Source organism: Zobellella aerophila (genome assembly GCF_039539325.1).
In the GTDB taxonomy this organism is placed as follows: Bacteria; Pseudomonadota; Gammaproteobacteria; order Enterobacterales; family Aeromonadaceae; genus Oceanimonas; species Oceanimonas aerophila.
In genome coordinates this window covers 1-57,671 of record NZ_BAABCX010000007.1, presented here as the reverse complement: position 1 = coordinate 57,671, position 57,671 = coordinate 1, and the positions used below count along the sequence as shown (strand labels likewise).

The 57,671-nt window shown below is 61.8% G+C and carries 47 protein-coding genes (1 of these 47 running past the window's edge); 24 read left to right on the top strand and 23 right to left on the bottom strand.

What is annotated here, in order from left to right; translation table 11 throughout:
- Nucleotides 1–2,664, bottom strand: the 5' portion of a protein-coding gene (locus tag ABD806_RS16600; protein ID WP_344959916.1) for a hypothetical protein. 1,410 nt of this gene lie to the left of the window's left edge; the window shows 2,664 of its 4,074 coding nt (coding positions 1–2,664); its start codon is at nucleotides 2,662–2,664; its stop codon lies beyond the left edge, outside the window.
- Nucleotides 2,665–3,017: 353 nt separating this feature from the next.
- Here ABD806_RS16600 and sstT point away from each other — a divergent pair, with 353 nt between their 5' ends.
- Entirely contained in the window at nucleotides 3,018–4,238 is a 1,221-nt protein-coding gene (gene sstT, locus ABD806_RS16595) for a serine/threonine transporter SstT (RefSeq protein WP_344959915.1), read from the top strand.
- A 65-nt stretch (nucleotides 4,239–4,303) separates the two neighbouring features.
- Here sstT and ABD806_RS16590 read toward each other — a convergent pair whose 3' ends face one another.
- The gene (locus ABD806_RS16590; RefSeq protein WP_344959914.1) at nucleotides 4,304–4,684 is read right to left on the bottom strand and encodes a DnaJ family domain-containing protein; all 381 of its coding nucleotides are present in this window, start codon (nucleotides 4,682–4,684) and stop codon (nucleotides 4,304–4,306) included.
- Nucleotides 4,685–4,786: 102 nt separating this feature from the next.
- Entirely contained in the window at nucleotides 4,787–5,251 is a 465-nt protein-coding gene (locus tag ABD806_RS16585) for an Lrp/AsnC family transcriptional regulator (protein ID WP_344959913.1), read from the bottom strand.
- A 140-nt stretch (nucleotides 5,252–5,391) separates the two neighbouring features.
- On the opposite strand from ABD806_RS16585, the gene ABD806_RS16580 reads away from it, so the two are divergent.
- Nucleotides 5,392–6,321, top strand: coding sequence for a DMT family transporter (locus ABD806_RS16580; RefSeq protein WP_344959912.1), 930 nt, complete (start codon nucleotides 5,392–5,394; stop codon nucleotides 6,319–6,321).
- 43 nt (nucleotides 6,322–6,364) lie between these two features.
- Here the strand turns inward: ABD806_RS16580 and ABD806_RS16575 are convergent, their stop codons facing one another.
- From ABD806_RS16575 to ABD806_RS16520, 12 genes are all read right to left on the bottom strand, one after another.
- Nucleotides 6,365–7,306 carry a PDC sensor domain-containing protein gene (locus tag ABD806_RS16575; protein ID WP_344959911.1) on the bottom strand — a complete coding sequence of 314 codons (942 nt, stop codon included), beginning with the start codon at nucleotides 7,304–7,306 and terminating at the stop codon, nucleotides 6,365–6,367.
- A 198-nt stretch (nucleotides 7,307–7,504) separates the two neighbouring features.
- Nucleotides 7,505–8,866: a tRNA uridine-5-carboxymethylaminomethyl(34) synthesis GTPase MnmE gene (gene mnmE, locus ABD806_RS16570; protein WP_344959910.1), complete on the bottom strand. Its 1,362-nt coding sequence runs from the start codon at nucleotides 8,864–8,866 to the stop codon at nucleotides 7,505–7,507.
- 205 nt (nucleotides 8,867–9,071) lie between these two features.
- Complete coding sequence (yidC, locus tag ABD806_RS16565; RefSeq protein WP_344959909.1) at nucleotides 9,072–10,730, bottom strand: membrane protein insertase YidC; 1,659 nt, start codon at nucleotides 10,728–10,730, stop codon at nucleotides 9,072–9,074.
- Between the two features lie 3 nt (nucleotides 10,731–10,733).
- The gene (gene yidD / locus ABD806_RS16560; protein ID WP_344959908.1) at nucleotides 10,734–10,982 is read right to left on the bottom strand and encodes a membrane protein insertion efficiency factor YidD; all 249 of its coding nucleotides are present in this window, start codon (nucleotides 10,980–10,982) and stop codon (nucleotides 10,734–10,736) included.
- Complete coding sequence (gene rnpA / locus ABD806_RS16555; protein ID WP_116475503.1) at nucleotides 10,943–11,305, bottom strand: ribonuclease P protein component; 363 nt, start codon at nucleotides 11,303–11,305, stop codon at nucleotides 10,943–10,945. Before rnpA ends, yidD begins: the two co-directional genes overlap by 40 nt.
- Nucleotides 11,305–11,439 carry a 50S ribosomal protein L34 gene (gene rpmH, locus ABD806_RS16550; protein WP_014290886.1) on the bottom strand — a complete coding sequence of 45 codons (135 nt, stop codon included), beginning with the start codon at nucleotides 11,437–11,439 and terminating at the stop codon, nucleotides 11,305–11,307. Before rpmH ends, rnpA begins: the two co-directional genes overlap by 1 nt.
- A gap of 280 nt (nucleotides 11,440–11,719) precedes the next feature.
- Complete coding sequence (locus ABD806_RS16545) at nucleotides 11,720–12,472, bottom strand: amino acid ABC transporter ATP-binding protein (protein ID WP_344959907.1); 753 nt, start codon at nucleotides 12,470–12,472, stop codon at nucleotides 11,720–11,722.
- Between the two features lie 7 nt (nucleotides 12,473–12,479).
- On the bottom strand, nucleotides 12,480–13,145 hold the full coding sequence (locus ABD806_RS16540; RefSeq protein WP_344959906.1) for an amino acid ABC transporter permease: 666 nt from the start codon (nucleotides 13,143–13,145) through the stop codon (nucleotides 12,480–12,482).
- Nucleotides 13,146–13,150: 5 nt separating this feature from the next.
- A complete protein-coding gene (locus tag ABD806_RS16535; protein WP_344959904.1) occupies nucleotides 13,151–13,912 on the bottom strand; it encodes an amino acid ABC transporter substrate-binding protein in 762 nt (253 codons plus the stop codon).
- Nucleotides 13,913–14,064: 152 nt separating this feature from the next.
- Complete coding sequence (locus tag ABD806_RS16530; protein ID WP_344959902.1) at nucleotides 14,065–15,054, bottom strand: LysR substrate-binding domain-containing protein; 990 nt, start codon at nucleotides 15,052–15,054, stop codon at nucleotides 14,065–14,067.
- Nucleotides 15,055–15,119: 65 nt separating this feature from the next.
- Nucleotides 15,120–17,129, bottom strand: coding sequence for a CocE/NonD family hydrolase (locus ABD806_RS16525; RefSeq protein ID WP_344959901.1), 2,010 nt, complete (start codon nucleotides 17,127–17,129; stop codon nucleotides 15,120–15,122).
- On the bottom strand, nucleotides 17,113–18,714 hold the full coding sequence (locus tag ABD806_RS16520) for a BCCT family transporter (protein WP_344959900.1): 1,602 nt from the start codon (nucleotides 18,712–18,714) through the stop codon (nucleotides 17,113–17,115). Before ABD806_RS16520 ends, ABD806_RS16525 begins: the two co-directional genes overlap by 17 nt.
- Before the next feature lie 374 nt (nucleotides 18,715–19,088).
- Here ABD806_RS16520 and dnaA point away from each other — a divergent pair, with 374 nt between their 5' ends.
- The 17 genes from dnaA to ABD806_RS16435 all read left to right on the top strand — a co-directional run bounded on the left by dnaA (nucleotide 19,089) and on the right by ABD806_RS16435 (nucleotide 43,246).
- The gene (gene dnaA / locus ABD806_RS16515; RefSeq protein ID WP_344959899.1) at nucleotides 19,089–20,453 is read left to right on the top strand and encodes a chromosomal replication initiator protein DnaA; all 1,365 of its coding nucleotides are present in this window, start codon (nucleotides 19,089–19,091) and stop codon (nucleotides 20,451–20,453) included.
- Between the two features lie 13 nt (nucleotides 20,454–20,466).
- On the top strand, nucleotides 20,467–21,570 hold the full coding sequence (gene dnaN / locus ABD806_RS16510; protein ID WP_344959898.1) for a DNA polymerase III subunit beta: 1,104 nt from the start codon (nucleotides 20,467–20,469) through the stop codon (nucleotides 21,568–21,570).
- 2 nt (nucleotides 21,571–21,572) lie between these two features.
- On the top strand, nucleotides 21,573–22,664 hold the full coding sequence (recF, locus tag ABD806_RS16505; protein ID WP_344959897.1) for a DNA replication/repair protein RecF: 1,092 nt from the start codon (nucleotides 21,573–21,575) through the stop codon (nucleotides 22,662–22,664).
- A 4-nt stretch (nucleotides 22,665–22,668) separates the two neighbouring features.
- Nucleotides 22,669–25,086, top strand: a complete 2,418-nt coding sequence (gene gyrB, locus ABD806_RS16500; protein ID WP_344959896.1) for a DNA topoisomerase (ATP-hydrolyzing) subunit B — start codon at nucleotides 22,669–22,671, stop codon at nucleotides 25,084–25,086.
- Between the two features lie 234 nt (nucleotides 25,087–25,320).
- The gene (gene zapE, locus ABD806_RS16495; RefSeq protein WP_344959895.1) at nucleotides 25,321–26,448 is read left to right on the top strand and encodes a cell division protein ZapE; all 1,128 of its coding nucleotides are present in this window, start codon (nucleotides 25,321–25,323) and stop codon (nucleotides 26,446–26,448) included.
- Between the two features lie 161 nt (nucleotides 26,449–26,609).
- Nucleotides 26,610–28,157: a cellulose biosynthesis protein BcsE gene (gene bcsE, locus ABD806_RS16490; protein WP_344959894.1), complete on the top strand. Its 1,548-nt coding sequence runs from the start codon at nucleotides 26,610–26,612 to the stop codon at nucleotides 28,155–28,157.
- A 2-nt stretch (nucleotides 28,158–28,159) separates the two neighbouring features.
- Complete coding sequence (gene bcsF / locus ABD806_RS16485; protein WP_344959893.1) at nucleotides 28,160–28,363, top strand: cellulose biosynthesis protein BcsF; 204 nt, start codon at nucleotides 28,160–28,162, stop codon at nucleotides 28,361–28,363.
- Nucleotides 28,347–30,008: a cellulose biosynthesis protein BcsG gene (gene bcsG / locus ABD806_RS16480; RefSeq protein WP_344959891.1), complete on the top strand. Its 1,662-nt coding sequence runs from the start codon at nucleotides 28,347–28,349 to the stop codon at nucleotides 30,006–30,008. Before bcsF ends, bcsG begins: the two co-directional genes overlap by 17 nt.
- A gap of 36 nt (nucleotides 30,009–30,044) precedes the next feature.
- Entirely contained in the window at nucleotides 30,045–30,251 is a 207-nt protein-coding gene (gene bcsR / locus ABD806_RS16475) for a cellulose biosynthesis protein BcsR (RefSeq protein WP_344959890.1), read from the top strand.
- Nucleotides 30,242–30,979, top strand: coding sequence for a cellulose biosynthesis protein BcsQ (gene bcsQ / locus ABD806_RS16470; RefSeq protein WP_344959889.1), 738 nt, complete (start codon nucleotides 30,242–30,244; stop codon nucleotides 30,977–30,979). The genes bcsR and bcsQ overlap by 10 nt, the downstream gene beginning before the upstream one ends.
- Entirely contained in the window at nucleotides 30,976–33,558 is a 2,583-nt protein-coding gene (bcsA, locus tag ABD806_RS16465; protein WP_344959888.1) for a UDP-forming cellulose synthase catalytic subunit, read from the top strand. Before bcsQ ends, bcsA begins: the two co-directional genes overlap by 4 nt.
- A gap of 10 nt (nucleotides 33,559–33,568) precedes the next feature.
- On the top strand, nucleotides 33,569–35,800 hold the full coding sequence (bcsB, locus tag ABD806_RS16460) for a cellulose biosynthesis cyclic di-GMP-binding regulatory protein BcsB (RefSeq protein WP_344959887.1): 2,232 nt from the start codon (nucleotides 33,569–33,571) through the stop codon (nucleotides 35,798–35,800).
- A 4-nt stretch (nucleotides 35,801–35,804) separates the two neighbouring features.
- Nucleotides 35,805–36,911: a cellulose synthase complex periplasmic endoglucanase BcsZ gene (gene bcsZ, locus ABD806_RS16455; protein WP_344959886.1), complete on the top strand. Its 1,107-nt coding sequence runs from the start codon at nucleotides 35,805–35,807 to the stop codon at nucleotides 36,909–36,911.
- Nucleotides 36,893–40,354, top strand: coding sequence for a cellulose synthase complex outer membrane protein BcsC (gene bcsC / locus ABD806_RS16450; protein WP_344959884.1), 3,462 nt, complete (start codon nucleotides 36,893–36,895; stop codon nucleotides 40,352–40,354). The genes bcsZ and bcsC overlap by 19 nt, the downstream gene beginning before the upstream one ends.
- Nucleotides 40,355–40,432: 78 nt before the next feature.
- Entirely contained in the window at nucleotides 40,433–42,121 is a 1,689-nt protein-coding gene (ilvD, locus tag ABD806_RS16445; RefSeq protein ID WP_344959883.1) for a dihydroxy-acid dehydratase, read from the top strand.
- Between the two features lie 150 nt (nucleotides 42,122–42,271).
- Complete coding sequence (locus ABD806_RS16440) at nucleotides 42,272–42,703, top strand: Hsp20 family protein (protein WP_116475546.1); 432 nt, start codon at nucleotides 42,272–42,274, stop codon at nucleotides 42,701–42,703.
- A 78-nt stretch (nucleotides 42,704–42,781) separates the two neighbouring features.
- Nucleotides 42,782–43,246: an Hsp20 family protein gene (locus tag ABD806_RS16435; RefSeq protein ID WP_344959880.1), complete on the top strand. Its 465-nt coding sequence runs from the start codon at nucleotides 42,782–42,784 to the stop codon at nucleotides 43,244–43,246.
- 54 nt (nucleotides 43,247–43,300) lie between these two features.
- Here ABD806_RS16435 and ABD806_RS16430 read toward each other — a convergent pair whose 3' ends face one another.
- The 4 genes from ABD806_RS16430 to glyQ form a co-directional block, all read right to left on the bottom strand.
- Complete coding sequence (locus tag ABD806_RS16430) at nucleotides 43,301–44,551, bottom strand: valine--pyruvate transaminase (protein ID WP_344959878.1); 1,251 nt, start codon at nucleotides 44,549–44,551, stop codon at nucleotides 43,301–43,303.
- 121 nt (nucleotides 44,552–44,672) lie between these two features.
- Nucleotides 44,673–45,014 (bottom strand): putative quinol monooxygenase, encoded by a 342-nt coding sequence (locus tag ABD806_RS16425; RefSeq protein WP_344959876.1) that lies wholly within the window; start codon nucleotides 45,012–45,014, stop codon nucleotides 44,673–44,675.
- Nucleotides 45,015–45,188: 174 nt separating this feature from the next.
- On the bottom strand, nucleotides 45,189–47,258 hold the full coding sequence (gene glyS / locus ABD806_RS16420) for a glycine--tRNA ligase subunit beta (RefSeq protein WP_344959875.1): 2,070 nt from the start codon (nucleotides 47,256–47,258) through the stop codon (nucleotides 45,189–45,191).
- Nucleotides 47,259–47,267: 9 nt separating this feature from the next.
- A complete protein-coding gene (glyQ, locus tag ABD806_RS16415) occupies nucleotides 47,268–48,179 on the bottom strand; it encodes a glycine--tRNA ligase subunit alpha (RefSeq protein ID WP_344959978.1) in 912 nt (303 codons plus the stop codon).
- 143 nt (nucleotides 48,180–48,322) lie between these two features.
- Here glyQ and ABD806_RS16410 point away from each other — a divergent pair, with 143 nt between their 5' ends.
- Nucleotides 48,323–48,892 (top strand): DNA-3-methyladenine glycosylase I, encoded by a 570-nt coding sequence (locus tag ABD806_RS16410; protein WP_344959874.1) that lies wholly within the window; start codon nucleotides 48,323–48,325, stop codon nucleotides 48,890–48,892.
- 84 nt (nucleotides 48,893–48,976) lie between these two features.
- Nucleotides 48,977–49,627 carry an OmpA family lipoprotein gene (locus ABD806_RS16405; RefSeq protein WP_344959873.1) on the top strand — a complete coding sequence of 217 codons (651 nt, stop codon included), beginning with the start codon at nucleotides 48,977–48,979 and terminating at the stop codon, nucleotides 49,625–49,627.
- A gap of 59 nt (nucleotides 49,628–49,686) precedes the next feature.
- Here the strand turns inward: ABD806_RS16405 and ABD806_RS16400 are convergent, their stop codons facing one another.
- The 4 genes from ABD806_RS16400 to fadB all read right to left on the bottom strand — a co-directional run bounded on the left by ABD806_RS16400 (nucleotide 49,687) and on the right by fadB (nucleotide 54,577).
- Nucleotides 49,687–50,610 (bottom strand): AEC family transporter, encoded by a 924-nt coding sequence (locus ABD806_RS16400; RefSeq protein ID WP_344959872.1) that lies wholly within the window; start codon nucleotides 50,608–50,610, stop codon nucleotides 49,687–49,689.
- 104 nt (nucleotides 50,611–50,714) lie between these two features.
- The gene (gene tusA, locus ABD806_RS16395; RefSeq protein ID WP_344959871.1) at nucleotides 50,715–50,960 is read right to left on the bottom strand and encodes a sulfurtransferase TusA; all 246 of its coding nucleotides are present in this window, start codon (nucleotides 50,958–50,960) and stop codon (nucleotides 50,715–50,717) included.
- Nucleotides 50,961–51,235: 275 nt separating this feature from the next.
- Complete coding sequence (gene fadA, locus ABD806_RS16390; RefSeq protein ID WP_425583164.1) at nucleotides 51,236–52,399, bottom strand: acetyl-CoA C-acyltransferase FadA; 1,164 nt, start codon at nucleotides 52,397–52,399, stop codon at nucleotides 51,236–51,238.
- Between the two features lie 33 nt (nucleotides 52,400–52,432).
- A complete protein-coding gene (fadB, locus tag ABD806_RS16385) occupies nucleotides 52,433–54,577 on the bottom strand; it encodes a fatty acid oxidation complex subunit alpha FadB (protein WP_344959869.1) in 2,145 nt (714 codons plus the stop codon).
- 240 nt (nucleotides 54,578–54,817) lie between these two features.
- Between fadB and ABD806_RS16380 the strand changes: the two genes are divergently transcribed.
- The 3 genes from ABD806_RS16380 to hemG are packed head-to-tail and all read left to right on the top strand — an operon-like array spanning nucleotide 54,818 to nucleotide 57,481.
- Nucleotides 54,818–55,444, top strand: coding sequence for a YigZ family protein (locus ABD806_RS16380; RefSeq protein WP_344959867.1), 627 nt, complete (start codon nucleotides 54,818–54,820; stop codon nucleotides 55,442–55,444).
- A gap of 30 nt (nucleotides 55,445–55,474) precedes the next feature.
- A complete protein-coding gene (locus ABD806_RS16375) occupies nucleotides 55,475–56,932 on the top strand; it encodes a TrkH family potassium uptake protein (protein WP_344959866.1) in 1,458 nt (485 codons plus the stop codon).
- A 9-nt stretch (nucleotides 56,933–56,941) separates the two neighbouring features.
- Nucleotides 56,942–57,481, top strand: a complete 540-nt coding sequence (gene hemG, locus ABD806_RS16370; RefSeq protein ID WP_344959865.1) for a menaquinone-dependent protoporphyrinogen IX dehydrogenase — start codon at nucleotides 56,942–56,944, stop codon at nucleotides 57,479–57,481.
- Nucleotides 57,482–57,671: the final 190 nt, after the last annotated feature.

Below are 57,671 nucleotides of genomic sequence, written 5' to 3'. Positions count from 1 at the left end.
CTCCAGTGTCCTGAGCTCGGATGGGGCATCCGTCGTCCTGATCCTGGTCAGCTGCAACTGGGCATCGGGCACGCCGCCGTCATGCACCCCTTCGACGGTCCAGCCTGTGGCCTGCACCGCCACCCTGTGGGGGCGCAGGGTCAGCGGCAGCTGGAACCTGTTCTGCTCGGGCGGGGGCCCGCTCAGGCTGACCTGATGGATGCCCGCCGGCAGCTGCAGGTGCAGATCACCGCCGGGGGCGCGCAGCAGGCCTTCGGCCGCCGTGCCGTCCACCAGCACCTGCTCCGGATACCAGTGCATGGCGTTGGCCGGCAGGGGCAGGGCGACCGCCGCCTGGGTATGGACCTCGAGGAGCGCCTCTAGCCGTTGCGGGGTGACCGTCAGCCCCATGTGGGCTACCTGGGCGCAGGCGGGCAGGCAGTCGGGCGGTGCCAGCAGGCGGCTCTTCAATTGCCCGAGCAGCCGGGCATCCGGTATCTCGGCCTGGGCCGGCGGCGGCAGGATCATCAACAGGGGCAGCAACAGGGCCGTCAGCAAACCGGTCTGGCGATAGAATCCGCGACCGGGCGCGTAGTTGAAGCCGGCCATCAGCAGCACCAGCAGGGCCAGCAGCGCCACCCGCAGCAGGCTCAGTACCAAGTTGACTCCCGGAGACAGCAATACCAGGCCGATGTGCTGATCGCGTTGTACCGGGCCGTTCCAGCTCAGTTCTATGCTGCTCCACTGCCAGTCCGGCAGACCGGGACCCGTCTGTATCAGAGCCTTGGGGTCGAGCCGGGGGAGCGGCCTGGAGTGGCTGAGGGAGGGCGACGGCACCGCGTCCTGGCTGTATTGCTCCCTGACCATTTTTCCGGGTGCCGCCGGCAACGGCTGTGCGGTGATGGTCATTTCGTCCATCCGGGCATCGAGTCTGGGCGGCGGACTGACGGACGCGCGCGCCAGCTGCGGGTAGATGGCGATACGGACCTCGGCCACCATAAAGGGGATGGCGATTAGCACCAGTGCCAGCAGGCTGAGGTTACGATAACCGCCGATCAAGGCGCGCAGGCGTCCCGCCGGCAGCACCCGCAGCAGGGCCGTCGCCGCCAGCAGGTGCAGCCATACGAATCGGGGGGCCCCCGGACCGGCGGATTCGTGCCAGATCAGCGTCAGGGTGATCAGGGCCAGCAAGCCCCACCGCCAGCCCCACAGGCGGTAGGTGGCAATGGCGGCGATCAGCACCAGGAACAGGTCCAGCAGGGTCCAGCGTTGCAGCCAGCTGTGGGGGGCGTTATCCATTCCCGAGGAGGAAAACAGCGTCCAGCCGGGGGGCAGATGCAGCCGGGTGCGCAGGCGCTGCAGATCCGCGTCCCAACCCACCGCCGGCAGCCTGTCTATGGCGCCGAGGTAGCGGCTGTCGGCACCGAGGTTGAGGGCACCGCGGCGCACCTCGACCCCGACCTGCTCCGCACCCGGCAAGCGGGTAATAAACTGGGGATTGTCGTCGATGGTTACCCGGCCGAGCGCCAGGGCCGGGGTGGCCTCCAGCCGCCAGCCCCGGGTCATGGTGCCGCTGATCCGGTCCTGCAGCGTATAGCCGCTCCCGTCGAAATCCAGCCACAGCTGCCGCTCCAGGCTGAGCCGGTCGGGCTCGGGATCCGCATCGCCGCGGCGGATGACCCTGAGTTGCATGCTGTCGCCCGGGGCGAGCCGGTAGGCCGGCAGCTCCTGCCAGGGCTGGGGCAGACTGGTCTGGCGCGGATCTATGGCCTCCAGGTTGGCGACCTCCACCAGGCGCAGCTGGTTGAAGGCCTGAAATACCCAGACCTCCTGCTCCGGCCAGGGGGCCGGTGCCGCCGCCAGCGGTATGTGGGTGACCAGGCCCGGATGGCGGCTGCTCAGTTCTATGTTCCAGCGCCCGGGGCGCACCTGCACCCGCAGCCTGCCGTCGGGTTCGAGCCGGGCGGGCAGCCGGCTGTCCAGCCGCAGGGGGATATGTCCGGCGAGCAGCACAGGGCCCAGCACCAACTCGCGCTGCTCCCCGGCCACCTCCAGGCTGAGCAGGGTGGTCACCCGCAGCGGAATGCGGTCTTCCACCTTGCGGTAGACCTGCAGGGTCAGGGCGTCGCCCTGCGGATCCCGGTCGCGTGGCCCGGCATCGCGCTCGCGCAGCCACAGCTGGCCGTTATCTCCCAGGTCCGGCGTTGCTACCGCCTTGCCGTTGATACTGAGCGACACCAGGCCGCTGTCCGAGGTGATGGTCAGGTTTTCCGGCAGGCGCGGCCATTGCCACTGTCCCTCGATCCGGTAGTTGCCGGCGGAGAGCCTGAGCCGTGGCCGGCCCTGGTCGACGGACACCGGCACCGGCTCGCCGTCGACGGTCACCTGCTGCGGCCAGTGCCGGTCGCTGCCGGGCAGGCTGATCCAGCCCGGCTGATAGAGTTGCCAGCGCTGGCTGAAGCGGCCCCCGTCGTCATCCAGCTCCAGGGTCAGCCGGGTCGGCCAGGCACAGCGAAAGGCCTCGCCCTGGTTATGGATAAAGGGGCAGTGCCGCTGTTCCTCGCCGTGCAGCACCCAGCCTATCCAGGGCTGCAGCGGAGTGGGTACTTGCTCCGGGGGCAGGGGCTGGGCACCGGCCGGGGCCAGGATAAGCATCAGCAGGATGAGTGTGGCAATACGGCGCATGGGATCCCCTTCTTGGCTCTGATCTGCGGTGGCGGAACTACCCCGGGAGATCATAAAGCGTAGCAGGGGCGGCAAAATAAGGAGCCAAACGAAAATAGATATCAGGTCCTGTGGTTAATCTACCCGGTGCTGTTATAGACAGGCCCATCATCGGTAAGCCGTGATCAACTTGGTTTTTATTACCGAAAATATGTTTTTAACTGTTCTTATATATCGAAAAGTTAAGTTAATTCAGCCATAAATGTGTCGCTCGTTACAAAATTCCACTTGTTTGGTTTTTTTGTAGCCAGTTCTGCTATAGAGTCGCAGTGTTTTTAGAGTATGAGATGGACTCTGACCCATAAAGGATGACTATGAACCAAACACAACCCCTCTTGCTGCGGGCGGCCAACAGCGGCAGCCTGGTATCCCAAATCCTGATCGGCATTATCGCCGGTGTCCTGCTGGCCAGCCTGTTCCCGGCGGTTGCCAGCTCCGTCGGCCTGTTGGGCAGCCTGTTCGTCAGTGCCCTCAAGGCGGTGGCGCCCGTGCTGGTGTTCGTGCTGGTGGCTTCGTCCATCGCCAGCCACAAGAAAGGCAATCAGACCAATATCCGCCCCATACTGACCCTATACCTGCTGGGGACTTTCACCGCCGCCCTGACCGCCGTGGTGATGAGCTTTGCCTTCCCGACCGAGCTGGTACTGGTCACCAACGGTGCCGAAGCTTCCCCGCCCGAGGGCATCGGCGAGGTGCTGCAAACCCTGTTGTTCAAGGTGGTAGACAACCCCATCAATGCCCTGCTGACCGGTAACTTCATCGGTGTGCTGGCCTGGGCCATCGGCCTGGGGCTGGCGCTGCATCATGCCTCCGAGTCCACCAAGACGGTGTTTAACGATATTTCCAGCGGTGTTTCCAGCATAGTGAAATGGGTGATCCGCCTGGCCCCCATCGGCATCTTCGGCCTGGTGGCCAGCACCATTGCCGAAACCGGCTTCGAGGCCCTGTGGGGTTACGGCCAGCTGCTGTCCGTGCTGATCGGCTCCATGCTGATTATCGCCTTGGTGATGAACCCCGTGATCGTCTACTTCAAGACCAAGCGCAACCCCTACCCGCTGGTGTTCAAGTGCCTGCGTGAGAGCGGCGTGACCGCTTTCTTTACCCGCAGCTCCGCCGCCAATATTCCGGTGAACATGGACCTGTGCAAGCGCCTGGAGCTCCACGAGGACACCTATTCGGTCTCCATCCCCCTGGGGGCCACCATCAACATGGCCGGCGCCGCCATCACCATTACCGTGCTGACCCTGGCCGCGGTCCATACCATGGGTATCCAGGTGGATATGGCTACCGCCCTGCTGCTGAGCGTGGTGGCCGCGGTTTCCGCCTGTGGCGCCTCCGGCGTGGCCGGCGGCTCGCTGCTGCTGATCCCCCTGGCCTGCAGCCTATTCGGTATCTCCAACGAGGTGGCCATGCAGGTGGTGGCCGTGGGCTTTATCATCGGCGTGCTGCAGGATTCTGCTGAAACCGCCCTGAACAGCTCCACCGACGTGCTGTTCACCGCCGCCGCCTGCCAGGCCGCCGAAGACAAGGCCTGAGCCGAGAGTAGAATTTCCCGGTAAGCAAAAGGCCGGTTGGCATTCGCCAACCGGCCTTTTTCATTTCATGATGTTCGCCGGCAATCAGGGTGCCGGCTTCCTGGCTTCCTGGCTGCCGCCTGCCGTTTTACCGCCGTCGGCAGCTGTCTGAAGCGGTCACCCAGGGTCAGCTCCAGCTGGCGGATTCGGCGCTGCAGTTCCGCCTTTTGTGGTGCCTCCACCGTCTCCAGCAGCGCGTGGAGCGCCAGATATTCCTTGCGTGCCTCCAGCTCCGGCGGCAGAAAGCCGCCGTTTTTCAATAACCGGTAACCGGCGCGCAGCCGCTCGGGGACCTGGCTGTCGTCCTCCAGCAGCAGCGGCTTGCCCTCACCGGGCAGGTTATCCAGCTGGCCCTCCCGGCGGGCCTTGTCGATGGCCTGTTCGGCCAGTTGATCGATAAGCCACATGGAACGCCTCCTTGGTCACTATCTGTTTAATCATGGTCGAAACCTGTACCGGTTGGCCAGCGGTGCTATGGTTCGGCGGATGTCGGGGTAGTGGCCCGGCATTTAGAGCGGCAGGGGGCCGTTTTCCTTGACCGCGCGTATGGCGAAGCTGCTGTCCACGGTATTGACCATGGGCAGCTTCTGCAGCCGCCGTACCCACTGTTCGTAGCCCTTGAGGTCGGCGCTGACCACCTGTAGCAGGTAATCGAAGGCGCCGGACACCGTATGGCAGTTGATCACCTCGGGCATGTCCTTAACCGCCAGCTCGAACTGCTCTACCAGGGCGTCCCTGTGCTGGCTGAGGCGGACCTGCACGAAGATGGTGATGCCCAGGTCCAGCCGGTCTTTGTTGAGATGGGCGCGATAACCTTCGATCAGTCCTTCCTGTTCGAAGCGGCGCACCCTTCGGGCGCAGGGAGAGGGCGACAGGCTGACCCGCTCCGACAGCTCGGCGGTGGTGAGGCGGGCATCCTGCTGCAGGGCATCCAGCAATTGGCGGTCGATACGGTCCAGTTTGACGGTAGGCATGGGGTTGGCTCTTTTTTCTTTTATGGTGCTTGTTATTGGCTGAACAAGCTAATTATGATGGATATTGTGACTGAACTTGCCTGCATCAGCCAGGCCAAGGGGCGCACAATCAGGACTTCCATTGCAGGGAGATCCGAGACATGTCCCATACCGCCGCCTTAACCCAGGTTACGCCCCTGTCGACCCATGCGGGTCAGCGCTGGATCGGCTATCTGGCCGCCTTGTTCACCGTATTTATCTGGTCGATATACTTCCTGTCGCTGCGGCTGGGTGCCCTGTCGCCGCTGGGCAGCCTGGATATTACCCTGTTCCGTTATGCCGTACCTGGTGTGTTGCTGCTGCCGCTGTTGGTGGCCCGTCGGGCGCGGCTCCTGATGGTGAATCCGTTGTGGCTACTGGGCATGATGGTGGGCGCCGGCGTGCCGTTCTTCCTGCTCAGCATGTTCGGTATGGGGTTGGCGCCTGTGGTGCAGGGCAGCACCCTGATCCCCGGCACGGCGCCGCTGTTTGTGACCGGGCTGGCGGTGCTGGTATTCCGCCAGCCTCTGTCCGTCTGGCGCCGACTCGGGCTGGGTGCCGTACTGGCCGGGGTGTGCTGCCTGCTGTGGCAGGGCCATCGCGCCGGCGGTGACCTGGGCCTGGGTCAGTTGCTGTTTTTATTGTGCAGCCTGCTGTGGGCCCTGTTTACTATCAGCGTGCGCCAGAGTGGGCTCAGGCCGCTGGAAGTGGCGGCGGTGGTGACGGTGCCCAATGGCCTGCTGGCGATAGGTTACCTGCTGATCGGCCAGACGCCGCTGACCCTGAGTCAGGTACCCATGCACGAGTGGCTGAGCCAGCTGCTGGTGCAGGGACTGATTGTCGGCTTGGGGGCGGGTTTCCTGTTCGGCTACGCCATTCAGCGACTGGGTGCCGAAATCAGTGCCGCCATCGGCTCCCTGACCCCGGTATGCGCTACCCTGCTGGCCTGGCTGTTGCTGCAGGAAAGTATCCAGCCGCTGACCGGGCTCGGCCTGATGCTGGTGACCCTGGGCGTTATCTGCGCCAGCGGGCTGCTGAGCAGGGAGGGATAAGGGCGAATAGCCCGCCAGGCAAGGCGGGCCATGGGAGTACAGGCTAGTCTGCGGCGGTCTGGCTGTCCCGGCTCAGCTTGAGGTAGACCCCCAGGCCGCCGAGCATGGCCACCGCGGCCATCAGCATCCACACCGCGTTGATCAGCTGATCGCCGCCATCGCCGTCGAGCAACGACTTGAACATCAACAGCAGGGCCTCGATAGACACCGCAATGATGATGGCGGCCATGAATCGGGAGATGGTGCGCCGGGTCGAGTCGTGGTGGTGGATGTCCTTGTTCACCAGCACCTCCTCTTCGAGGATGGTCTTGCCCAGGTCGAAGATCGACATCCCCAGGGTGATCAGGATGACGGTGCCGAAGGCCCCGGTCGCGACATTGCTGTCGACATCAAACACCGACAGCAGGGATTCGAATGCCGAGTACAGCAGCAGGGCCGCGACCAGGATCAGCAGGCCGCCGATCAGGCCGTAGATCCACTGGAAGTAGTGGTGGCAGCGAAAGCGCATCTCATCGCCGTTGAGGTAGGAAATCAGGCGTCGCAGGTTGAAGTTGATCACCAGATAGCCGAGATCGCGGCCCTGCTCGTCCACCAGGTGCCGCACCACCGAGATCGCCAGCTGATGGGTGGCGTTCGACAGGTAGGGGTTGGTGACCACGACGGCGTTGGCACTCTGTTTCGCGGCCAGCATGTAGGGGCGCTGGCTGCGGTCGCTGCCCTTGCCTGGCGAGCGGCGCTGCCGTTCGCTCATGGTGGGGCTGTAGGCCGAATCCATCAGCTGGATGCCGTCGCCGTCCAGGCCGTAGAGCAGTTCGACGAAGGGGTAGGCCTGGCTGAGGTAGTCGATGCTCCGCTGCTGGGCTTGGCTGTCCTGCAGCAGTTCCGGCCCGTTCAGGCTGGTCATGATCGACTCCATCAGGCTGTGGATGACGGACTGGTATTGCTGGTACTGCTCCAGCAGGCGGAAGTGGTTGTGTGTGCTCACGGCTGAGAGTTTCTCTGGGTTGTTGGGGTTGATGGCTGAGAGCTCGACTGTAGCGCAAGTGGATGACAGTATTCGATAGCGGAACCGGATTATTGACCGGGATGTGATCCCGCCAGGGGGCTGCGGTCCTGTGCCTGGCTGGCACAGGACCGGGGAGCAGTGCCCGTGCGTTAACATGGGCGGGACGGTAGTCAGGGATTACTTGCCGATACAGAAACTCGAGAAAATCCTGCCCAGCAGGTCATCGGAGCTGAATTCGCCGGTGATCTGCGACAGCTGTTCCTGGGCCAGGCGCAGCTCTTCGGCCACCAGTTCGCCGGCCATGTACACCTCCAGCTGCTCCTTGGCCATGATCAAGTGCTGGTCGGCGTGGTGCAGGGCGTCCAGGTGACGGCGGCGGGCGCTGAAGCCGCCCTCGGTGCCGCCCTGGTAGCCCATGCAGTCTTTCAGGTGGGCTTTCAGGGCTTCGACCCCCATCCCGGTCTTGGCGGAGATGGGGTAGACGGGATGTTCGCCGTCGCTGACCACTGTCATCGTTTCGCCGCTCAGATCCGCCTTGTTGCGTATCACGGTCAGGCCGATATGGGCCGGCAGCCGGTCGACGAAATCGGGCCAGATATCCTTGGGGTGCAGGGCCGCGGTGGTGGTGCCGTCGACCATGAACAGGATGCGGTCGGCCTGGGCGATTTCGCCCCAGGCCCGCTCTATGCCGATCCGCTCCACCGCGTCGGTGGCTTCGCGCAGGCCGGCGGTGTCGATAATATGCAGCGGCATGCCGTCCAGGTGGATATATTCCCGCAGCACGTCGCGGGTGGTGCCGGCGATATCGGTGACGATGGCCGATTCCTTGCCGGCCAGGGCGTTAAGCAGGCTGGACTTGCCGGCGTTGGGCCGGCCGGCGATCACCACCTTCATGCCTTCGCGCATGATGGCTCCCTGGCGCGCCTGAAGTTTGACCTCGGCCAGCCGATCCATGATGCCGTACAGCTCACCGGCGATCTTGCCGTCGGAGAGGAAGTCGACTTCCTCCTCGGGGAAGTCGATGGCGGCTTCCACATAGATCCGCAGGTGAGTGAGTGCTTCCACCAGGCCGTGGATGTGGTTGGAAAACTCTCCCTGCAGCGATTGCAGCGCCGAGCGGGCCGCCTGTTCGCTGGAGGCCTCGATCAGATCGGCGATGGCCTCGGCCTGGGTCAGATCCAGTTTGTCGTTGAGGAAGGCGCGCTCGCTGAACTCCCCGGCCCGGGCCGGGCGCAGGCCGGGCAGGGTGAGGATGCGCCGCACCAGCATGTCCAGCACCACCGGGCCGCCGTGGCCCTGCAGTTCGAGTACGTCTTCGCCGGTGAAGCTGTTGGGGCCCTTGAACAGCAGGGCGATGCCCTGATCCAGAACCCGCCCCTGTTCGTCGGTAAAGGGCAGGTAGTCGGCATAGCGCACCCTGGGCACCTTGCCAAGCACGGCCTGGGCCACGGCCTCGGCCTGGGGGCCGGAAACCCGGATAATGCCCACACCACCCCGGCCGGGGGCGGTGGCCTGGGCCACTATGGTATCGTTCGACATCTGTTCAGTTACTCCACAAATAACTCTGGCGAGGGTAAAGGGATGCGCTTGGCCGACCTTCCGTTTCAGGGGTGAAGCGGGGAGCGTACACGGAGGTATTCACAGCGTGTCGGCGAAGCGTATTCCTTTGCCCTCGGGGGCAGTAAAAAGGCGACCCTGGGGTCGCCTTCAGTGTATTGATTTATGGCGCTAGCGGCCAGTGGCCTCAGGAAGCGGCTTTGCTGTGCAGGCCTTTCTTCTCCAGCTGGCGGAAGATATACCACTGCTGGGCGATGGTGACCACGTTGCTCACCAGCCAGTACAGGGTCAGGCCGGCGGGGAACCACAGGAAGAAGAAGGTAAAGATGATGGGCATGAACTGCATCACCTTCTGCTGCATAGGGTCGGTGACCGTGGTCGGGCTCATCTTCTGGATCACGAACATGCTGGCGCCCATCAGGATAGGCAGCACGAAGTAGGGATCGCGGACCGAGAGATCATCAATCCACAGGAAGAAGGGCGCGTGGCGCAGCTCGACCGACTCCATCAGTACCCAGTACAGGGAGATGAAGATAGGCATCTGCACCAGGATCGGCAGACAGCCGCCCAACGGGTTGACCTTCTCTTTCTTGTACAGTTCCATCATGCCCTGGGACATCTTCTGGCGGTCATCGCCGTAACGCTCGCGCAGGGCGACCAGCTTGGGCTGCAGCATGCGCATCTTGGCCATGGAGGTGTATTGGGCCTTGGTCAGCGGGTACATGATACCGCGTACCGCGAAGGTGGTCAGCACGATGGCCAGACCCCAGTTGACCACGAAGCCCTGCAGGAATTGCAGCAGCTTGAACAGCGGCTGGGCGATAAACCACAGCCAGCCGTAGTCGACGGTCAGATCCAGGTTGGTGGCGGCGGCGGCCATTTCATCCTGCAGCTTGGGACCCAGCCACAGCTTGGCGGTCAGGGTCTGTTCGGCACCGGGGGCCACATCCACCAGCGGCGCCTTGAAGCCGATGATGCCTTCATTGCTCCTGGCCCGGCTGTAGAGCTGGTTGGTTTCCTGCTCGGGGGCAATCCAGGCCGCCACGAAGTAATGCTGCAGCATGCCGACCCAGCCACCCTCGGTGGTCTGGTTCAGGTTGGCTTCACGAACATCCTGAAAGTCGTATTTGGTGTAGCGGGTATCAGTGGTGGAGTAGGCCGGGCCACGGTAGGCCGATGCCATCAGGGCATTGCCGCCTTCGGCATCGGGGTCGACTTCGCTTTGTTTCAGCTGGGCGTAGAGCTGGGCCTGGACCGGCTCGGCACTGCGGTTGTTGATCCGGTAGCTGACCTCGACCAGGTGCTGGTCACGATGAAGGGTAAAGGTCTTGGTAAAGACCACGCCCTGGTCGTTGGTATAGGTCATGGGCACCGACAGGCTGTCCTGATCGGCGGCCAGCTCAAAGGCGGATTGTTCGGCCTGATAGACAGGGCGACCATCGGCACGGGCGTCGGGGCCGTCGCGGCCAATCAGGCCACTCTGGGCAACATGCACAAAATCCGTACCGTTGCGCAGCAGCACGAACTTGTCATCGGAGTTCAGTTCGTCGTCGTGTTCCAGCAGCTCGGCATGCACCACATCACCGCCCCGGGTGTCGATAGACAGCTTGAGGGTGTCGGTGGTGATGGTCACCAGGCGGCGGGCGGCGGACACAGGGGCGTCGGTGGCGGGAATGTCGCCATCGGCCAAGTCCGACTCGGGCACAAAAGCGTCGCTGCTGTCGGTGCCGCTTTGGCTGGCCAGCACCGGTTCAGGCTTGGGCGCTTTATCCGTTTGCCACTGTTGCCAGATGAGGAAGCTCACCAGCAGCAGTGCGATCAGAAGTATATTGCGTTGAGATTCCATAGTTTAGTTTCTTCGCTTGGGTTGCGGGACCGGATCGTGGCCGCTTGGACCTAAAGGGTGGCATTTTAATAGACGTTTGACGGTTAACCAACCGCCTTTTAAAAAACCTTGTAGCCGAATGGCTTCAATAGCGTATTGAGAACAGGTGGGAGTAAAGCGGCACCTGGGTCCAAGCAGGGGACTGATGACCAGCTGATAAAGGCGAATAAGGCCTATGCTGAGCCATTGCAACGGCGAGAGAGCGTGCGCCATAGTCTATCCACCAGCTCGAACAGTTCGTCATTGGGCACATCCCCTATGCCTTTCTTGGCGATCACGACAATGTCAACGGCGGGCAGCTGATGTTGCTTGAGGCGAAAGGCTTCGCGGGCAACACGCTTGATCCGGTTGCGCCAAACGGCACGTTTCAAGGCTTTTTTGGGTACGGCGAGTCCCAGCCTGGGGTGACCCAGTTCGTTTGGTTTGGCAAGCAGTGTGAGATGGGGAGATGCGGCTCTGACGGGGTTGTCGAAGACGTTCTTGAAATGTGCGGGAGTTAACAAACGTAACTCCCGTGGGAAGGTGTGCCTGGCCATTAGGCGCTCAGACGGGCACGACCTTTGGCGCGACGGGCGGCCAGTACTTTACGGCCGTTTTTGGTGGCCATACGAGCACGGAAACCGTGGCTGCGCTTGCGCTTCAAATTTGAAGGTTGAAAAGTGCGTTTCATAGTAGTTATTACCGCTGTGTCAGTTTGCTGTACAGTTTGACCATGAACCCGATAGACGCCTAAACATCACCGAGACGGCCCCACCAAAGAGGCCGAATTCTAAACAGTTCTGAATATAACGTCAATCGACATGGTGTTGATTGACGACCCCGGATGGAAAGTATTTTACCAGCCGGGATCGATCCCGGGATCCTCGGGGATCGCGGGGCAGAGATTATACAGCCCCGTGATACAGGTGCAACTAAAAGCGCAGGGATCCGGATCCCGGGTCGGCGCCCGCTCAGGCGTCGCCGGCCTGCCCCGGCAGCACCTTGCGCAGGAAGGATCGGGTGCGGGGATCGGTCGGGTTGGTCAGCAGCTTGGCCGGTGGCCCCTGCTCGACGATACGGCCGCCATCCATGAAGATCACCCGATCCGCCACGTCCCGGGCGAAGCCCAGCTCATGGGTGACCACCACCATGGTCTGATGCGCCAGCGCCAGCTTTTTCATCAGCCCCAGCACTTCTTCCACCCATTCCGGATCGAGCGCCGAGGTGGGCTCGTCAAACAGCATCACCTTGGCATGGCTGGCCATGGCCCGGCCGATGCCGACCCGCTGCTGCTGGCCGCCGGACAGGGATGAGGGATAGGCGTCGGCCTTATCCGCCAGGCCGATATCCGCGAGGATGCGCAGGGCCTCGGCCCTGGCTTCCTGTCTGGGCCGTTTCCAGACGGTGATCAGGCCCTCGGCGATATTGTCGCGGGCGGTCTTGTTGGCGAACAGGGCATAGTTCTGGAACACGAAGGAGGTGCGCTTGCGCAGCGCTATGGCTTCCTTGTCCGTGTGCCTGGCCAGATTGATCCAGAAATCGTCGATATCCAGGGTGCCTTCTTCCGGCGTTTCCAGCAGGTTCAGGCAGCGCAGCAGGGTGGACTTGCCGGTACCCGAAGGCCCCAGGATCACCACGATTTCGCCTTTTTTAATCTCCAGCTCTATGTTGTTGAGCACGGCCTGGCCGTTGTAGATCTTGGTCAGATTGTGAAGTTTGATCATGGCGGCCCTAATAAGCTGAATTCATACGACGCTCCAGACGGGTCTGGATATGGGTAAAGAAGATCACCACCAGCCAGTAGATAATGGCCACCGCGATAAAGGCTTCAAAAAACTTGAAGCTACTGGACGCCTCTTTCTGGGCCGAGGCCATGATCTCGGCCACGCCCAGGGTAAAGGCGAGGGAGGTACTCTTGATCATGTCGATAAAATAGTTCATCAGCGACGGGGTGGCGATGCGCGCCGCCTGGGGCAGGATGATGCGCTGCATCGCCTGCCAGCGGGTCATGCCAATGCTCAGCGACGCTTCCATCTGGCTCTTGTGGACCCCGAGGATGGCGGCGCGGATCGACTCGGCCATATAGGCGGAGAAATGCAGGGTCAGGCCGATCACCGCGGCGCTGAAGGCATCGAGGCCGATAAATATCGGCATGATCTGCGGCAGTCCGTAATACAGCAGGAACAACTGCACCAGCAGCGGCGTGCCCCGGAAGAAGGAAATAAACAGCTTGGCCAGGGCATTGAGCAGCGGCAGCTCGAAGGTTCTGATCACCGCCAGCACCACGGCGATGATCAGGGCGAACACAAACCCGAGCAGCGCCATTTCCATGGTGGTGCTCAGGTATTTGAGCAGGATGGGAAACAGCGCCAGGGTATAGCCGAGGTCGAATTGCATGGGCGTCACTTGCTGGTGACGTCGACGCCGAGCCATTTTTCAGAGATATTCGCCAGGGTGCCATCGGCACGCATCTCTGCCAGGGCGGCATTCACTTCGGCCAGCAGCGCCTGCTGCTCGGAGCCCTTCACGAAGGGGAAGGCGTTTTCCAGGGTATCGAAGGGCGAGCCGGCCAGCTGCAGGGGCAGGCCGGACTCCTTGATCAACTGGGCCGAGCCGACCCTGTCCATCACGAAGGCATCGATGCGGCCCAGCACCACGTCCTGTTCCAGGTTGGTTTCATAGGTGATGATGTTGATCTCGTTGTCCACATCATGGGCGCGCATCAGCTGTTCGAAGTTGGAGCCTAGGTTGACCGCCACCTTCTTGCCCTTGAGATCATCCAGGCCCTGGATGCTGTCGTTGCCCTGCCGCACCACTATCTGGGCGCCGTCATAGACATAGGGGTCGGCGAAGTCGTATTTGGCCAGGCGTTCCGGGGTGATGGTGATCTGATTGGAAATGGTGTCGATGCGGCCGGTTTCCAGCATACCGAACAAGCCGGAGAAGTTGGCGGTGACAAACTCCACATCATGCCCGGCGCGTTTGCCGATTTCATTCCAGACGTCGACCTCGAAGCCCTGCAGCTCATCCTGTTTTACGAAGGTGAAGGGGAAGTAACGACCGGACATGCCGACCTTGATGGTATCGGCCAGTGCGGCTGATGTGCTGGCCAGGGTGCTCAGCAGCACAAGGGCGGTAACCAGGCTCTTCAGTGGATGACGCATAATGTTCTCTCTATCGGTGGTGGCTGCCGGCTCCTAAAGAACCAGGTCGGCAAGTGAAAGACGTATTTTTAATAAAGCATAACCGGAATGGCCAGTGCTATCTTTGGTAAAATGCCAGATTGTTGAACCAATGTGGCATTTTTGTCCGATATTCAGAATAAATCGTTGGCCGGGTCCGGTGGCAACGAGTCCTGGGGGGCGTTGTCCCGGGCGGGGCCGGTTCGTTCGCTCCCGTCATCGAGCAGCCAGCGGATGAACTGGCGGGCCGCCGCCGAGGTATGGCGGTGACTGGGTTCCATCAGGGACAGAAACCCCTTGCTGGGCATGTATTCGGGCAGGGCCTGAACCAGGGAGCCTTCCTTCAGATAGGGCGCCAGCAGCTTGGACCAGCCGAGGGCGATGCCTTGTCCGGCCAGGGCGGCCTGCATCAGCAGCTGGTAGCTGTTGGCCCTCAGGGTGCGCCTGGGAGCCTGATAAGGCTCTCCGACCGCCTGAAACCAGTCTTCCCAGGTCAGCCAGTCGTGATAGAAGTCCTCCACCACCAGCATGCTGTGCTGTTGCAGCATCTGCTGGGGGCTGGTCACCGGACCGGCCTGCAGCAGATAACCGGCGCTGCACACGCAGATGACGTCCTCCTGCTCGAACAGCGGGGTGATGTGGACCCCCTCCGGGGCCATTTCACCGGGGATCTGATAATACAGCGCCAGATCGAACTCGCTCAGATCGAGTCGGCGGGGATCTTCCATGGTCAGGATGCGGATATCCAGCTGGGGACAGGCTTGCTGCAATTCCGGCAGCTTGCGGGTCAGCCACATGGAGGCCACGGTCGGGCTGGAGGCCAGGGTCAGTTGCAACGAGCCCTGGCGCCGGGTCAGGGCGGCGGTGCCGCTGGCCAGCTCCCGTAACAGGCGTTGCACCAGGCGGAAATAACGTTCCCCCGCCGGGGTGAGTTCCACCCCCAGGGCATCCCGGCGAAACAAGGGGCGGCCCAGGGACTCTTCCAGCCGCTTGATTTGCCGGCTGATGGCGCTCTGGGTCAGGCTGAGTTCATTGGCCGCGTGGGTGAAGCTCTGACTGCGGGCCGCCGCTTCGAAGGCCTGCAGGCAGTTAAGGGGAGGTAGGGGCTTGATCCGTTCGGACATATAAGCTTCCTGCGGCTGTCCTGTACTGATAAACCCTTACCTTACTCCGAGCGGGTGGTCCAAGGCTACTGCGCTACCCTGGGAATACGGCTATCCCAGCATTTTTCGTGACATTGCTCCCCGTTCAACCAGGCGACCTGTTTGCCGGTCAGATAGAAGTGATGCGCGTCGCAGGACAGCCGCAGCTCGCTTTCCACCCGGACCTCCCAGTCGTCCCGGCCTACCCGGTACAGCCAGCGGATATCGGCCTTGGAGGCATCGGGATCATAAGGCCGGGTGCGGTACTCTTCGGTGGCCTGCTGCTCCACCCAGAGGCCGTGGTCGAGGAAACGATAGGCGCCCATGTCGTCCTCGACCCGCACGCAGACCTCGCCGCTGGTGACATCTTCGCTGATGGTGCGTCTGGGGCAGGCCTCGCGCAGGAACTCCATGGCCACCGGGGTGGCCGCTTCCGGCGGCTGAAAGGGATTGTCGATGGTTTCGCCCTGGAATACCGGCAACTCCAGGCGTTGCAGGCCGGGTATCAGGCTCAGGGTGGTGAGCCTGGGGCTGGGCCAGAGCAGGGGGAAGTGGGCGGTGGCGATGGCGATGCGCAGCCGATGGCCGGCCGGCACCCGGTAGCCGATATTGTCCAGCTCCACCTCGAACGTCATCTCCTCGCCGGGCACCGGTGGTTCGAGCTTGCCCGGGTCGTTGCGCAATGCCAGGTTCAAGGTGCCGTAGCTGACCAGGGTGGTGCGCCCGTCCGGGGCTACATCGTTAAGGCGCACAGTGACCTGGCCGCAGTCCTGATCCACCTTGCCCCTGAGCGAGACCCTGGGGTTGCCCAGCAGCGCCAGGGGCGCGCTCAGCGGCGCGCTGTCGAAGCACAGGGACTGGGCATCGTCACGGCGCTGATCGGTGGGGAAGTCGGGACCGAACCAGATGGCACAGTATTCGCCACCATGAACCCCGGTGGTGAGCGGGGAGCAGACGGCTGCGGTCCGGGTCAGTGAGTGCTCGCCGGGCTGCAGGCCGCCGTCGGCCAGGCTGAAGACCTGTCGTTCAACCTGGCTGGCGGGCCAGCCGTCGGTCTGCACCCAGTCGCCGGGCCGGTGGGCGCTCATGGCGGAGGGGGGTTGGGCATCCTGCAGGTAGAAGGTGCATGCGGGCTCGTCCATGATGCCGGTATCTATGCCCTTCAGCCAGTGATCCCACCAGCGCAGGGCCTCCTGCAGGAAGCCGATGGCCGGATCCGGAATGGCGAAGTGGGGATACTTGTGGATCCAGGGACCGATCAGCGTCTTCTTCGGACACTTGAGTCGCTCCATCATCCGTACCGGGGTGTTGCGATAGGCATCACCCCAGCCACCGATGCAGTATACGGCGGCCTCGATATCCCCGTAGTTTTCACAGATGGAGCCATGGGCCCAGTAGTCGTCCCTGAGCGAGTGCTGTAACCAGTTTTCCGCCAGCAGCGGCATGTTTTCCAGCCGGTGTTTCCACATGGACTGCCAGGCATCACCCACCAGCCGGGGATCCGGCACGGCGGCGGAGAAGCTCAGCATGGTGGCGGCCCAGCCCAGGTTTTCCAGCAGCAGGTTGCCGCCCTTGTAATGGATATCGTCCGCATAGCGATCGTCGGTGGAGCAGAGGGTGATGATGGCTTTCAGCGCCTTGGGTTTGCGCGCCGCCACCTGCAGGCCGTTAAAGCCGCCCCAGGAGATGCCCATCATGCCGATGTTGCCGTCGCACCAGGGCTGCCGGCACAGCCAGTCGATCACCTCCAGGGCATCGTCCTGCTCCTGTCGCAGGTATTCATCCAGCATCAGGCCGTCGGACTCGCCGTTGCCGCGGATGTCCACCCGCACACAGGCATAACCATGACCCGCCAGATAGGGGTGGGTCAGGGCGTCGCGCACCGCCGTGCCGTCCAGCTTGCGGTAAGGCAGGTATTCCAGGATGGCGGGTACCGGCTGCTGCTCGGCGTCGGCGGGCAGCCAGATGCGGGCCGCCAGGCGGGTACCATCCTTGAGGGGGATCAGCAAATGTTCTATTTCTCGCACCTGGCGGGGAAACTCACGCTTGATCTGCATTGGCCGGTGCTCCTTCAAAAGAGTGTGAGGGTGAGTGCGGGTCGGCGGCCAGGGCAGCGGCGCTGTCCGGCTCCAGCAGGCTCGGGTTGGAGAGCCAGCGCCACAGGGAGGCGCTGGCCAGCAGGATGATGAACATGGCGGGCAGGCCACCCAGGTTGGATAGCATCTTGACGCCGTCCAAGCCGACAAAGGACACCATGATCCAGGACACCACCCCGATAATGGAGCCCCACAATACCTTCATCGGCAGGCCGGTATTAAGGTCGCTGTCGGCGGTCAGGCCCCGGGTGCAGAGGCTGCCGATGGCGTCGGTATTGGAGTCGGCGGCGGTTACATAAGAGATGTAGGCGATAAACAGCAGCAGGATAATCATCAGCTGGCTGCCCGGCAGCTGCTCGAACAACCGATACAGCACATGTTCCACCCCCTGGTTATTGAGCACATCGTTCAGCCCCGCTGCCTGGTGCATTTCCAGGTAGATGGCGGCACCGGAGAAGATGCAGATCCAGGCGATGGCGAACAGGGAAGGAAACAGCAGGTTGATGCGGATGAACTCGCGCACCGTATAGCCGCGGGCGATCTTGCCGAGGAACAGGGCGCTGATGGGCGCCCAGGCAAACCAGACCGCCCAGTAGAAGATGGTCCACCACTGGGGCCATTGATCGCCGGCGGCGGAACCGCTGAACAGGCTGCGGCTGAAGAAGTTGTCCAGATAGAGGCCGAGCGACTCGGCGCCCAGGGAGATCATGAAGACGCTGGGGCCGAAGGCAAAGACGAACAGGCCGAGGAACAGCAGCAGCCAGGCGTTGAGCGCCGACAGCCGGGCGATACCCTTCTTCAGGCCGCTGGCGGCGGACAGCACGAAGGTGAGCACGATGACGGTGATGATGATGCCGAGGCGCAGCGGGCTGGTATCGCCGCCCAGATACTGGCCCATGCCGCCGGCCAGGGTCAGGGCACCGGTGCCCAGGGAGGATGCCATGCCGGCCACCAGGGCGTAGAGGGCGATGGCGTCAATCAGGCCGCCGAAGCGGCGGGTATTGCGGGCGCCCAGCACCGGCTCCAGTATGCTGCCGATGGAAAAACGCTTGCGCTGGTTATAGAAAGCCAGGGCGAACACCAGCGAGGGGATGGTGTAGATGGCGTAGGGGGTGAAGGACCAGTGCAGGAACATGGTCGATACCGCGAACAGGGCGGCATCGGCGGAGCCGGGCTCCAGGCCGGCGCTTGCGGGCGGTCCGTACAGATGGTACAGGGGTTCGGCCGTGGTCCAGAACAACACCCCCACCGCCAGGGTGGTGCACAGGGTGATGGAAAACCAGCGCAGCTTGGACAGCAGGGGCTGGGCTTTATCCCCGCCGATGCGGATCTTGCCCAGGGGGGAAAAATAAACGACCACCGCCAGCACCAGCAGATAGAGGCTGCCGATATTAAACAGCCAGGAAAAGTTTTGCAGTATGGCACTGTTCAATGCTTTGGTGGTGGCCAGGAAGGTATCCAGGTCCAGGTAACTGGTCACCAGGGCGGCCAGCAGCAGCAGGAAGGTGGGCCAGAACACCAGGGGCCTCAGGTTGGTAGACAACATCAACATCACTCCGTGACAGTTTTCGATAGATCCTCGGTTGCCGCGGCCGTGGGAGACAGCTTGGTGGCAACCCAGCATGACATGCTGCGAGTCTGGCGAGTGGCGAGGAGCCGCTCAATCAATTTCTGGGTATGGGGTCATGCCGCAGGATCATGACTGGGTGCCGGATCCGTCACCGGGCCCGGGATCCTGGCACGTCTTGGGTGTGGGTAGCTTGTTTATAAAACAGCGGATCCTGTGCATTAGGTTGTGATGATCTTGGATAAGTCAAGGATCATATTTTCCAAGATCGGCATGATCCGGCTAGAGATCCCCCCCCCGGCTAAGTAGAATAACCCCCCCTTGAGCAGATCCCTTTAATCGCAGGAGTTTAGATGAGCGCTATGCTTTGGCAGCAGTGTCTTGCCCGGCTACAAGATGAATTGCCTTCGGCGGAATTCAGTATGTGGATCCGGCCACTGCAGGCTGAGTTGGGCGACAACACCCTGACCCTGCGTGCCCCCAACCGCTTCGTGCTGGATTGGGTGCGTGATAAGTACCTGATGCGGATCAACGGCTTGCTGGGCGAGTTTTGCGGCAGCAACTGTCCCGTGCTCAAGTTTGACGTGGGCAACAAGCCGGCGCAGGTGAACCTGATGGCCAACAGCAAGCCCCAGGCAAAGGTGCAGATGGCACCGTCCTGGACGGAGCAGGCCGAAGACAAGCCGCAGATCAACCACAAGAGCAACATGAATCCCAACTATACCTTCGACAACTTCGTCGAGGGTAAGTCTAACCAGCTGGCCCGGGCGGCGGCCCGCCAGGTGGCGGACAATCCGGGCGGCGCCTACAATCCGCTGTTTTTATACGGCGGTACCGGCCTGGGCAAGACCCATTTGCTGCATGCGGTGGGCAACGGCATCCGTGCCCGCAAGACCAACGCCAAGGTTATCTACATGCATTCCGAGCGTTTCGTGCAGGATATGGTGAAGGCGCTGCAGAATAATGCCATCGAAGAGTTCAAGCGCTACTACCGCAGCGTCGATGCCCTGTTGATCGACGATATCCAGTTCTTCGCCAACAAGGAGCGTTCCCAGGAGGAGTTCTTCCACACCTTCAATGCGCTGCTTGAAGGCAACCAGCAGATCATCCTGACCTCGGATCGTTACCCGAAAGAGATCAACGGGGTGGAGGACAGGCTCAAGTCCCGCTTCGGCTGGGGTCTGACGGTGGCGATAGAGCCGCCCGAGCTGGAAACCCGGGTCGCCATCCTGATGCGCAAGGCGGCGGAAAACAACATGCACCTGCCCGACGAGGTGGCGTTCTTTATCGCCAAGCGGCTGCGCTCCAATGTACGCGAACTGGAAGGCGCGCTGAACCGGGTGATAGCGAACGCCAACTTCACCGGCCGGGCCATCAACATCGACTTCGTGCGCGAGGCGCTGCGCGATCTGCTGGCGCTGCAGGAAAAGCTGGTGACCATCGACAACATCCAGAAGACGGTCGCCGAATATTACAAGATCAAGGTGGCGGACCTGTTGTCCAAGCGCCGTTCCCGTTCGGTGGCGCGTCCGCGCCAGCTGGCGATGGCCCTGGCCAAGGAGCTGACCAACCATTCGCTGCCCGAGATCGGCGACGCCTTCGGCGGCCGGGATCACACCACGGTGCTGCACGCCTGCCGAAAAATTGGGCAGTTGCGCGAAGAGAGTCATGATATAAAGGAAGATTATTCCAATCTCATCCGTACCCTTTCTTCCTGATTCGGAGAACACCATGCAGTTTACCCTCAGTCGTGAAGCGCTCCTGCGTCCCCTGCAGCTGGTATCCGGTGCCCTGGGTGGTCGCCCCAATCTGCCCATTCTCAACAATATTCTGCTGAACGTGAGTAACGACTCACTGTCATTGACCGGCACCGATACCGAGGTGGAGATGGTGGCCCTGGTCGGCCTGGAAGGGCCGGTGACCGAAGGCCGCACCACCGTGCCGGCACGCAAACTGCTGGATATCTGCCGGGGCCTGCCCGACGGCGCCGAGCTGAGCTTCACCCAGGATGCGGATCGCCTGTTGCTGCGCTCCGGTCGCAGCCGCTTCAACTTGTCCACCCTGCCGGCGGAAGACTTTCCCAATATCGAGGACTGGAACTCGGAGCTGGAGTTCGATATCAACCAGCAGGCGCTGAAGAAGCTGATCGAGTCGACCCAGTTTTCCATGGCGATCCAGGATGTACGTTACTACCTGAACGGCATGCTGTTCGAGACCGAAGGCCAGTGGTTGCGTACCGTGGCCACCGACGGCCACCGGCTGGCCACCTGCCAGCGCCAGCTGCTGGCGGACGAATTGCCCGCCCAGCAGGTGATAGTGCCGCGCAAGGGGGTGCTGGAGCTGGTCAAGCTGCTCGACCACGAGGAGCAGGACGTGCGTCTGCAGATCGGCAAGAGCAACCTGCGTGCCGTAACCTCCGGCTTTATCTTTACCTCCAAGCTGGTGGACGGCCGGTTCCCCGACTATCGCCGGGTGCTGCCCCGCAACAGCGACAAGACCCTGATCTGCAGCCGGGAAGAGCTGAAGCAGGCGTTTTCCCGGGCGGCGATCCTGTCCAATGAAAAATTCCGCGGCGTGCGCCTGTACCTGCAGGAGCAGACCCTGAAGATCACCGCCAACAACCCCGAGCAGGAAGAGGCGGAAGAGATGCTGGACGTGGATTACCAGGGCGGCGAGCTGGAAATCGGCTTCAACGTCTCCTACGTGCTGGATATACTGGGTACCCTGAAGTCGGAGCAGGTGAAGATCAGCCTGAAAGACGCCAGCAGCAGCGGCCTGATCGAGGCGGAAGACAATGGCGATGCGCTCTATGTGGTGATGCCGATGCGGCTGTAAGCATGAGCCTGGTCAACCTGCAGCTCAAGGATTTTCGCAATATCCGCCATGCCCGCCTGACCCCATCTCCCGGCCTCAACCTGTTGGTGGGGGCCAACGGCAGCGGCAAGACCAGCATCCTCGAAGCCATTCACTATCTGGGCTTCGGCCGCTCCTTCCGCACCCATCTGACCAGCCGGGTGATAGCTCAGGGCGAGCAGGCCTTCACGCTGTTCGCCCGCCTGCAGCGGGGGACGGACGGCCTGGCGGTCGGCCTGAGCAAGACCCGCGGCGGCGATACCCGGCTCAAGGTCGGCGGCAGGGCGGCCGAGCGGCTGGCGGAGCTGGCGGATATTCTGCCCATTCAGTTGATCCATCCGGAAGGGTATAATCTGCTCACCGGCGGTCCCAAGCTGCGGCGCGCCTATCTGGATTGGGGGCTGTTCTATTCGACGCCCGAGTTTTTTCCGGTGTGGGGCGCCTTTCGCCGCATCCTGAAACAGCGCAATGCCCTGTTGCGACAACAGCGGCCCTATCGGGAGCTGGCGTACTGGGATCAGCAGCTGGTGCAGCAGGGGGAATGGCTGAGCCGGTTACGGCAGCAGTACTGCGCCGTGATCAGCCCGCTGATTACGGAGATGGCGGCGGACTTTCTGCCCGAATACGCGTTCACCTTCGATTTTTTTCGCGGCTGGGATCGCCAGAGTGAGCTGGCCCAGTTGCTGGAGCAGGGAATAGAGCGGGATCTGGCGGCGGGATATACGCAGACGGGGCCGCACAAGGCGGAGCTGAGGATCAAGGCCCGGGGCATGCCGGTACAGGATTTGTTGTCCCGCGGTCAGTTGAAATTGCTGGTCTGTGCCATGCGCCTGGCCCAGGGCCTGTACTTGAAGAAGCAGTCGGGCAAGGACTGTATTTTTCTGATAGATGACTTTGCTTCTGAACTCGATGACGAGAAACGCAACCGGCTGGCCAACCGGCTCAACGAGCTCGGTGCCCAGGTGTTTATTTCCGCCATCGACGTTGCTCAGCTAAGCCAGATGATAACACGGGATAACAGTAAGCTGTTTCATGTGAAACAGGGTGAAATCACCGAAACCCAGGAGTGCGAGTAAGCCAATGAGTGAACACACCTATGACTCTTCGAGTATTAAAGTATTAAAGGGTCTGGACGCAGTCCGCAAACGTCCGGGCATGTACATAGGCGATACGGATGACGGCACTGGTCTGCACCATATGGTGTTTGAGGTGGTGGACAACTCGATCGACGAAGCCCTCGCCGGCCACTGTAAAGATATTATCGTCACCATCCATGCCGACGGTTCCGTCTCCGTTTCCGACGACGGCCGGGGCATTCCGGTCGATATACACGAAGAAGAAGGCCGCTCCGCCGCCGAGGTGATCCTCACCGTACTGCACGCCGGCGGCAAGTTCGACGACAACTCTTACAAGGTATCCGGCGGCCTGCACGGGGTGGGGGTGTCGGTGGTCAACGCCCTGTCGGAAACCCTGCAGCTGACCGTCTGGCGCAATGGCAAGGTCCATGAGCAGACCTATCGTCACGGCGAGCCCCAGGCCCCCCTGGCGGCGGTGGGTGAAACCGCCAAGTCCGGTACCCTGATCCGCTTCTGGCCCAGCCATGAAACCTTTACCGATACCGATTTTCATTACGACATCCTGGCCAAGCGGCTGCGCGAGCTGTCGTTCCTGAACTCGGGCGTGTCTATCCGGCTGATAGACGAGCGAGACAACAAGGAAACCCACTTCCAGTACGAAGGGGGCATCCAGGCGTTTGTCGAGTACCTCAACCGCAACAAGACCCCGATCCACCCCAAGGCGTTCCATTTCGCCGCCGAGCGGGAAGACGGCATAGCGGTGGAAGTGTCCATGCAGTGGAACGATTCTTACCAGGAAAACATCTTCTGCTTTACCAACAACATTCCCCAGCGGGACGGCGGGACCCACCTGGCCGGCTTCCGCGCCGCCCTGACCCGTACCCTGAACACCTTTATGGACAAGGAAGGCTTCAGCAAGAAGGCCAAGACCTCGGCCTCCGGTGACGATGCCCGGGAAGGCCTGACCGCGGTGATCTCGGTCAAGGTGCCCGATCCCAAGTTCTCGTCCCAGACCAAGGACAAGCTGGTCTCTTCCGAGGTGAAAACCGCCGTCGAGCAGGCCATGGCCGAGCGGTTGAACGAGTTCCTGCTGGAAAACCCGGGTGATGCCAAGATCGTGGTCAACAAGATCATCGATGCGGCCCGGGCCCGGGAAGCGGCGCGCAAGGCGCGGGAAATGACCCGTCGCAAGGGCGCCCTGGACCTGGCCGGCCTGCCCGGCAAGCTGGCGGATTGCCAGGAAAAAGATCCGGCCCTGTCCGAACTCTACATAGTGGAGGGTGACTCGGCGGGCGGCTCCGCCAAGCAGGGACGCAACCGCAAGAACCAGGCGATATTGCCGCTCAAGGGCAAGATCCTCAACGTGGAGAAGGCCCGCTTCGACAAGATGCTGTCCTCCCAGGAGGTGGCGACCCTGATCACCGCCCTGGGCTGCGGCATCGGCCGGGATGAATACAACCCGGACAAGATGCGTTACCACTACATCATCATCATGACCGATGCGGATGTGGATGGTGCCCATATCCGTACCTTGCTGCTGACCTTCTTCTACCGGCAGATGCCGGAAATCATCGAGCGGGGCTATGTCTATATCGCCCAGCCGCCCCTGTACAAGGTGAAAAAGGGCAAGCAGGAGCAGTACCTGAAGGACGAAGAGGCCATGCTGCAGTACCAGACCAGCCTGGCGCTGGATGGTGCCACCCTGCATGTCAACGAGTCGGCGCCGGCCATCGGTGGCGAGCACCTGGAAAAGCTGGTCAACGATTACCGCAAGGTGCAGATGCTGATCTCCCGGCTGTCCCGCCGGGCGCCCGAGCTGGTGCTCAATGAGCTGATCTACCAGCCGGAGCTGACCCTGGATGCGCTCAATGACGAGGCTCAGGTCAAGGCCTGGGTGGCGGAAATCAACCGGTCGCTGGAAGAAAACAACAGCAACGGCACCCAGTACAGCCTGGATTACAGCTTCTTCGAAGAGCGCAACTGGTACCTACCCAAGGTGAAGGTGCGCCAGCACGGCATAGAGCGGGAATTCCCGATCAGCTATGACTTCTTCGCCTCCGGTGAGTACCGCAGCATAGTGGCCCTGGGCAAGGGCATCGCCAACCTGATCGAGGACGGCGGCTATGTCAAACGGGGCGACAAGACCAAACCGATCGGCAGCTTTGTCGAAGGCCTGGAATGGCTGATGGTCGAGAGCAAGCGCGGCCTCTATGTACAGCGCTACAAGGGGCTGGGCGAAATGAACCCGGATCAGTTGTGGGAAACCACTATGGATCCCGGCACCCGTCGCATGCTGCAGGTGACTATAGAGGATGCAGTCGCCGCCGACGAGCTGTTCTCGACCCTGATGGGCGACCATGTGGAACCCCGTCGTGAGTTTATCGAGACCAATGCCCTGAAAGTGGCCAACCTGGATATCTGATCAGGGTTGAGCCCAAGCTGTCGTTATGCCGTCCTCAGGGGCGGCATTTTTTTATGGTGTGCAGGCGTGAGGATGACCCTGCCGCTTCATCCCTGAAACGGAAGGTCGGTTGAGGTAATCCCTTTTCCTGACATCGATGAATTGACCGGTGGCTTGCTCCCGGAGAGGCTTTTTTTTGTGCCGCTTTCAGGTACCCTGTGCGGCCATTGTTGGAGAGCGAAGGCCATCAGCCCTATGAATGCATTATCGCCGCGCGCCGTCTGGGAGCTGGCCATTAATGAGCAAGGATTCAGTCCAGACCCTGGCCAGCAGCAGGCGGTCGAGCTGCTGGAACGCTGCCATCAGGCGCTGCACCGGGCCGACGAACACGGGGGGCCGGTACCGGGGGTCTACCTCTGGGGTCCGGTGGGCCGGGGCAAGACCTGGCTGATGGACTGCTTCTACCAGGGCCTGGCCCTGCCGTGCCGCCGCCAGCATTTCCATCATTTCATGCGCTGGGTGCACCGGCGCCTGTTTCAGCTGACCGGCACCCCGGATCCGCTGCAGGCGCTGGCCCGGGGGCTGGCCCGGGACGTGCGGGTGCTGTGCCTGGATGAACTGTTCGTCAGCGATATCGGCGACGCCATGCTCCTCGGCCGGCTGCTGCGGCTGATCTTCGAGCAGGGCACGGTGCTGGTGGTGACTTCCAATCAGCCACCCGATCAGCTTTATGCCAACGGCTTCAACCGGGACAGGTTTGCCCCGGCGGTGGCCGCCATACTGTCTGCCATGCAGGTCGCCGCCGTGGACGGCGGACAGGATCACCGGCTGCACCCGGGGGCAGAGAGGCAGCGCTACTGGGTCAATGAATCCGCACAATCGAGTGCCTTGGCGGCGGAATTTGCCCGGCTCAGCGCCGGTGATGACGACACCACCCGGCCCTTTACCCTGGGGCACCGGGAAGTGCTCGTGGTGCGGCGCAGCGAACGGGTGCTCTGGTGCCGCTACCATCAGCTCTGCGAGCAGCCGTTGGCGGCCATGGACTTTATCGAACTCTGTGACCGCTACGCCCATATCCTGCTGAGCGGGCTGCCCTGCCTGAGCGAGGGGGCTAAGGGACGGGATATCGCCCGTGGCACCGAAGACGGCGTCGGGCTGATTGCCGCCGGCGAGCGCCGGCTGCCGGTGTTGTCCCGGCAGGATGACGGCGTGCGCCGGTTCATCGCCCTGGTCGATGAATGCTACGACAGGGGGATACCCCTGTATCTGGAAGCCCGGGTACCGCTTGCCCGACTCTATGGTGGGGGCTATCTCTCGTTTCCTTTCCGGCGTACCCTGAGCCGGTTGCGGGAAATGCAGCTGGCCCGTTTCGGCCCTCGATAATAGTCGGGGCCGGCTCGGGAACAGCCAGGCAGGCCGGTGTCCAGGACCTGCCACGAGGTGATACTGCGATAGTTTTATAACCAATATCGCGGTGTTACAATGCGCGCGTCGCCAAGCCGATAATCATTCGGTTCACTTCTTCCAACACGAATTTTCCCATCATGACTTCATCATTCCCCCTCGGCATCCGGCATTTATGGGATGAACTGCAGCTGCTGCAGAGCTCCGGGCTGTACTGGGTCCATGCGGATCTGCAGGTCGATGCGCTGTCACTGTGCCGGCAGGCGATCGGCAGCCAGCCGGCCAGCACCAAGGCGGCGCTGATCTGCGCCGGCGGTGCCCCGGCAGAGATAGTCGAGGGGCTGGGTGATCGCGGGCCGCAGACCTTGCCGCTGTTTTCATTGCCGGCAAGCTGGCGGGCCTTGCTGCAGTTGCGCGAAGATCTGATGCGCGGCCTCAAGCCCCGTGGTCGTTTGCTGTTGTTGTATGTTCCCGCCCGGCCCTGGCAAGAGGCCATTGAGCGGGCGGCGCTACATGACTGGCTGTCGGGGATGAGCCGCTGGTTGCGCGAACAGGACTGCACCCTGCTGATTGTCACTCATGGCTCGGGCGGAGGGTCACTGCATGTCGCATTGCTGGCCGAACATCGAACCCTCTGGGGCCTGGCTCGGCTGCGCTGGCTGCAGGACAAACATCCGTATCAGGTGGCGTTCTGGTTTAACCATGGCGGCGTCAGCGCCAGTCAGCAGCTCGAGCTGGTCCCGGGAGAAAACGGCTGGCAGGTCCGGGAAGACAGCCGGCAGCAACCCCAGCCCCGCAATGACGAACACCTGGTCCTGTGCCAGCAAGACATACTGGAGGGCGCCCCGGCGCTGTCGGTACACTGGCGCCTGTTTGACAGCAACCAGGCGCTGGCCGGGGCGGGGCAGCAGGCACAGGCGGCCACCCTGGTATTCGCGCTGCTGAACAGCCGGCACATAGAGACACTGGCCCGGGAAATACATCGATTGCGCTGCCTGCGGGGCAAGGGGATTAAGCTGGTAATACGGGAAATGTCGGCCAGCCTGCGTAACGCCGATGAACGCTTGCTGCTGGCCTGTGGCGCCAACCTTGTGGTACCGCACCAGGTTCCCCTGTCTCGTTTCCTGCTCCTGCTGGAAGGGGTCCAGGGGCAGGACTATGTGCGTCATGTGCCCTCGGATGTCGGTACCTTGCTGGATGCCAAGCGGCCGCTGCGACTGAAAGGGGTGATCGGTCAGGAGCGTTTCTGCTCCAGCCTGATCGAGCTGATGGATCATCCGCTGCTGCCGGAAGACGGCAAGGGCGTGCTGGTTGCCCTGCAGCCGGTGCCCGGACTGAGGGCGGCACAGTCCCTGACCCTGTGTCGTATACACAGGGAGGGCGATCTGGCCACGGTTGTCGACGACTGCCTGTTCCTATTTCTTTTTTCCTGTGTTATCAATGATCTGGATGTGGCCTTGGAGCATATTTTCCGACTACCAGTGGCCGGCCTGTTCCGTCGGCGGAGGGGATGGCATCAGGATCTCCAGATCCTGGACGAGTTACAGAAAATACGGCGGCGACAGCCGACGGAATGGTTGCCGATCCAGGCCGGCGCCGGAGGAGAGTTAGTGTCGTCGAGTTCCTCGACCGGCCCGTCCCGGCGCCGGCCCCAGGCCATCCGCTTGCCGGTCTTTCGGGAGGAATAGCCATGCGTATTAGTGATATCGTGGGAGTTTTCCTGTTGTGCGCGGCCGTCATGTTGCCATTGGGCTACTGCCTGTGTGGCTGGCTGCCCCGTTTCCGGCAGTGGCTGCGCGCCTTGCTGTTGTCACCGCGCTATCTGAAATCCGAAGGGATCCGCCAGCGCAAAACGTCCACCCCGACAGAGCCGGAACATGACCCAAAACATTAACCATGGCGCCCGCTCTCCGTCATCCCTGCCCCTCCTGGGGCAACACTGGCGTGGTCTGGGCGGCTGGAATTATTATTTCCTGCTGAAATTCGGCCTGCTGTGGTACGGCTATCTGAATTTTCATCCGCTGGCCAACCTGGTACTGGCGGCATTCCTGCTGTTGCCGATCCCGGGGAGTAGGCTGCATCGGCTGCGCCACTGGCTGGCGGTGCCGTTCGGCCTGGGGCTGTTTTATCATGATACCTGGCTGCCCGGTGTCGATAGCCTGCTCAGCCAGGGTGATCAGCTGGCGGGGTTGAGCGCAGCGTATCTGCTGGAGCTGGTGTTGCGCTTTATCAACTTGCAGATGCTGGGGACGGCCTTCGTGTTGTGGGTGGCCTACCTGTTCCTGGCCCAGTGGCTCCGTTTCACGGTATTGGTGGTGGCGGCCCTGGGTTGGCTCAATGTGCTTAATGTTTCCGGCCCGGCGGTGAATCTGTTACCCATGACGGCTCCGCCGCTGGCAGAACGTCAGCCCGATGGGCCGGCGGCCGTACCGGCCAGGGTGCCGTCGGTCGAGACTCCGGCCACCAATCAGAATCTGAATGCCGCTCTTGATGCCTTTTATCAGCAGGAGCGGCAACGGCGGACCGAGTTTCCAAGTTCGCTCCCCGCCGATGCGGTGCCCTTCGATCTGCTGGTGATCAATGTCTGCTCGCTGTCCTGGTCAGATCTCGAGGCCGTCGAGCTGGCCTCGCACCCGTTATGGCAGCGGTTTGACATCCGCTTCCAGGACTTTAACTCGGCGACTTCCTACAGTGGTCCGGCCGGGATCCGCCTGCTGCGCGCCAGCTGTGGCCAGAGTCCTCAACAAGAGCTGTATCAGCCGGCGGATCCCCGCTGTTATCTGTTCGACAACCTGGCGCAACTGGGTTTCAGCACCCGGCTGGGCATGGATCATAGCGGTGACTTCGGCGGCTACCTGGCCGAGCTGCGCCGCCACGGCAACCTGCAGGCGCCGCTGATGTCACAGCAGGGCATGTCCCGGTCGCTGGTCTCGTTTGACGGCGAGCCTGTGCTGAATGATGCACAGCTGTTCAGTCGCTGGCTCTCCCAGCAACAGGGCGCCGGCGATACCCGCAGCGCCACTTTCTTCAATCTGATCCCGCTGCATGATGGCAATCGCCTGCCCGGGCAAAACGAAACCGCCCCCTATCGGGCCCGTGCCCGTACCCTGTTCGATCAGCTGGACGCCTTCTTCGATCAACTGGCGCAATCCGGCCGCAGGCTGATGGTGGTGGTCGTGCCCGAGCATGGGGCCGGGCTGGTTGGCGACAAGGTACAACTGTCCGGCCTGCGTGATATTCCCAGCCCGTCCATGACCCGGGTCCCGGTCGGCATCAAGCTGTTCGGCACGCAGGCGCCGCACCAGGGGCAGGTGCTCGAGATCAAGGCCCCAAGCAGCTATCTGGCGCTCTCCGAGCTGATCGCCCGGCTGGTGGATGGCAAGGTATTCGGGGCGAGCGATATCGACTGGCAGGCCCTGGTCCAGGGGCTGCCGCAAACGACAGCGGTGTCGGAAAATGATAATGCGGTGGTGATGGAGTTTCAGGGCAACAGCCATATCCGCCTCAACGAGGGCGACTGGGTGCCCTATCCCCGATGATATCGGCTGATGTATCAAAGAGTTGCGAGTGGCAGCATGAAGCATAAAAACCATGATTACGATGGCCTGCACTGGGCAGAAAACACCCAGGATGATCTCGGCGCATTGAGCCGGCTCGTGTCGTTGCCGGCGCTGGGATATCAGGATATCGGCCGGCAGCAGCAGCTGGCCGCCATTGTCGAACGCTGGCCCTTGCTGGAGGAGTTGTCCCTGGCGCCGGATGCCGAGGACGCATGCCGGTAATCGCTTTGCAGGGGATCCGCGGCGGTGTGGGCACCACCTCCATCACGGCGGGCCTGGCCTGGGCCTTGCACCGACTGGGCGAGCGGGTGCTGGCCATCGACTTTTCGCCGGACAACCAGCTGTGCCTGCATTTCAACACCCCGCTTTCACTGACGGCGGGCTGGGCCCGGGCGGAGCTGGATGAGCGGCCCTGGCACCAGGACGCGCTGCGCTACGCGGACGGGCTGGATTTCTTGCCCTTCGGGAAGCTGTCGGTGGCCGAGTGTTCTCGCTGGCTGGCACGGCATCAGCAAGCGCCCGGACGCTGGCCGCAATACCTGACCCAGCTGCGCGACAGCGGCGATTATAACTGGCTGCTGCTGGATCTGCCCGCCGCCGGGCCGGCCTGTATCGAGCAGTGGCGGGCGGCGGCCGATGCGCAGCTCTGCGTGCTGACGGCGGATGCCAACAACCATATCCGCCTGCACCAGCAGTCGCTGCCGCCGGGGGCCCGGCTGCTGCTCAACCAGTTTTCCGCCGACAGTCGCCTGCAGCAGGATCTGCAGCAAAACTGGCGGCAACACCTGGATACCTTGCTGCCGCTGTCGATCCATCGGGATGAAGCTATGGCCGAGGCGCTGGCCGTCAAGCAGCCGGTGGGAGAATACAGTGCCGTCAGCCTGGCCGCGGACGAGCTCAATATCCTCGCCGGCTGGTGCCTGGCCCATGTGACCGGGTCGCGTCCATGAACTGGTTGATGGGGCCGCTACTCAGTCAGGGGCTGCGGGCACTGGGGCTGCGCTATCGGGGTTACCGCAGCCAGGGCAGCTCGGTGCCGGCCGCCGGCCTGTGCTGTGCCGGCCTGCTCCTGGCCTGGTCCCTGTTTCGGCTGGAATCGCCCGGCTGGCAGGCGCTGCGCACCCGGCACGGCTACTGGTTTCCCCATCTCGCTCCGGAGCGTCCCCGGTCGGGTGACGGCCTGCGTTACCTGCTGCAGGCAGGCTGGTTATTGCTGACCCGTCCCGCCGGACAAAGGCAGCCGATATGGCCGGCCCGTTGGCGCGATGCCGGTAGCCGGCGGCGACGTTCGGCGAGCGTGGCGGACAGGCAGGAGAGCGAGACCGCCTCCCCATCCTCTCCCCGAGGGCTCCGTCGCATCGGGCGGATGCTGATGGTGCTGGTTTCGGTGCTGCTGGCCCTGCTGTGTATATCACAACCCTTTGATCTGCAGACCCAACTGGTGTTTGTGATGGTGCTGTGGGCGATGGCCATGGCGGTGCGCCGGCTGCCCGGGCGGTTTGCGGCGCTGCTGATGATCATGCTGTCGCTGCTGGTGTCCTGTCGTTACCTGTGGTGGCGCTATACCTCGACCCTGAACTGGGACGATCCGCTCAGCCTGCTCTTCGGCCTGTTGTTGCTGGCGGCGGAGACCTACGCCTGGCTGGTGCTGGTGCTGGGCTATTTCCAGTCGCTCTGGCCCTTGCATCGCCAGCCGACGCCGCTGACGGCGGCGCCGGCCGACTGGCCGGTCATCGATATCATGGTACCCACCTACAATGAACCGTTAAGCGTGGTCAAGCCGACCATCTATGCGGCCCTGGGCATCGACTGGCCGAAGGACAAGCTCAATATCTATCTGCTCGATGACGGTGACCGGGCCACGTTCCGGGAGTTCGCCGCGGAGGCGGGGGTGCGCTATATCGCCCGGCCGACCCATGAACATGCCAAGGCCGGCAACCTGAATTATGCCCTGCGGCAGGCAGAGGGCGAATTTGTCGCCATCTTCGACTGTGATCATGTGCCGACCCGCACCTTCCTGCAGCTGACCATGGGCTGGTTTTTCAAGGATAAAAAGCTGGCCATGCTGCAGACGCCGCACCATTTTTTCTCGCCGGATCCGTTCGAACGCAATCTGGGGCGCTTCGGCCAGACCCCGAACGAAGGGTCACTCTTCTACGGCCTGCTGCAGGATGGCAATGACATGTGGGATGCCACCTTCTTCTGTGGTTCCTGTGCGGTGATCCGCCGCAGCGCCCTGGATGAGGTGGGCGGGATAGCGGTGGAAACCGTGACCGAAGATGCCCATACCTCGCTGCGCCTGCACCGTCTGGGCTACACCTCGGCCTATATCCGTATTCCCCAGGCCGCGGGCCTGGCAACCGAAAGCCTTTCCGCCCATATCGGCCAGCGGATCCGCTGGGCAAGGGGTATGGTGCAGATTTTCCGGTTGGACAATCCGCTGCTGGGCAAGGGACTGAAACTGACCCAGCGGCTCTGTTACGCCAATGCCATGCTGCATTTCCTGTCGGGCATTCCCCGGCTGATCTTCCTGACCGCACCGCTGGCCTTCCTGCTGTTGCACGCTTACATCATCTACGCCCCGGCGCTGGCCATTGCGCTCTACATGCTGCCCCATATGATCCATGCCAACCTGGCCAACTCCAGGATCCAGGGTAAATACCGTTATTCGTTCTGGAGTGAGGTCTACGAAAGCGTGCTGGCCTGGTATATCGCCCGGCCGACCACGGTGGCCCTGTTTAATCCCCATAAGGGCACATTCAATGTCACCGGCAAGGGCGGGCTGGTCGAACAGGCCCATGTGGATTGGGAGATCAGCCGCCCCTACCTGGTGCTGGTGCTGCTCAACCTGTGCGGGCTGATCGCCGGCGGCTGGCGGCTGGCATACGGCGATGCGGATGAGATACCGACGGTGATCCTGAGTCTGGGCTGGGTACTGTTCAATATGCTGATCCTGGGCGGGGCCATCGCGGTGGCGGTGGAAGCCAGGCAGGTACGTCAGGCGCACAGGGTGGATATCGCCCTGCCCGCCGCCGTCAAACGCGCGGACGGTCACCTGTTTCCCTGTACGGTGCGCGATTATTCGGACGGCGGCGTGGGTATCGAACTGCGCCAGGACGGCGTACTACAGGAAGGGGAGCCGATCACCCTGTTGCTCAAGCAGGGTCAGCGGGAGTGCACTTTCCCGGCGACGGTGAGGCGTCGGGTCGGGACCAGGATCGGACTGCAGTTGAGTACCATGACCCGGGAACAGCATATCGCCTTTATCCAGTGTACCTTTGCCCGTGCCGATACCTGGGCCCGCTGGCAGGATGAGTTTGCCCGCGACAAACCGATGGCCAGCCTGAGTGATGTGCTGGCGTTGGGCTGGAACGGATTTCAGAGCCTGCTCGACTATCTGCCGTCGCCGCTGACACGGCTGTCTGCCGGGGTGAGCCGGCTGCTGGCGTGGCTGGCGTCCTTTATTCCGCGCAATCCGGACCAGGACATGCCGTTATCCGGGCCGTCCCGGACCTTTGCTCAACCTTGATGAGGGAATAATGATAAAAATAATCACCTTGTTCATCCTGATGCTAGGAGGCATCGGTGCCCGGGTCCATGGGTCCGAGACGGCGCTTGCCGGGCTGGAACAGGCCCCGACCCGCGATGTCGAGCTCGCCTTCGGGCGGCTGACCCAGTCGAAGGGTAGCCTGCCCCTGCGTGGCAGCAGTCCCGAGGGCCAGGTTGAATTCGGAGTACGCAGCGATGAGGTGGTGTCCAGCGCCACGCTGAACCTGGAGTTTATCCCGTCACCCGCATTGCTGCCGGTCGAGTCCCAGGTAAAGGTGTACCTCAACGATGAAATGATGGGAGTGGTGCCGATTGCACCTGAGCAGCTGGGTAACAAGAGCCGGGTGCAGGTGCCGTTGGATCCCCGCTATATCGGCGACTTCAACCGGGTAAAACTGGGGTTTATCGGTCATTATCAACGCATTTGTGAAAATCCGGTCCACAGCAGCCTGTGGCTGGATGTGGCCAGCAGCAGTTCCTTGTCGCTGCGATATCAGGCGCTGCCGCTGAAGAACGATCTGTCCTATTTTCCCGAGCCGTTTTTCGATGACCGGGATACCCGGCCGCTGACCCTGCCGATGGTGTTTGCCGGCTCTCCGGCGCTGGCCCAGCAAAAAGCGGCGGCGGTGCTGGCGTCCTGGTTCGGCGCCCAGGCCCAGTGGCGCGGCCAGCGGTTTCCGGTGCTGTTCAACCAATTGCCCGAGCGCCATGGCATCGTATTCGCCACCAATGACCAGCGACCGGACTTCCTGCAGGATTATCCCGCCGTTGATGGCCCGACCGTGGAGATGATCAGCCATCCTCAGGATCCCTACGTCAAGCTGTTGCTGGTGCTCGGTCGCGACGACCAGGATCTGGTTACGGCGGTGCAGGGCATAGCCCAGGGCAGCATCCTGTTTCGCGGCCAGAGTGTCACCGTCGCCGATGTCAGGCCACTGGCACCGCGCCAGCCCTATGACGCGCCCAACTGGGTGCGTACCGACCGGCCGGTTGCTTTTGCCGAGCTGCAAAACTATCCCGGGCAATTGCAGTCCAGTGGCATGGAGCCCTCGCCGATGGCGCTGACCCTGAATTTACCGCCGGATCTGTTTATGACCCGCGATCCGGGCATCGCCATGCAGTTGAAATACCGTTATACCTCGCCGAAAACGGACGATGGCTCCCGGCTGGTGGTCAGCCTCAACGATCAATTGTTGCGTACCTACTCGCTTAAGCCAGAGCGGCAGAGCGGCGAGAAGCTGTTGCAGCTGCTGCTGTTGCAGGATGCGTCCGGCGATAACCAGCTCACCATACCGGCCCTCCAGCTCGGTACCAGCAATCAGCTGCGCTTCAACTTTGACTACGCCAACGCCATTCTCGGGGGCACGCCCGAGCGTTGCGAAACCTACCAGCCGATCCCCAATGAGGTGGTGATCGACGGTGATTCCACCATCGATTTTTCCGGTTACCGCCATTTCATTGCCATGCCGGATTTACGTTCCTTTGCCAATGCCGGCTTCCCGTTCAGCCGGCTGGCGGATCTGTCCCAGAGCCTGGCGGTGGTCGGCAAGCATCCGGGGCCGGCACAGCTCAGTGCCCTGCTCAATGCCCTGGGCGCCATCGGGGCGCACACCGGCTATCCGGCGCTGGGGGTGCGCCTCAGCGATGACTGGCAGCAGGAGCAGGACAGGGATCTGGATGTGCTGTTGATCGGTGCCATACCGGCGGAACTGCGCGATGATCGCAACATCCACCTACTGTTCGAGGCCACCCGGAGCTGGGTACAGATGCCGGCCCGCCAGGCATCGCGACCCGAGCTGATGCCGGATAGCGAGGATGACAGGCCGGAGAGCGAAGCGAAAATCGACTCGGATGGACCCATGGCGGCGGTGATCGGCTTCCAGTCCCCCTTTCATGAACAGCGCAGCGTGGTGGCCTTGCTGGCAGATAGCCCCCGGGGTTATCAGCTGCTCAATGAGGCGATCAACGACGGCGGCCAACGTGCCGCCCTGTCTGGCTCGGTGGCGGTGATCCGGGAGTCGGGGATCAACAGCCTGAGGGTCGGCCAGGCCTACTATGTGGGCTATCTGCCCTGGTGGGAGCGGATCTGGTTTTCGCTGGCCCCGCATCCGCTGGTCCTGGCCACGCTGACGGCCCTTAGCGTGCTGCTGATGGTGCTGGTGCTGTGGCGGGTTCTGCGCACCCTGAGTCGCCGCCGGCTGTCGCCGGATGAGCGGGACTAAGCTCATGGGCAGCTTGTATGTGGGGATGCTGAGCCTGTTGTTGCTGTGGTCGGGCAGCCTGTGGGCCGATTGTGACTGGCCTGCTTGGCAGCGGTTCAGGCAGGCCTATATCAGCGAGCAGGGGCGGGTGATCGATCCCGCCGGGGACCGTCAGGTCACCACCTCGGAAGGGCAGAGCTACGGCATGTTTTTCGCCCTGGTGGCCGACGATCGGGACACCTTCGAGCGGTTGCTGCTGTGGACCCAGGACAACCTGGCGGCCGGGGATCTGACGGCACGGCTGCCGGCCTGGCTATGGGGCCGCAATGAACAGCAGCAATGGACGGTGCTCGACCCTAACTCCGCCTCTGATGCGGATCTGTGGCTGGCCTATGACCTGCTGGAAGCCGGCCGCCTGTGGCAGAATCGCCGTTATAGGGTCCTGGGTACCCTGCTGTTGCAGCGCATCGCCCGGGAAGAGGTCGCGGACATTCCCGGCCTGGGCCCGATGTTGCTGCCCGGCAAGGTTGGTTTCGTCGGACAACAGGACTGGACCCTCAATCCCAGCTATCTGCCGCCCCAGCTGCTGGCGCGCTTCGCCGGTTTCGAGGGGCCCTGGCAGGCAATGCGGCGCAGCAATCACCAACTGTTGCTGGAAGCGGCCCCCGCCGGGCTGGTGCCCGACTGGGTGGTCTGGCAGCAACCCCAAGGCGGGTTGCCGGATCCTGAGACGGGCAGTACCGGCAGCTATGATGCGATACGCAGCTATCTGTGGGCCGGCATGCTGGCCGACGAGGATCCTCACAGAGAAGCACTGATAATGCACTTCCAGCCGATGGTCGAACTGACGGCGACGCTGGGCGCGCCGCCGGAACGGGTGGACGCGCTGACAGGTGCGGCCTCGGGTACCGGACCGGTCGGCTTTTCCGCCGCCCTGCTGCCCCTGCTGCGGGGCACGGCCGCGGCCGATGCCCAACGCCGGCGACTGGCCGTGCAGCCCCCCGGAGATCGGGCCTATTACGATGCGGTGCTGACCCTGTTCGGCGAGGGTTGGGATCGGCGGCGATATGCTTTCAATCAGGCGGGTGAACTGCTAACGAGTTGGGGTGATGCATGCACAAGTTCTCGTTAAGCCTGTTGGGATTGCCGCTCGCCCTGGCCTTGTCGCCGGCGGCCCAGGCGGCGGTGGCACCCGAGTCCTGGCTGCTGGAGCAGATCAGGCTGGGCGAGGCCGGCTACCGGGATAACCTGGTCGAGGAGTCACTGCATCGCCTGGAACTGATCGCCCCCGGCCATCCGCAGGTGATGGCGGCCCGGCTGCGGCTGGCACTGCGTCAGGGCGATCAGCAGCTGGCCCGCCGTCAGCTGGAGCGGCTGGCCAGGCTGGCACCGGATTCTGCCGAATATCGCCAGGCGCAAGGCGCCATGCTGCTGGCCACGGCGGCGGGCCGTCAGCAGCTGCAACAGGCCCGGCTGCTGGCGGCGGCGGGGCGGCTGGCGGCGGCCCGGCAGGCCTATCAGGCCCTGTTCGGCGAGGACTTGCCCAGCCTGGATCTGGCGGTGGAATACTGGCGGCTGGTGGCCCGGTTGCCCGACCAGCGCTCACTGGCGATCACCCGCCTGCAGGCACTGGACAGCCGTTATCCCGGTAACGGTACCCTGCGCGGCGTGCTGGTCGGCCTGCTGTTCGATGCGGATCGGCCTGGGCAGGGGTTCGCCCTGTTGCAGCAGATGGCCGCCGATCCGGCTACCCGAGGTCAGGCCGCCGAACGCTGGCTGGAGCAGATAAAGCGGATGCCGGTGGGTGAGCCGAGCCTGGCCCAGTTACGGCGGCTGGTGGCGGTATCCGGGGGTAGCGCACCGGCGCAGGCCAATGAACTGCTGCGGCAGCAGCAGGCCTTGCTGGCCGATCCGGCCTTCCAGGCGCGCACCCGCGGGCTGGCGCTGGTGGAGCAGGGTCAGGGGGCTGCCGCCATCCCCTTGCTGCGGCGGGCGCTGGCCGCCTATCCGGATGATGCCGGCCTGCTGGGCGCCCTGGCCCAGGCCTATGGGCGTGAGGGCAACCGCAGCCAGGCCATTTCACTGCTGGAGCGGGCATTGCAGGCGGATCCGGACGGTGGTGAGCGCAGCAAATGGCAGAGCCTGCTCAGGAGCAACCGTTACTGGTTGCTGATCCAGCAGGGGGATCAGGCGTTGCAGGCCCGGCAGCTGGAGCAGGCCCGGCAGCACTACCGGCGGGCGAAGGAGCTGGACGACGGCGACGGCTATGCCTGGCTGGGGCTGGGAGAGGTGGCGCTGGCCCGGGGCCAGGCGAAACAGGCGGAGCGCTATTTTCATCAGGCGCTGAGCCGGGATCCGGTTAACGGCGGGGCCCTGCGGGGCATGCTCGCCTTCTATCGCCAGCAATCACCGGCCCAGGCCCTGAGCTATCTGGAACAGCTGCCGCGCCGCCAGCGGCAGGCCCTGGGGGACGGCGAACCCCGGCTGCGCAGCGAGCTGTTGCAGCAGCAGGCGGAAGTCCTGGAGCAGGGGCGGCGATGGCAGGCGGCGGCCGAAGTCTTGTCCCGGGCTCGGCAGCTCACGCCGGATGATGTCTGGCTGACTTACCGGCTGGCGGCGGACTGGCGGCAGGCGGGCGAGCCGGAGCTGGCCGATCGGGTCTTTGCCGAGCTGGCGTCGCGCCTGCCCGATGATCCGGAGCAACTGTATGCCTATGCCCTCTATCTTTCGTCCAGCGAGCGGGAGGCGGCGGCGCTGGCACATCTGGACACCCTGCCCCGAGCCCGCTGGAGCACGGAGATGGGCGAGCTGGCGCGGCGGCTCGAACAGGATCGCATACTGGCCGAGGCGCGCCGCCTGCGTGAGCAGGGAGATCACGCCGATGCGCTGGCCACCCTGCAGGCACAGCCGGCCGGCATCCGTACCGAGCTGACCCTGGCCGACTGGGCCCTGGAGGACGGTGACCCTGAACGGGCCCTGGCCGGCTATCGCCAAGTACTGGAACGGGAGCCGGAAAACGGCGAGGCGCGCCTGGGTGAGGTTGAGGCGCTGATCGCCGGCGGCAGGCTGGCCCAGGCACGGCAGCAGTTGCACAAGCTGGGCACAGAGACTGAGCAACAGACGCTGTCGGCGAGCGGCGTACGGCGGACCGCCAACGCCTGGGCGGCGGCCGGCGAATTGCAGCGGGCCGATCGGCTGTTCCAACACGCCAGACCATTGGCGCAGCAACAGGTGCCATCGAGGGACAGCGCGCTGTTGCTGCGTGATGCGGCCAGGCTGGCCCGGCAACTCGGGCAACCGCAACAGGCGCTGGGTGATTACGGGCAGGCGATGGCTGCCAGCGGGCTGACGGACCAGCCGCCGACGGAGAATGACGACTTCACCCGGCTGACCCGGGTCAAGCTTGATGATGACTGGCTGACCCGCAGCCTCCGCGCCGATGCGGCGGATCTGTATCGTCAGATGGATACCACCGTCACCTTCGATCATGACTATCTGCGTTCCAGCGGCACCGGCGGCTATTCGGATCTGAGCGCCCATACCGGCATGCTGGAGCTGGAGACCCCCCTGTTTGACGGGCGGGCATTCCTGCGCTCCGACATGGTGCAGATGGATGCGGGCAGTTTTGACGGCGGTGTCTATGAGGAGACATTCGGTACCTGTCGGGCAGTGGGCTGCAGTGACGATCATCATCAGTCCGCCACCGGCGCCAGTCTCGGCGTCGGCTGGCGGGATGAGCGCTGGCGGGGGGATCTCGGTACCACACCGCTCGGTTTCGAGGTGGTGGACTGGGTCGGCGGCCTCGGCTACAGCGGCGACTGGCAGGATATCGGTTGGACCCTGACCGCCTCCCGGCGGCCGCTGGCCGGCTCGCTGTTGTCCTTCGGCGGCACCCGGGATCCCAATACCGGTATCCGCTGGGGCGGGGTGCGCACCACCGGCGTCAGCCTCAGCGGCAGTTACGATCAGGGCGGTGCCCATGGCCTGTGGGGCGATATCGGCGCCGGCCTGCTGACCGGTGAAAATGTGGCGGATAACAAGCGTACCCGGCTGATGGGTGGTTACTACTACAAGCTGGTCAACCAGCCCCAGCGGCGGGTCAGCGTCGGCCTGAACAGCATGTGGTGGCAATACCAGAAGGATCTCAGCGGCTACTCCCTGGGGCAGGGCGGCTACTACAGCCCGCAGCAATACCTGTCGCTGGCGGTGCCGCTGAACTACCGGGAGCGCACCGACGACTGGTCATGGGAACTGGGCGGCTCCGTTTCCTGGTCCCGCGCGGTCACCGAGGATCAGCCGCGTTATCCGCGCCCGGGCCTGCTCCCGGAGGGGCTGCCCGATGCGGATACCATGGAGCGGGGCGACAGCAGCAGCGGTTTCGGCTATACCCTGCGCGCCCTGGTGGAGCGCCGGCTGAACGCGCACTGGACCCTGGGGGCGGGCATCGATATCCAGCAGGCCAGGGACTATACCCCCAGCCATGGCCTGCTCTATCTGCGCTATTCGCTGGGCGGCTGGCAGGGCGATCTGGATCTGCCGCCGCAACCGCTGACGCCCTACGCCGAGTTTAAGTGAATGATGGCCTGAGCCATGTCGCCTGCCTGACCAGCTACACTAGCTATACCGGTTCACTGTGACAGCCAGGACAATCCCATGGCCAACGATAAATCCCGTCGCTATTCCAGCCAGGTGGTGGACGGGCCCACTAAGGCGCCGGCCCGCGCCATGCTGCGCGCGGTTGGCTTCGAAGATGACGACTTTAACAAGCCCCAGGTGGGCATCGCCTCTACCTGGAGCAACCTCACCCCCTGCAACATGCATATCAACGGCCTGGCCGAAGAGGCGGCCCGTGGCGCCGATGCTGCCGGCGGCAAGAGCATCATCTTCAACACCATCACCATTTCCGACGGCATCGCCAACGGCACCATAGGTATGAAGTACTCGCTGGTGTCCCGGGAGGTGATCGCCGATTCCATCGAAACCGTAGCCGGCTGCGAGGGGTTCGACGGCCTGGTGGCCATCGGCGGCTGCGACAAGAACATGCCCGGTTGCCTGATCGGCCTGGCGCGGCTCAACCGCCCGGCGGTGTTTGTCTACGGTGGTACCATAGCCCCGGGTGCCAACCATACCGATATCATCTCGGTGTTCGAGGCGGTCGGGGCCCATGCCAAGGGTGACAAGTCGCTGATTGAGGTGAAGCAGATAGAAGAGACCGCGATCCCCGGGCCGGGTGCCTGCGGCGGCATGTATACCGCCAACACCATGGCCTCGGCCATCGAGGCCATGGGCATGAGCCTGCCGGGCAGCTCGGCGCAGAATGCGGTCTCGGCTCACAAGATGCAGGATTGCCACAATGCCGGCGCCGCCGTGCTGCAGCTGTTGGCCCGGGACATCAAACCCTCGGATATCATGACCAAAGCGGCATTCGAGAATGCCATTACGGTGGTGATTGCCCTGGGTGGCTCGACCAACGCGGTACTGCACCTGCTGGCGATGGCCCACGCCATCGGCGTCGAGCTGAGCCTGGACGACTTCGTGCGCATCGGCAAGCGGGTGCCGGTGCTGGCCGATCTGCGGCCCAGCGGGCATTACATGATGTCTGAACTGGTGGCCATCGGTGGCATACTGCCGCTGATGAAGACCCTGCTCGACGCCGGCCTGCTGCACGGCGACTGCCTGACGGTGACCGGCCGGACCCTGGCCGAAAACCTGGACTCGGTGACGCCCTATCCGGACGGTCAGCAGATCATCCGGCCGCTGGACAACCCCATCAAGGCCGACAGCCATCTGCGCATCCTCTACGGCAATCTGGCGCCCCAGGGCTCCGTGGCCAAGATCACCGGCAAGGAAGGGCTGACCTTCAGCGGCCCGGCCCGGGTATTCGGCTCCGAGGAAGAAACCCTGGAACGGATCCTCGACGGCACGGTGCAGGCGGGCGAGGTGCTGGTGATCCGCTACGAAGGCCCGAAAGGCGGGCCCGGCATGCGGGAGATGCTCAGCCCGACCTCCGCCATCATGGGCAAGGGGCTGGGCAAGGAGGTTGCCCTGATCACCGACGGCCGCTTCTCCGGCGGCAGCCACGGCTTCGTGGTCGGCCATATCACCCCCGAGGCCCAGCAGGGGGGACCGATCGCCATCATAGAGAACGGCGATATCATCACCATAGACGCCGAGCACAACCGGCTCGAGCTGCAGCTGTCCGACGCCGAGATAGCCGCCCGGCTGGCGCGCTGGCAGACGCCGTCGCCGCGCTACCGGCGGGGGGTGCTGGCCAAATATGCCCATACCGTCAATTCGGCTTCCGAGGGGGCCGTAACCGATGCCCTGGATGACGGAAATTGAGCCTGGATAAAAAATATGCATTCCTGCTCTTGAAAGCCGGATCTGGTACCCCTATATCTTGAATTGAACAGGCGGGTCGCTCGGTTGAGGGCCCGCACCGCCCGTCCGTATGGAGGGCACCTTAATCATCGCTCCCTGGAGGATAGTTATATGTCACGTTTCGATTTTTCCCCCCTGTACCGCTCCGCCATCGGTTTCGATCGCCTGGCGTCCCTGATGGAAAATGCCGCCAACAGCGGCAGCACCAGCAATGGTTACCCCCCTTATAACATAGAGCTGCTGAGCGAGAACCAGTACCGCATTTCCATGGCGGTGGCCGGTTTTGCCCGGGAAGAGCTGGATATTACCAGCCATGAAAACACCTTGATTGTAAAGGGCAGCAAAGAACAGGCCGAGCAGCCCCAGAAGAATTTTCTCTATCAGGGCATAGCCGAGCGCGGCTTCGAGCGCCGTTTTCAGCTGGCCGACCATATCAAGGTAACGGGCGCCGATCTGGTCAATGGCCTGCTGCATATCGATCTGGTACGCGAAGTGCCGGAAGCTGCCAAGCCGAGGACCATTGCTATAGGTAACAGTCAATAATCAGAGTCCGTTAAGGCGCAGGCGCAATCCGGGTGGCTGGCCTGCGGTTTACCCTATTGCTGAATGGAGGATAGGAAGATGCGTACCTTTGATTTTACTCCCCTGTATCGCAGTGCCATCGGTTTTGACCGTATGTTCAACGATGTGGAAAGCCTGTTCGAGCACAAGGCCGACGGCTATCCCCCCTATAACATCGAAAAGAAAGGGCAGGACAGCTATCGGATCACCCTGGCCGTGGCCGGATTCAAGGAGGCGGAGCTGAGCCTGTCGGTCGAGCAGAACCTGTTGTTGGTCAGGGGCAAGAAGGCCAAGGCCGGTGCCGACAGCCGCTACCTTTATCAGGGGATCAGCGAGCAGGACTTCGAGCTGAAATTCCGCTTGGCCGATCATGTGCAGGTGGAGGGCGCCGGGTTGGTGAACGGCCTGTTGACTATAGACCTGCAGCGGGAAATACCCGAGGAACTCAAACCAAGACGCATTGAAATCGGCCAGGCTCCGGTGCTGGAACATCGGCCGGAGACGGAAAAGCCGGGTAATCACTGATAAAAGGCGCCGATAAGGCGCCTTCTTTTTTATCCCGCCTAGGTCTTGAGCGGATTACTGCTGATAAATGCTCAGTATCTCCTCGGCCAGGATGGCGATACCTGCCTGTACATCGGCCTCTGACTGGGCGTAGTTGAGGCGGATGCATTCCTTGCTGTGGGGCCAGTCTTCATCTTCTATGCCCGGGAAGAAGTAATGGCCGGGCACGACCAGCAGGCCTTTCTGCTTCAGCCGCTCATACAGCTCCTGGCTGTGGATCGGCAGGTCCTCAAACCATAGCCAGAGGAAGAGGGCGCCTTCGGGCTTGTGAATATGGAACTGGGGCAGGGGGATGGCCTGTTGCAGCCAGCCGACCGCCTGTTGTGCCTTGTTTTCATAGAAGGGGCGGATCACCTGGTTGCTCAGGCGGATGATATCACCGCTTTCAATCATCGGTAGGGTCAGGGCCGGCCCCAGGCTGCCGGGCGCCAGGTTGATGATGCCGCTCAGGTTGGTAATGGCCTTGATGATCCCGGGCTCGGCGATGACGATGCCGCAGCGGGTACCGGGCAGACCCAGCTTGGACAGGCTCATGCAGAGGATAGTGTTGTCATTCCAGAACGGCTTGGCATCGGTAAAGATAATATTGGGAAAGGGGGTTCCGTAGGCATTGTCGATCAGCAGCGGAATGCCCTTTTCCCGGGCTATCTGGTCCAGATGCTCGATTTCTTCATCGGTCAGCACATTACCGGTGGGGTTGGTGGGGCGTGACACGCAGATCAGGCCGATATCATCGCCGACCTCCAGCCGCTCAAAATCCACATGGTATTTAAACAGGCCATTGTCCAGCCGGCTGATGGCCGGTTTGCAGGCGATAAAGTGCCCTTCGTCCAGGGCCGCGTCACCATAGCCGATATATTCCGGCGCCAGCGGAAACAGTACTTTCTTCTTGCGGCCGCCGGTGAATTCCCCGGCCAGCAGGTTAAATAAATAGAAGAAGGCATTCTGGCTGCCGTTGGTCAGGGCGATGTTCTCGGGACCGATCGGCCAGTCCAGCTCCCTGGACAACAGGGCAGCCAGGGCACGGTTAAAGCTGTCCTTACCCTGAGGGCCATCATAGTTGGCCATGGCCTTGATCAGCGCCCCGGTTTTCAGCAGCTCTCCGGCCTGTCGATCCATATAGGCCAGTACTTCGGGAATGGCCGCCGGGTTGCCGCCCCCCAGCATGATGGTATTGGGGGTGGAAAGACCCTTGTTAAGATCATCCATCAACTGGGTAATGCCGGAATGACGGGTAAATTTCTGACCGAATACTGAAAATTCCATAGGAGGACTACCGAAACAGGGATTGTTGCTGAAAGCTTCACGGTATCTGATATTTCCCGGCCTGTCGACCGGGAGTGGCGGCATGTTTCACATGAAACAATGAGGGAAAAACCGGCTTAAGTCAGTAGGAGTAGGTCTGGGTCGGCCTGGCGTATTTGGTGGGGTCGGCTTCGTAACTGACCTTCAGGGCCAGGACAGTGTATTTTTCGTCACTTTCCAGGAAAGGCGCCAATTCGCTGAGCATATGCTGGCGCTCCGGAGAGTTGCACCATTTGTCCCAGCAGCCGATATTTTCCCAGTTGGAAATCACATAGAAATGGTTGGGATGATGGATGTCCCGATAGGCGTCCCCCTTCAGGAAGCCGGGCCTGTCGGTGATCGTCATCATCAGGTTGCGAATGGTTTCCTGGTAGGCATCTTCGAGCCCTTCGGCGATATGGCGCTCAATTATTACTTTTATCATTATTATCCCCTTACTTCACGATTGCTGTTGCTCGGGTCTGAACCTGTGTCGAGATGAATATGGAGCTGCAGACCCATAGCTAATTTGTAACATACTGGTTACCGTCTGGCTAAGCCCAAATGCATAAAAAAGCCCCGCTAAAAAGCGGGGCTTGATGACGGAGTATAGATTGGGTTACTGCAGCAGGGAGATATCGGCTACCCGCAGGAACAGGTTGCGTAGCTGGTTGAGCAGTGCCAGACGGTTCAGCTTGAGGGCGTCATCATCGGCCATCACCATCACCTGATCGAAGAAGGTATCCACCACTTCACGCAGGCCTGCCAGCTCGGTCAGGGCGCTGCTGTAGTCACCCTGCTCGAACAGCGGGGCCAGCTTGGCGGTCAGGTGAGTCAGCTGCTCGGCCAGGTTTTTTTCCGCCTCATCCTGCAGCAGGGCCGGATCGATCCCGGCGGGGATGGCACCTTCAAACTTGGCCAGTATGTTGCCGACCCGCTTGTTGGCGGCGGCCAGGGCCGAGGAGGCCTCCAAGGCACGGAACTCGCTGACGGCCTTGACGCGGGCATCGAAGTCCGCCGGGCGGGTCGGCCTGCGGGCCAGCACCGCCTGGATCACATCTACACCATGGCCCTGATCCTGATACCAGGACCGGAAACGGCCCAGCATAAAGTCCAGTACATCCTCTGCCACCTGAGTATTGCTCAGCTTGTTGCCATACAGCAGCCTGGCCTGCTCGATCAGCGGCAGCAGATCGAGCTGGTAGCCTTTTTCCACCAAGATGCGCAGGGTGCCGAGGGCGGCGCGGCGCAGGGCGAAGGGATCTTTGTCACCCTTGGGGGCCTGACCGATGCCGAAGATGCCCACCAGGGTGTCCAGCTTGTCGGCCAGGGCCACGGCGGCGGAAATATCCTGGCTTGGCAGCTGATCGCCGGCAAAGCGGGGCTGATACTGCTCCTTCAGGGCCAGGGCGACCGCTTCCGGCTCGCCGTCGTGGCGGGCGTAGTGCATGCCCATCACGCCCTGGGTGTCGGTAAACTCGAACACCATATTGGTCATCAGGTCGCATTTGGACAGCAGGCCGGCGCGCTCGGCCAGGGTCGGATCCGCACCCATGGAGGCGGCGATAAAGCCGGACAGGGCGCTGATACGCACGGACTTTTCCTTGACCGTGCCCAGCTGCTGCTGAAACAGCACCTGCTCGAGCTGATCCAGGCGGTCGATCAACGGCGCCTTGCGATCATTGTTGAAGAAAAATTCCGCATCGGCCAGGCGGGGACGAACCACCTTCTCGTTACCGCTGATGATTTGCGCCGGGTCTTTCGATTCTATGTTGGTGACGAAGATAAACTTCGGCAGCAGGCGGCCTTCGGCGTCGTAGACCGGGAAGTATTTCTGGTCACCCTTCATGGTGTATACCAGGGCTTCGGCCGGCACCTTGAGGAATGCTTCCTCGAAGGCGGCGGTCAGCACCACGGGCCACTCCACCAGAGAGGCGACTTCTTCCAGCAGCTCATCGTCGAGGTCGGCCTTGCCACCCACGGCGGCGGCGGCCTGCTCGACACCGGCCTCGATCATCGCCTTGCGCCGCTCAAAGTCGGCCAGTACCTTGCCTTTCTGCTCCAGCAGTGTCAGATATTGGTCCGCATGTTCCAGCTGGAATTCCGCCTCGCCCATGAAGCGATGGCCACGGATGGTGCGGGCGGAATCGATACCCAGGATCTGCCCGTCCAGCAGCTGGTCGCCCAGCAGCAGGGTGACTGTGTGTACCGGACGGATAAACTGGGTGCTGTAATCGCCCCAGCGCATGGCCTTGGGGATCGGCAGCTTGGCCAGCGCCTGGCTGACCAGCCCGGTCAGCAGCTCGGTCGCCGGCTTACCCTTGACCTCGGCGATATGCATCAGCCATTCGCCCTTGTCGGTTTTCAGCCGTTCGGCCTGGCTCACTTCTATGCCATTGCCACGGGCCCAGCCGATGGCGGCCTTGGTCGGGTTACCGTCGGCATCGAAGGCGGCCTGCAGGGCCGGGCCGCGCTTCTCTACCTTTTTGTCGGCCTGGGCGGCAGCCAGGGTATCCACCTTGACCGCCAGGCGGCGGGGGGCGGCATACCAGTGCACGGCACCGTAAGACAGCTCGGCACCGTTCAATTCGTTCTTCAGGTTCTCGGCAAAGGCTTCGCCCAGGCTGCGTAACGCCTTGGGCGGCAATTCTTCGGTACCTATCTCGACCAGGAAATTCTGTTCAGCCATGCTTGTCCCTTATCCTTCTTTCTTACACATGGGGAAACCCAGGGCCTCGCGGGAGGCATAATAGGCTTCGGCAACCCCCTTGGTGAGGGTACGGATGCGCAGGATATAGCGCTGTCGCTCGGTCACCGAAATGGCCTTGCGGGCATCGAGCAGGTTAAAGGCATGACCGGCCTTGAGGATGCGTTCATAGGCGGGCAGCGGCAGCGGGGTATCCAGCTCCAGCAGGTGCCGGCATTCTTTTTCGCACTGTTCGAAGAAGCCGAACAAAAAGTCCACATCCGCATGCTCGAAGTTATAGGTCGACTGCTCCACCTCGTTCTGGTGGAAGATATCGCCGTAGCTGGTCTTGCCCAGGGGACCGTCACACCACACCAGATCGTAGACGGAGTCCACGCCCTGGATATACATGGCCAGGCGCTCCAGGCCATAGGTGATCTCGCCGGTGACCGGCTTGCATTCCAGGCCGCCGACCTGTTGGAAGTAGGTGAACTGGGTCACCTCCATGCCGTTCAGCCAGACTTCCCAGCCCAGTCCCCAAGCCCCGAGGGTGGGGTTTTCCCAGTTGTCTTCCACGAAGCGGATATCATGCACCAGCGGATCCAGGCCCAGCTCCTGGAGCGAGCCCAGATACAGCTCCTGGAGGTTGTCCGGGGAGGGTTTGATCATCACCTGAAACTGATAATAATGTTGCAGCCGGTTGGGGTTCTCTCCGTAGCGGCCATCGGTGGGCCGGCGGGATGGCTGCACATAGGCGGTGGCGATCGGCTCGGGACCGATGGCGCGCAGACAGGTCATCGGGTGGGAGGTACCGGCACCCACTTCCATATCCAGCGGCTGTACTATGGTGCAGCCTTGCCGGGCCCAATAGTCCTGCAGGGTCAGGATCAGGCCCTGAAAAGTATTAACGTCAAATTTTTGCATCATGTTCGCGCCTTGATATAGGTGCATTAGCGGTGTGAAACTAAACCAAAGAGTATACCTTCTGACCCGATGTGAATATAGGCTGAATTCAGGCAGGGACTACCTTGTCCCGTTGTGAACATCTACGAATTCGAGGAGAGATCATGCTGGAGCGCTGTGGTTGGGTGAACGGGGACGCAGAATATATCCGCTATCACGACGAGGAATGGGGGGTGCCCGAGTATGACAGCCGGGCGCTGTTTGAAAAGCTGTGCCTCGATGGCCAGCAGGCAGGGCTCAGCTGGTATGTTATTTTGCGCAAGATCCCCCATTATCGGGCTGCCTTCGCCGGTTTTTATCCGGCACAGATTGCCCGTTTCGGGGAGCAGGATGTGGCGCGGCTGATGCGGGATCCGGGCATAGTCCGTAACCGGCTTAAGATTCAGTCAGTGATCAAGAATGCCAGGGCCTATCTGGCGATGGAACAGCAAGGCATCGATTTCAGCCGATGGCTGTGGGATTTTGTTGGCGGTGAGCCGGTGCTTAACCGCTGGCAGCGCCTCGACCAAGTGCCGGCCACTACTCCTGCGTCCGAGGCCATGGCCCGGGCCCTGAAGAAGCAGGGCTTCTCCTTCGTGGGCGGCACCATCTGCTATGCCTTTATGCAGGCGGTGGGCATGGTCAACGATCATCTGCTCAGCTGCCCCTGTCATCCCGATAACGTCAGTCGCTGACACTTATTGCACGGCGGGGGTTTGTCGAATTTATTCCGTACGGTTATATTGTCTGTTACTTCTGTTTTATAAATGGATAACGCTATGAAAAAAGTCTGCTTGGGTGTAGTCGCCGCACTGGCCTTGTCAGCCTGTACCACCAACCCCTATACCGGTGAGCGCCAGACCTCCAAAGCCGCCATCGGCGGTGGTCTGGGCGCCCTGGCCGGCGCCGTGATCGGCGGTGCCAGTGCGAGCTCCAGCGATCGCAAGAAGGGTATCCTGATCGGCGCCGCCAGTGGTGCTGCCCTCGGTGGCGGCGTCGGCTACTATATGGATGTGCAGGAAGCCAAGCTGCGCGATCAAATGCAGGGCACCGGGGTCAGCGTCACCCGTAACGGCGACAGCGTTATCCTGAATATGCCGAGCTCCATCACCTTCGCGGTGGACAGCGCCGATCTGTCACCCAGCTTCTACAACACCCTGAGCGGGGTGGCCATGGTGCTGAAAGAGTACGACAAGACCTGGGTCAACGTGGTCGGCCACACCGACAGCACCGGCTCCGCCAGCCATAACCAGGGGTTGTCCGAGCGCCGCGCCGCATCCGTGGGCCAGTTCTTGATCAGCCAGGGTGCCGCCGCCAACCGTTTCAACATCCGCGGTGTGGGCTTTAATCAGCCGATCGCCAGCAACGACACCGAGTCGGGTCGCGCCCAGAACCGTCGGGTAGAGATCACCCTGAGCCCCATGTCCTGATGGTATCGGCTTCTTGAGTTTCAAACGCCCCGCATAAGGGGCGTTTTGCTTTCCATGGATTAGCTAAACCAGGCCAGCAACGACATCCATATCGGCAACAGCACCATGGCCAGCAGGGTCTGACCGGTAATGATAGCCGCCATCAGCGGCGCGTTGCCGCCCATCTGCCGGGCCAGGATATATGCCGAGGTGGCGGTGGGCAGCGCGGCAAACAGCACCACAACACCCAGCTCCACCGGGGCCAGCTTCATCGCCCAGCCGATCCCCAATGCCAGCACTGGAAAAAGGCCGAACTTGATGGCGCAGGACTGCCAGAAGGCGGGACCCGTCCCTTTCAGGGCGGCGAGCTGCAGGGCGACCCCCACCGCAATCAGCCCGAGCGGCAGGGCTGCCTGCCCGGCCAACGCCAGGGTGTCCTGGCTCCAGCCGGGTAAGCCAATGCCGGTGATATTGAGTGTTATGCCCGCCAGACAGGCCAGCAGCAGGGGATTTCTGGCCAACGCCTTGAATGCCCCCCATATGCCCGCCTGCCCGTAGCTGCCGCTGGCCACAAAGGTTAGCACGCATAATATGTTGACCAACGGCACCATGATGGCGATGGCCACGGCGGCGGCGGTCAGGCCGGCATCGCCATAAAGGGCGACGGCCCCGGCCACACCCACATAGGTATTGAAACGCAATGCCCCCTGGAATACAGAGGTAAAGGCTGGCATGTCCGTTCCCAGGCGATGACGAGTCAGCCACAGGCCGAGGGCAAGCAGGGTCAGCAGGGCGGCCAGCAGGCCGACCATGCCGGCAAAGGCCACCTGGCCGAAATCGGCGGTGGCCAGGGTGCTGATCAGCATGGCAGGAAACAGCAGGAAATAGATAAAGCGCTCGGCCTCCCCCCAGAAGTGCTCTCCGGGAAAGCGCAGTCGTCTGAGCAGTACCCCGGTCAGGATCAGCAGAAACAGGGGGCCAAGGGCATGGCTGACGGCGAGCATGGGTATTCCTTCTGTATCGCAGGGAGAGGGGAGTGCTAGCTTAGCAGCCTTATGTTAGAGCACACATTCGCCCTTCGGCGGAGCAGCTGTGGCGAGAAAGGCGCTCAGGCGCCTTTCTGGATCAGGAATTGATAGGGCAGTTGTTCTACCTGGCTGGACAGCAGGGTATGGTCCATGAACTGGCAGAAGCTGGGAATATCCCGGGTGGTGGAAGGGTCGTCCGCGGTGATCAGCAGGGTTTCGCCCGATACCATGGCGCGCACCTGTTTGCGTACCATCATCACCGGCTCGGGACAGCGCAGGCCAGTGGCGTCCAGGATATGATGAGCATCTGAAAGAGAAATCGTCATTACATTCACTACCTTGAAATAAACCCGACCATTCTAATGCTGTTGAAATAATGGTCAACCAGAAGGGGTAAAAAAGCTGGGCCGATAGCCTAATGCCGGTCAGTTAACGGGATGGGTTGGCTTTCAAGCCGACCTTCTGCGCCAGGGATGGCGCAGCAGAGCCCCCAGGGATGGGTTTACGGCGTGTCGGCGGGAAGCCAATCAATCCCGTTTTACGCTTAACTGACAAGCATTAGGCCGATACCCCGCTTTGCCGGCCATGGTATGTGAACCCGTTAAAGTCGCTCAAACACGGTGGCGATACCCTGGCCCATGCCGATGCACATGGTGGCTACCCCCAAGTTCGCATCCTTGTCTTCCATCAGGTGGAGTAGGGTGGTGGCGATGCGGGCGCCGGAACAACCCAGCGGATGGCCGAGGGCGATGGCACCGCCATTCAGGTTCACCTTGTCGTCCATCACCTCCAGCAGCCCCAGCTCCTTGAGCACCGGTAGCGACTGGGCGGCGAAGGCTTCGTTCAGCTCGAACAGATCTATGTCCTGGATACCGAGACCGGCCCGTTTCAGCGCTTTGTGCACAGCCGGCACAGGGCCATAGCCCATGATCGAGGGGTCGCAGCCGGCGACCGCCATCGCCTTGATGCGGGCCCTGGGCTTGACCCCCAGCGCGGCGGCCTTGTCTGCGGACATCACCAGCATGGCGGCGGCACCATCGGACAGCGCCGAAGAAGTGCCGGCGGTGACGGTGCCGTTTACCGGATCGAATGCGGGTCGCAGCTGGGCCAGGGATTCCAGGCTGGTTTCCGGACGGATCACTTCGTCGGTTTCAATCAGCTGCAGGCTGCCGTCGGCACCATGGCCGTTGAGGGGCAGGATCTCGCGGGCGAAGCGACCTTCCAGGGTGGCCAGATGGGCACGCCGGTGGGAGCGTACCGCGAAGGCGTCCTGCTGTTCCCGGCTGATGTGATGCATGCGTCCCAGCATTTCGGCGGTCAGCCCCATCATGCCGGCGGCCTTGGCGACATTCAGCGCCAGGCCCGGGTGAAAATCCACCCCGTGGTTCATGGGTACATGGCCCATATGTTCGACCCCGCCGATGATAAACACATCTCCGTCGCCGACCATGATGGCCCGGGTGGCATCGTGCAGGGCCTGCATGGAGGAACCACACAGCCGGTTGACGGTGACGGCGGCCATTTCCTTGGGCAGGCCGGCGAGCAGGGCGGCGTTGCGCGCCACGTTGAAGCCCTGTTCCAGGGTCTGTTGCACACAGCCCCAGTACACATCTTCAACCTCGGTGGCGGTCAGGGCCGGATTACGCTGTAACAGGCCCTTCATCAGGTGGGCGGACAAGTCCTCAGCGCGGACATGGCGGAAGGCGCCGCCCTTGGATCGCCCCATGGGGGTGCGAATACAATCGACAATCACCGCGTCTGTCAGTACGTCTTTCATGCTGTCATCTCCTGCCGTGGATCAGTAAAAGGTCTTGCCGTCGGCTGCCATCCGGCGCAGGCCGGGGCTTACCTGATAGAGGGGACCCAAGTGGGCAAATCGGTCGGCCATGGCCACATAGGTATCCAGCCCCAGGGTATCCAGGTAGCGGAATACGCCACCGCGGAACGGCGGGAAGCCCAGACCATAGACCAGCGCCAGATCCGCCTCGGCCGGGGAGCCGATGATGCCTTCTTCCAGGCACAGCACCACCTCGTTGATCATGGGGATCATCATGCGTGCGATGATGTCGTCCTGCTCCAGGCTGAGCCGGTCTTTTACCACTTCTTTAAGCAGTTCATAGCTGGCCGGATCCGCTTCCTTCCTGGGCTTGCCTTTGTTGTCCTGGCTGTAGGCGTAGAAGCCCTTGCCATTTTTCTGACCGAAACGCTGCCGCTCATACATGGCGTCGATAGCGTCTTTGCCGGTTTTGCCCATCCGAGCCGGGAATCCCTCGGCCATCACGGCAGCGGCATGATGGCCGGTATCGATACCAACCACGTCCAGCAGGTAGGCGGGACCCATGGGCCAGCCGAACTCCCGCTCCATCACCTGGTCGACCTGTACGAAGTCGGCGCCGTCGGCGAGCAGCTGGCTGAAGCCGAAGAAATAGGGGAACAACACCCGGTTGACGAAGAAGCCGGGGCAGTCGTTGACCACCACGGGGGCCTTGCCCATAGAGGCGGCATAGGCCACCACCCGGTTGAGGGTGTCCTCGCTGGTTTGTTCGCCACGGATGATTTCCACCAGCGGCATGCGGTGCACCGGGTTGAAGAAGTGCATGCCGCAGAACTTGTCCGGGCGCTGCAGACTCTTGGCCAGCCGTGAGATGGGAATGGTGGAGGTGTTGGAGGCGATGACGGTGTTTTCGGCCACCCTGGCTTCCACTTCGGCCAGCACCTGGGCCTTGATCTTGGGGTTTTCGACCACGGCTTCGACTACCATGTCCACGCCCTGCAAGCCGTCGTAGCTGAGGGTGGGTGTGATGGCAGACAGCACCCTGGCCAGCTTGGATCCGTCGATTCTGCCCTGCTCCAGCTGTTTGTTGAGCAGCTTGCCGGCTTCGTTCATACCGAGTGCCAGGGCCTGGTCATTGATGTCTTTCATCACCACCGGAATGCCTTTGACCGCCGATTGATAGGCGATACCGCCGCCCATGATGCCGGCGCCGAGCACCGCCGCCTTGCGGGTGGCCTGAGCGGTCTTGGCGGCCTGTTTGGCCTTGCCCTTGATATATTGATCGTTCAGGAAGATACCGACCAGGGCCCGGGCCACCGGGGTATGGGCCAGCTTGACGAAATTGTCCTGTTCGATGCGCTGGGCCTGCTCACGGTCCAGGGGCGAGGCTGCTTCTATGGTTTTGACCGCGGTAATCGGCGCCGGGTAATGGGGACCTGCCTTGGCGGCGACCATGCCCTTGGCGGTGGTGAAGCTCATCATGGCTTCCAGCTTGTCCAGGGTCAGGGGAGAGCACTTACGCACTCGCCTTGCCTGCCAGTCCTGTTTGCCGAGGGCGGCGTCTTGCAGCAGCTGTATCGCCGCCTGCGTTAATTGGTCGCTGTCCACCACGGCGTCGAGCATGCCCACCGCCAGGCAGGCATCGGCCTTGTTTTCCTGGCCTGTGGTGATCCATTCCATTGCGTTGTCGGCACCGATCAGCCGCGGCAGCCGTACCGTGCCGCCGAAGCCGGGCATGATGCCGAGTTTGGTCTCGGGCAGACCGATACGGGCACTGGCGTCACCGATGCGATAGTCGGTGGCTAGTATGCACTCACATCCGCCGCCGAGGGCATACCCCCTGATCACGCTGACCGTCGGGAAGGGCAGGTCTTCGATACGATTGAACAGGTGGTTGGCTTTGGCCAGCCAGTTGCCCAACTCGGCTTCGGGCAGTTCGAACATATCCAGAAATTCGGTGATATCGGCACCGACAATGAAACTGTCTTTCTGGCTGGTCAGCATCAGGCCCTGGACGTCCTGGGCCTGCTCCAGGGCGGTGATGGCCTGTTCCAGTGACAACAGGGTAGCTTGGTCCAGCTTGTTGACCGAGCCTTTGGCTGCAAAACTGAGTTCAGCAATACCTTCTTGCAATAGCTGTACAGAGAGGGCTTCGCCTTGGTAGATCATCCTAATGTCTCCTTTTCCCTTGGACTGCTCCGACTTTCCCGGACAGGACTCTGGTCACTATGAACAGAAAAAAAGCAATTTTCAACACCAATTTAAAACAATCGTTTAAAATGATCTGAAGTTGTTGATAAGCTTGGTTTCGCTGTCTTTTTGCCGGCTATGCTATGATGCGTAGCCTTTGTATCAGGATAATGCCGATTGCGGATCTTGGATCTGCCGGTCATTCACAGGTGAGGTTTCATGGCGTTGTCACCCTATCCTGTCCCCGCCGCTTCTCTGGTATGGGAACAGGAAATAAAGAAAAGCCGCTTCATCGCCCATATTGCCCATACGCCGACGCCAGCGGATGCCAAGGCATTTATTGAAAGTGTGCGGCGAACCGATCAGAATGCGGGCCATCACTGCTGGGCTTTTGTCGCCGGCGCACCGACTGACACCCAGGTACTGGGTTTCAGCGATGATGGCGAGCCCTCGGGCACGGCGGGTAAACCCATGCTGGCTCAGCTGCAAGGGGCGGGGCTGGGCGAGGTAACCGCGGTGGTCAGTCGTTACTTCGGTGGTATCAAGCTGGGTACCGGTGGCCTGGTCCGGGCCTATGGCGGTTCCGTGTCTGCGGCACTCAGGCTGCTGGAGACTCGGGAACGCCGTATCATGAGTCGCGTCGCCCTGGTGGCCGACTATGGGGATATAACCGTGCTGGAAAACCTGCTGGCCCAATATGAGGGTGAGTGGCAGCAGCTGGATTATGGCTCCCGGTTGTCTGGCGTGTTGTTGATCGATGCACGGATCACCTCTACATTCTGCCGTCAGCTCAGTGACCGTACCCAGGGCAGGGTGCAAGCCAAGATGTTAGATTCAATCCTTTAAAGCAGGCAGCAGGCGTACGCTAGGAAGCTCATGCATATACGTTCAATAATTCGCATTGTCGGCATTCTGGTCGCGCTGTTCAGTGTGACCATGCTGGCACCGGCCCTGGTGGCCTATATCTACCGCGATGGCGGCGGCCTGGAGTTTTTCAGCGCCTTTGTCATCTGTCTTATCCTGGGGCTTGGCCTCTGGTTCCCCAATCGCTCCCATAGCAAGGAATTGAGGGCCAAGGAAGGTTTCCTGATCGTGGTGCTGTTTTGGACCGTGCTGGGCAGTGTGGGCGCCATCCCGTTTATGCTCAGTGCCGAGCCTCAAATGACGGTGGCAGAAGCTTTTTTTGAGTCGTTCTCTGGACTGACCACCACGGGAGCGACCGTAATCAGCGGGCTGGATACCCTGCCCAAGGCGATCCTCTTCTATCGGCAGATGCTGCAGTGGCTGGGCGGCATGGGGATCATCGTACTGGCCGTGGCCATCCTGCCTATCCTGGGCATAGGTGGCATGCAGCTGTACCGGGCCGAAATCCCCGGACCGGTCAAAGATAACAAGGTGGCGCCCAGGATCGCCGAAACAGCAAAAACCCTCTGGTATATTTACCTGGTGCTGACCATCGTCTGCGCCATCCTGCTGTGGTTGGCGGGTATGAATCTGTTTGATGCTATTTGCCACGCTTTCTCCACCGTTGCCATCGGCGGTTTTTCCACCTACGACGCCAGTATCGGATATTTCGGCAGTCCGCTGATCAACCTGATTATCGTGGTGTTTCTGATGATAGCCGGTGTGAATTTCAGCCTGCATTTTGCCGCCTTTGCCAACCGGGGACTGCGGCTGTCCGTTTATCGTCTGGATCCCGAGGTGAAGGTATTTATCGGGGTTCAGCTGGTGCTGGCTTTGATATGCATGGGCGTGTTGCTGGCCTACAGAGTGTATCAGGATCCCCTGCAGGCACTTGATCAGGCCTTATTCCAGGCCGTGTCCATTTCTACCACGGCAGGTTTCAGCACCACGGGTTTTGCCGAGTGGCCGTTGTTTTTACCGGTGTTATTGATGCTTGCCTCCTGTATCGGGGGCTGTGCAGGCAGTACCGGCGGGGGGATCAAGGTGGTACGGATCATGCTGTTGAACCTGCAGGGAATGCGGGAACTAAAGCGCCTTGTACACCCCAGGGCCGTCTATCGAATAAAGCTTGGCAATAAGGCATTGGCTGATAGAGTAGTTGAAGCCGTGTGGGGCTTTTTTGCCGCCTATGCCCTGGTCTTTGTGGTGTGCATGGTTGCCCTGCTGGCAACCGGTATGGAAGAGCTGACGGCCTTTACCGCCGTGGTTGCTACACTCAATAACCTGGGGCCGGGTCTGGGTGACGTTGCCGCAAATTTCGGTACCACAACCGATACCGCCAAATGGATTATGATTTTAGCCATGCTCTTTGGCCGTCTTGAAATTTTTACCTTGTTGGTGCTGTTTACGCCTGCCTTCTGGCGCAGCTAAGAGGAGTCTATGGGAAAACTGTTGGTACTTTATTCATCCTGCAATGGCCAGACTAAAAAAATAATAGCGGCCATGACTGATGAGTTCGCCGGATATGAGGTCGATATGGTGGACCTGCATACCCTGCCACGTAAAAATTTAAGTAAGTATGACAAGGTGCTGCTTGGTGCTTCGATTCGTTATGGGCACTTCCATCACAGTGTATACAGCTTTATCTACGCGCACAGTGAACAGCTGGAAGTCGCCGATGCGGGCTTCTTCTGTGTTTGCCTGACGGCCAGGAAGCCTGAAAAGGCCGATCCCAAGAATAACGCCTATGTGAAGAAGTTCCTTGCCAAGTCTTCCTGGCGGCCAAAGTCCATCGGGGTCTTTGCGGGCGCACTTAAATACAGTGAGTACAACTGGTGGCAGACCCGCATTATCCAGCTGATCATGAAAATCACCGGAGGGAGTACCGATACCAGCCGGGATATCGAGTTCACCGACTGGGAGCTGGTCAAGGGTTTTGCCAGGAAATTTATCGGCGGCAGGGCTGCTGAACGGCAATAAACGTATAAAAAATAAGCTTTAGGTTGGTTTTTTGCTCAGGTTGGCTTTTTTTAATAAAAATATCAAAAAAGCCCTTGCGCAAAAATCGCGGCTCCCTATAATGCGCATCCACTGACACGGGGCAAGCCGCTCACGGTCACAAGCAGAAAAAGAACATCATTCACTGCTTGACGAACACAACGGATTGCGT

Coding starts and splice junctions, on each gene's coding strand:
- ABD806_RS16425 (WP_344959876.1), bottom strand. CDS start 45,014: ATGATAAAAGTAATAATTGAGCGCCATATCGCCGAAGGGCTCGAAGAT.
- yidC (WP_344959909.1), bottom strand. CDS start 10,730: ATGGAATCTCAACGCAATATACTTCTGATCGCACTGCTGCTGGTGAGC.
- sstT (WP_344959915.1), top strand. CDS start 3,018: ATGAACCAAACACAACCCCTCTTGCTGCGGGCGGCCAACAGCGGCAGC.
- ABD806_RS16545 (WP_344959907.1), bottom strand. CDS start 12,472: ATGATCAAACTTCACAATCTGACCAAGATCTACAACGGCCAGGCCGTG.
- tusA (WP_344959871.1), bottom strand. CDS start 50,960: ATGACGATTTCTCTTTCAGATGCTCATCATATCCTGGACGCCACTGGC.
- glyQ (WP_344959978.1), bottom strand. CDS start 48,179: ATGCAAAAATTTGACGTTAATACTTTTCAGGGCCTGATCCTGACCCTG.
- bcsF (WP_344959893.1), top strand. CDS start 28,160: ATGCGTATTAGTGATATCGTGGGAGTTTTCCTGTTGTGCGCGGCCGTC.
- bcsR (WP_344959890.1), top strand. CDS start 30,045: ATGAAGCATAAAAACCATGATTACGATGGCCTGCACTGGGCAGAAAAC.
- ABD806_RS16530 (WP_344959902.1), bottom strand. CDS start 15,054: ATGTCCGAACGGATCAAGCCCCTACCTCCCCTTAACTGCCTGCAGGCC.
- ABD806_RS16375 (WP_344959866.1), top strand. CDS start 55,475: ATGCATATACGTTCAATAATTCGCATTGTCGGCATTCTGGTCGCGCTG.
- bcsC (WP_344959884.1), top strand. CDS start 36,893: ATGCACAAGTTCTCGTTAAGCCTGTTGGGATTGCCGCTCGCCCTGGCC.
- hemG (WP_344959865.1), top strand. CDS start 56,942: ATGGGAAAACTGTTGGTACTTTATTCATCCTGCAATGGCCAGACTAAA.
- dnaA (WP_344959899.1), top strand. CDS start 19,089: ATGAGCGCTATGCTTTGGCAGCAGTGTCTTGCCCGGCTACAAGATGAA.
- ABD806_RS16590 (WP_344959914.1), bottom strand. CDS start 4,684: ATGTGGCTTATCGATCAACTGGCCGAACAGGCCATCGACAAGGCCCGC.
- fadB (WP_344959869.1), bottom strand. CDS start 54,577: ATGATCTACCAAGGCGAAGCCCTCTCTGTACAGCTATTGCAAGAAGGT.
- zapE (WP_344959895.1), top strand. CDS start 25,321: ATGAATGCATTATCGCCGCGCGCCGTCTGGGAGCTGGCCATTAATGAG.
- ABD806_RS16440 (WP_116475546.1), top strand. CDS start 42,272: ATGTCACGTTTCGATTTTTCCCCCCTGTACCGCTCCGCCATCGGTTTC.
- ABD806_RS16410 (WP_344959874.1), top strand. CDS start 48,323: ATGCTGGAGCGCTGTGGTTGGGTGAACGGGGACGCAGAATATATCCGC.
- ABD806_RS16430 (WP_344959878.1), bottom strand. CDS start 44,551: ATGGAATTTTCAGTATTCGGTCAGAAATTTACCCGTCATTCCGGCATT.
- ABD806_RS16520 (WP_344959900.1), bottom strand. CDS start 18,714: ATGTTGTCTACCAACCTGAGGCCCCTGGTGTTCTGGCCCACCTTCCTG.
- ABD806_RS16380 (WP_344959867.1), top strand. CDS start 54,818: ATGGCGTTGTCACCCTATCCTGTCCCCGCCGCTTCTCTGGTATGGGAA.
- bcsE (WP_344959894.1), top strand. CDS start 26,610: ATGACTTCATCATTCCCCCTCGGCATCCGGCATTTATGGGATGAACTG.
- ABD806_RS16585 (WP_344959913.1), bottom strand. CDS start 5,251: ATGCCTACCGTCAAACTGGACCGTATCGACCGCCAATTGCTGGATGCC.
- rnpA (WP_116475503.1), bottom strand. CDS start 11,305: ATGGCCAGGCACACCTTCCCACGGGAGTTACGTTTGTTAACTCCCGCA.
- ABD806_RS16400 (WP_344959872.1), bottom strand. CDS start 50,610: ATGCTCGCCGTCAGCCATGCCCTTGGCCCCCTGTTTCTGCTGATCCTG.
- mnmE (WP_344959910.1), bottom strand. CDS start 8,866: ATGTCGAACGATACCATAGTGGCCCAGGCCACCGCCCCCGGCCGGGGT.
- ABD806_RS16435 (WP_344959880.1), top strand. CDS start 42,782: ATGCGTACCTTTGATTTTACTCCCCTGTATCGCAGTGCCATCGGTTTT.
- recF (WP_344959897.1), top strand. CDS start 21,573: ATGAGCCTGGTCAACCTGCAGCTCAAGGATTTTCGCAATATCCGCCAT.
- glyS (WP_344959875.1), bottom strand. CDS start 47,258: ATGGCTGAACAGAATTTCCTGGTCGAGATAGGTACCGAAGAATTGCCG.
- ABD806_RS16540 (WP_344959906.1), bottom strand. CDS start 13,145: ATGCAATTCGACCTCGGCTATACCCTGGCGCTGTTTCCCATCCTGCTC.
- gyrB (WP_344959896.1), top strand. CDS start 22,669: ATGAGTGAACACACCTATGACTCTTCGAGTATTAAAGTATTAAAGGGT.
- ilvD (WP_344959883.1), top strand. CDS start 40,433: ATGGCCAACGATAAATCCCGTCGCTATTCCAGCCAGGTGGTGGACGGG.
- rpmH (WP_014290886.1), bottom strand. CDS start 11,439: ATGAAACGCACTTTTCAACCTTCAAATTTGAAGCGCAAGCGCAGCCAC.
- bcsA (WP_344959888.1), top strand. CDS start 30,976: ATGAACTGGTTGATGGGGCCGCTACTCAGTCAGGGGCTGCGGGCACTG.
- ABD806_RS16525 (WP_344959901.1), bottom strand. CDS start 17,129: ATGCAGATCAAGCGTGAGTTTCCCCGCCAGGTGCGAGAAATAGAACAT.
- bcsZ (WP_344959886.1), top strand. CDS start 35,805: ATGGGCAGCTTGTATGTGGGGATGCTGAGCCTGTTGTTGCTGTGGTCG.
- bcsB (WP_344959887.1), top strand. CDS start 33,569: ATGATAAAAATAATCACCTTGTTCATCCTGATGCTAGGAGGCATCGGT.
- ABD806_RS16580 (WP_344959912.1), top strand. CDS start 5,392: ATGTCCCATACCGCCGCCTTAACCCAGGTTACGCCCCTGTCGACCCAT.
- dnaN (WP_344959898.1), top strand. CDS start 20,467: ATGCAGTTTACCCTCAGTCGTGAAGCGCTCCTGCGTCCCCTGCAGCTG.
- yidD (WP_344959908.1), bottom strand. CDS start 10,982: ATGGCGCACGCTCTCTCGCCGTTGCAATGGCTCAGCATAGGCCTTATT.
- bcsG (WP_344959891.1), top strand. CDS start 28,347: ATGACCCAAAACATTAACCATGGCGCCCGCTCTCCGTCATCCCTGCCC.
- bcsQ (WP_344959889.1), top strand. CDS start 30,242: ATGCCGGTAATCGCTTTGCAGGGGATCCGCGGCGGTGTGGGCACCACC.
- ABD806_RS16405 (WP_344959873.1), top strand. CDS start 48,977: ATGAAAAAAGTCTGCTTGGGTGTAGTCGCCGCACTGGCCTTGTCAGCC.
- ABD806_RS16535 (WP_344959904.1), bottom strand. CDS start 13,912: ATGCGTCATCCACTGAAGAGCCTGGTTACCGCCCTTGTGCTGCTGAGC.